General features: G+C 48.1%; 55 protein-coding genes, 1 pseudogene and 1 other annotated feature (1 of these 57 running past the window's edge). Of the genes and pseudogenes, 51 read left to right on the top strand and 5 right to left on the bottom strand.

The window, feature by feature from the left end; translation table 11 throughout:
• The 5 genes from yabA to HP401_RS15885 all read left to right on the top strand — a co-directional run.
• A protein-coding gene (yabA, locus tag HP401_RS15905) for a DNA replication initiation control protein YabA (protein WP_173605680.1) crosses the window boundary here: on the top strand, window positions 1-66 show its final stretch. Its footprint begins 306 nt before the window's first position; only the last 66 of its 372 coding nucleotides appear in the window; its start codon lies off the left edge, out of view; it ends in the stop codon at window positions 64-66.
• A gap of 108 nt (window positions 67-174) precedes the next feature.
• Window positions 175-942, top strand: coding sequence for a tRNA1(Val) (adenine(37)-N6)-methyltransferase (locus tag HP401_RS15900; RefSeq protein ID WP_007719904.1), 768 nt, complete (start codon window positions 175-177; stop codon window positions 940-942).
• A complete protein-coding gene (locus tag HP401_RS15895; RefSeq protein WP_007719905.1) occupies window positions 917-1192 on the top strand; it encodes a GIY-YIG nuclease family protein in 276 nt (91 codons plus the stop codon). Before HP401_RS15900 ends, HP401_RS15895 begins: the two co-directional genes overlap by 26 nt.
• Entirely contained in the window at window positions 1189-2061 is an 873-nt protein-coding gene (rsmI, locus tag HP401_RS15890; protein ID WP_173605679.1) for a 16S rRNA (cytidine(1402)-2'-O)-methyltransferase, read from the top strand. Before HP401_RS15895 ends, rsmI begins: the two co-directional genes overlap by 4 nt.
• Before the next feature lie 130 nt (window positions 2062-2191).
• A complete protein-coding gene (locus HP401_RS15885; protein ID WP_173605678.1) occupies window positions 2192-2842 on the top strand; it encodes a class I SAM-dependent methyltransferase in 651 nt (216 codons plus the stop codon).
• A gap of 59 nt (window positions 2843-2901) precedes the next feature.
• Here HP401_RS15885 and HP401_RS15880 read toward each other — a convergent pair whose 3' ends face one another.
• Window positions 2902-3150, bottom strand: coding sequence for an AbrB/MazE/SpoVT family DNA-binding domain-containing protein (locus HP401_RS15880; RefSeq protein ID WP_007719913.1), 249 nt, complete (start codon window positions 3148-3150; stop codon window positions 2902-2904).
• Window positions 3151-3594: 444 nt separating this feature from the next.
• Window positions 3595-3848 (top strand) — a binding site (T-box leader).
• Between the two features lie 57 nt (window positions 3849-3905).
• On the opposite strand from HP401_RS15880, the gene metG reads away from it, so the two are divergent.
• The 11 genes from metG to spoVG all read left to right on the top strand — a co-directional run bounded on the left by metG (window position 3906) and on the right by spoVG (window position 13436).
• Window positions 3906-5933: a methionine--tRNA ligase gene (gene metG, locus HP401_RS15875; protein ID WP_173605677.1), complete on the top strand. Its 2028-nt coding sequence runs from the start codon at window positions 3906-3908 to the stop codon at window positions 5931-5933.
• Between the two features lie 27 nt (window positions 5934-5960).
• Complete coding sequence (locus tag HP401_RS15870) at window positions 5961-6731, top strand: TatD family hydrolase (protein ID WP_012683862.1); 771 nt, start codon at window positions 5961-5963, stop codon at window positions 6729-6731.
• Between the two features lie 358 nt (window positions 6732-7089).
• Window positions 7090-8187: a resuscitation-promoting factor gene (locus tag HP401_RS15865; RefSeq protein WP_173605676.1), complete on the top strand. Its 1098-nt coding sequence runs from the start codon at window positions 7090-7092 to the stop codon at window positions 8185-8187.
• A gap of 169 nt (window positions 8188-8356) precedes the next feature.
• Window positions 8357-8905 carry a ribonuclease M5 gene (rnmV, locus tag HP401_RS15860; protein WP_173605722.1) on the top strand — a complete coding sequence of 183 codons (549 nt, stop codon included), beginning with the start codon at window positions 8357-8359 and terminating at the stop codon, window positions 8903-8905.
• A gap of 3 nt (window positions 8906-8908) precedes the next feature.
• Window positions 8909-9802, top strand: coding sequence for a 16S rRNA (adenine(1518)-N(6)/adenine(1519)-N(6))-dimethyltransferase RsmA (gene rsmA / locus HP401_RS15855; RefSeq protein WP_016740913.1), 894 nt, complete (start codon window positions 8909-8911; stop codon window positions 9800-9802).
• A gap of 215 nt (window positions 9803-10017) precedes the next feature.
• Window positions 10018-10290, top strand: a complete 273-nt coding sequence (veg, locus tag HP401_RS15850) for a biofilm formation stimulator Veg (RefSeq protein ID WP_005830485.1) — start codon at window positions 10018-10020, stop codon at window positions 10288-10290.
• Window positions 10291-10407: 117 nt separating this feature from the next.
• On the top strand, window positions 10408-10587 hold the full coding sequence (locus HP401_RS15845) for a small, acid-soluble spore protein, alpha/beta type (RefSeq protein ID WP_012683866.1): 180 nt from the start codon (window positions 10408-10410) through the stop codon (window positions 10585-10587).
• Window positions 10588-10802: 215 nt separating this feature from the next.
• Window positions 10803-11681 carry a 4-(cytidine 5'-diphospho)-2-C-methyl-D-erythritol kinase gene (ispE, locus tag HP401_RS15840; RefSeq protein ID WP_012683867.1) on the top strand — a complete coding sequence of 293 codons (879 nt, stop codon included), beginning with the start codon at window positions 10803-10805 and terminating at the stop codon, window positions 11679-11681.
• A gap of 55 nt (window positions 11682-11736) precedes the next feature.
• On the top strand, window positions 11737-12570 hold the full coding sequence (gene purR, locus HP401_RS15835; protein WP_173605675.1) for a pur operon repressor: 834 nt from the start codon (window positions 11737-11739) through the stop codon (window positions 12568-12570).
• A gap of 6 nt (window positions 12571-12576) precedes the next feature.
• On the top strand, window positions 12577-12957 hold the full coding sequence (locus HP401_RS15830; RefSeq protein WP_173605674.1) for a RidA family protein: 381 nt from the start codon (window positions 12577-12579) through the stop codon (window positions 12955-12957).
• A 191-nt stretch (window positions 12958-13148) separates the two neighbouring features.
• On the top strand, window positions 13149-13436 hold the full coding sequence (gene spoVG, locus HP401_RS15825) for a septation regulator SpoVG (RefSeq protein ID WP_007719936.1): 288 nt from the start codon (window positions 13149-13151) through the stop codon (window positions 13434-13436).
• A gap of 54 nt (window positions 13437-13490) precedes the next feature.
• Here spoVG and HP401_RS15820 read toward each other — a convergent pair whose 3' ends face one another.
• Window positions 13491-14507 (bottom strand): CobW family GTP-binding protein, encoded by a 1017-nt coding sequence (locus HP401_RS15820; RefSeq protein ID WP_173605673.1) that lies wholly within the window; start codon window positions 14505-14507, stop codon window positions 13491-13493.
• Between the two features lie 195 nt (window positions 14508-14702).
• Between HP401_RS15820 and glmU the strand changes: the two genes are divergently transcribed.
• From glmU to HP401_RS15760, 12 genes are all read left to right on the top strand, one after another.
• Window positions 14703-16088, top strand: a complete 1386-nt coding sequence (gene glmU, locus HP401_RS15815; protein WP_087350655.1) for a bifunctional UDP-N-acetylglucosamine diphosphorylase/glucosamine-1-phosphate N-acetyltransferase GlmU — start codon at window positions 14703-14705, stop codon at window positions 16086-16088.
• Between the two features lie 22 nt (window positions 16089-16110).
• Entirely contained in the window at window positions 16111-17061 is a 951-nt protein-coding gene (locus tag HP401_RS15810) for a ribose-phosphate diphosphokinase (RefSeq protein WP_007726399.1), read from the top strand.
• Window positions 17062-17151: 90 nt separating this feature from the next.
• Complete coding sequence (locus HP401_RS15805) at window positions 17152-17760, top strand: 50S ribosomal protein L25 (RefSeq protein ID WP_064202231.1); 609 nt, start codon at window positions 17152-17154, stop codon at window positions 17758-17760.
• A 104-nt stretch (window positions 17761-17864) separates the two neighbouring features.
• Entirely contained in the window at window positions 17865-18434 is a 570-nt protein-coding gene (pth, locus tag HP401_RS15800; protein ID WP_064202230.1) for an aminoacyl-tRNA hydrolase, read from the top strand.
• 61 nt (window positions 18435-18495) lie between these two features.
• Window positions 18496-18726, top strand: coding sequence for an anti-sigma-F factor Fin (locus HP401_RS15795; protein ID WP_007726431.1), 231 nt, complete (start codon window positions 18496-18498; stop codon window positions 18724-18726).
• 146 nt (window positions 18727-18872) lie between these two features.
• Window positions 18873-22421, top strand: coding sequence for a transcription-repair coupling factor (gene mfd / locus HP401_RS15790; protein ID WP_064202229.1), 3549 nt, complete (start codon window positions 18873-18875; stop codon window positions 22419-22421).
• A 40-nt stretch (window positions 22422-22461) separates the two neighbouring features.
• Window positions 22462-23529 carry a peptidylprolyl isomerase gene (locus tag HP401_RS15785; protein WP_173605672.1) on the top strand — a complete coding sequence of 356 codons (1068 nt, stop codon included), beginning with the start codon at window positions 22462-22464 and terminating at the stop codon, window positions 23527-23529.
• Window positions 23530-23761: 232 nt separating this feature from the next.
• Entirely contained in the window at window positions 23762-24304 is a 543-nt protein-coding gene (gene spoVT, locus HP401_RS15780) for a stage V sporulation protein T (RefSeq protein WP_012683876.1), read from the top strand.
• A 108-nt stretch (window positions 24305-24412) separates the two neighbouring features.
• Entirely contained in the window at window positions 24413-26077 is a 1665-nt protein-coding gene (locus HP401_RS15775) for a putative polysaccharide biosynthesis protein (protein ID WP_173605671.1), read from the top strand.
• Window positions 26078-26086: 9 nt separating this feature from the next.
• On the top strand, window positions 26087-27556 hold the full coding sequence (yabN, locus tag HP401_RS15770; RefSeq protein WP_173605721.1) for a bifunctional methyltransferase/pyrophosphohydrolase YabN: 1470 nt from the start codon (window positions 26087-26089) through the stop codon (window positions 27554-27556).
• The gene (locus tag HP401_RS15765) at window positions 27546-27839 is read left to right on the top strand and encodes an RNA-binding S4 domain-containing protein (RefSeq protein WP_012683879.1); all 294 of its coding nucleotides are present in this window, start codon (window positions 27546-27548) and stop codon (window positions 27837-27839) included. The genes yabN and HP401_RS15765 overlap by 11 nt, the downstream gene beginning before the upstream one ends.
• A 109-nt stretch (window positions 27840-27948) precedes the next feature.
• Window positions 27949-30084, top strand: coding sequence for a GDYXXLXY domain-containing protein (locus HP401_RS15760; protein ID WP_173605670.1), 2136 nt, complete (start codon window positions 27949-27951; stop codon window positions 30082-30084).
• A 26-nt stretch (window positions 30085-30110) separates the two neighbouring features.
• On the opposite strand, the gene HP401_RS15755 is transcribed toward HP401_RS15760, so the two are convergent.
• Window positions 30111-31391: an MDR family MFS transporter gene (locus HP401_RS15755; protein WP_173605669.1), complete on the bottom strand. Its 1281-nt coding sequence runs from the start codon at window positions 31389-31391 to the stop codon at window positions 30111-30113.
• 98 nt (window positions 31392-31489) lie between these two features.
• Between HP401_RS15755 and HP401_RS15750 the strand changes: the two genes are divergently transcribed.
• The 16 genes and pseudogenes from HP401_RS15750 to nadA all read left to right on the top strand — a co-directional run bounded on the left by HP401_RS15750 (window position 31490) and on the right by nadA (window position 48962).
• Entirely contained in the window at window positions 31490-33268 is a 1779-nt protein-coding gene (locus HP401_RS15750) for an SgrR family transcriptional regulator (RefSeq protein WP_173605668.1), read from the top strand.
• A 60-nt stretch (window positions 33269-33328) separates the two neighbouring features.
• The gene (locus tag HP401_RS15745; RefSeq protein ID WP_173605667.1) at window positions 33329-35365 is read left to right on the top strand and encodes a copper amine oxidase N-terminal domain-containing protein; all 2037 of its coding nucleotides are present in this window, start codon (window positions 33329-33331) and stop codon (window positions 35363-35365) included.
• A gap of 123 nt (window positions 35366-35488) precedes the next feature.
• Complete coding sequence (yabP, locus tag HP401_RS15740; RefSeq protein ID WP_007726414.1) at window positions 35489-35773, top strand: sporulation protein YabP; 285 nt, start codon at window positions 35489-35491, stop codon at window positions 35771-35773.
• Window positions 35770-36342: a spore cortex biosynthesis protein YabQ gene (gene yabQ, locus HP401_RS15735; protein ID WP_173605666.1), complete on the top strand. Its 573-nt coding sequence runs from the start codon at window positions 35770-35772 to the stop codon at window positions 36340-36342. The genes yabP and yabQ overlap by 4 nt, the downstream gene beginning before the upstream one ends.
• 18 nt (window positions 36343-36360) lie before the next feature.
• Complete coding sequence (locus HP401_RS15730; RefSeq protein ID WP_064202221.1) at window positions 36361-36669, top strand: FtsB family cell division protein; 309 nt, start codon at window positions 36361-36363, stop codon at window positions 36667-36669.
• Window positions 36666-36807 (top strand): annotated as a pseudogene (locus HP401_RS29910) (S1 RNA-binding domain-containing protein); the annotation flags it as partial. The gene HP401_RS15730 and the pseudogene HP401_RS29910, both read left to right, overlap by 4 nt.
• Window positions 36808-37192: 385 nt before the next feature.
• Complete coding sequence (spoIIE, locus tag HP401_RS15720; RefSeq protein WP_173605664.1) at window positions 37193-39667, top strand: stage II sporulation protein E; 2475 nt, start codon at window positions 37193-37195, stop codon at window positions 39665-39667.
• Between the two features lie 120 nt (window positions 39668-39787).
• Complete coding sequence (locus HP401_RS15715) at window positions 39788-40549, top strand: vWA domain-containing protein (protein WP_012683887.1); 762 nt, start codon at window positions 39788-39790, stop codon at window positions 40547-40549.
• Window positions 40506-41474, top strand: a complete 969-nt coding sequence (locus HP401_RS15710; RefSeq protein WP_173605720.1) for a serine/threonine protein kinase — start codon at window positions 40506-40508, stop codon at window positions 41472-41474. Before HP401_RS15715 ends, HP401_RS15710 begins: the two co-directional genes overlap by 44 nt.
• Window positions 41475-41489: 15 nt before the next feature.
• Window positions 41490-42239 carry a threonine/serine exporter family protein gene (locus HP401_RS15705; protein ID WP_012683889.1) on the top strand — a complete coding sequence of 250 codons (750 nt, stop codon included), beginning with the start codon at window positions 41490-41492 and terminating at the stop codon, window positions 42237-42239.
• 5 nt (window positions 42240-42244) lie between these two features.
• Window positions 42245-42697, top strand: coding sequence for a threonine/serine exporter family protein (locus HP401_RS15700; RefSeq protein WP_012683890.1), 453 nt, complete (start codon window positions 42245-42247; stop codon window positions 42695-42697).
• Window positions 42669-44096: a tRNA lysidine(34) synthetase TilS gene (gene tilS, locus HP401_RS15695; RefSeq protein ID WP_173605663.1), complete on the top strand. Its 1428-nt coding sequence runs from the start codon at window positions 42669-42671 to the stop codon at window positions 44094-44096. The genes HP401_RS15700 and tilS overlap by 29 nt, the downstream gene beginning before the upstream one ends.
• A complete protein-coding gene (hpt, locus tag HP401_RS15690) occupies window positions 44093-44632 on the top strand; it encodes a hypoxanthine phosphoribosyltransferase (protein WP_106785225.1) in 540 nt (179 codons plus the stop codon). The genes tilS and hpt overlap by 4 nt, the downstream gene beginning before the upstream one ends.
• 69 nt (window positions 44633-44701) lie before the next feature.
• Window positions 44702-46660 (top strand): ATP-dependent zinc metalloprotease FtsH, encoded by a 1959-nt coding sequence (ftsH, locus tag HP401_RS15685; protein ID WP_173605662.1) that lies wholly within the window; start codon window positions 44702-44704, stop codon window positions 46658-46660.
• 351 nt (window positions 46661-47011) lie between these two features.
• On the top strand, window positions 47012-47881 hold the full coding sequence (locus HP401_RS15680) for an HAD family hydrolase (protein ID WP_173605661.1): 870 nt from the start codon (window positions 47012-47014) through the stop codon (window positions 47879-47881).
• A 136-nt stretch (window positions 47882-48017) separates the two neighbouring features.
• Window positions 48018-48962: a quinolinate synthase NadA gene (gene nadA / locus HP401_RS15675; RefSeq protein WP_017246967.1), complete on the top strand. Its 945-nt coding sequence runs from the start codon at window positions 48018-48020 to the stop codon at window positions 48960-48962.
• 277 nt (window positions 48963-49239) lie between these two features.
• Here the strand turns inward: nadA and HP401_RS15670 are convergent, their stop codons facing one another.
• Entirely contained in the window at window positions 49240-49731 is a 492-nt protein-coding gene (locus HP401_RS15670) for a PCYCGC domain-containing protein (RefSeq protein WP_173605660.1), read from the bottom strand.
• A 192-nt stretch (window positions 49732-49923) separates the two neighbouring features.
• Here HP401_RS15670 and HP401_RS15665 point away from each other — a divergent pair, with 192 nt between their 5' ends.
• The 7 genes from HP401_RS15665 (at window position 49924) to HP401_RS15635 (ending at window position 56489) form a co-directional block, all read left to right on the top strand.
• Complete coding sequence (locus tag HP401_RS15665) at window positions 49924-50889, top strand: metal ABC transporter substrate-binding protein (protein WP_173605659.1); 966 nt, start codon at window positions 49924-49926, stop codon at window positions 50887-50889.
• Window positions 50890-51025: 136 nt separating this feature from the next.
• Window positions 51026-51796 carry a metal ABC transporter ATP-binding protein gene (locus HP401_RS15660; protein ID WP_012683899.1) on the top strand — a complete coding sequence of 257 codons (771 nt, stop codon included), beginning with the start codon at window positions 51026-51028 and terminating at the stop codon, window positions 51794-51796.
• Window positions 51797-51831: 35 nt separating this feature from the next.
• Window positions 51832-52671, top strand: coding sequence for a metal ABC transporter permease (locus tag HP401_RS15655; RefSeq protein ID WP_016740937.1), 840 nt, complete (start codon window positions 51832-51834; stop codon window positions 52669-52671).
• 39 nt (window positions 52672-52710) lie between these two features.
• Window positions 52711-53136 carry a Fur family transcriptional regulator gene (locus HP401_RS15650; protein ID WP_012683901.1) on the top strand — a complete coding sequence of 142 codons (426 nt, stop codon included), beginning with the start codon at window positions 52711-52713 and terminating at the stop codon, window positions 53134-53136.
• 115 nt (window positions 53137-53251) lie between these two features.
• Window positions 53252-54874, top strand: a complete 1623-nt coding sequence (nadB, locus tag HP401_RS15645) for an L-aspartate oxidase (RefSeq protein ID WP_173605658.1) — start codon at window positions 53252-53254, stop codon at window positions 54872-54874.
• Window positions 54861-55709: a carboxylating nicotinate-nucleotide diphosphorylase gene (gene nadC, locus HP401_RS15640; RefSeq protein ID WP_173605657.1), complete on the top strand. Its 849-nt coding sequence runs from the start codon at window positions 54861-54863 to the stop codon at window positions 55707-55709. Before nadB ends, nadC begins: the two co-directional genes overlap by 14 nt.
• A gap of 12 nt (window positions 55710-55721) precedes the next feature.
• Complete coding sequence (locus tag HP401_RS15635) at window positions 55722-56489, top strand: type III pantothenate kinase (RefSeq protein ID WP_012683904.1); 768 nt, start codon at window positions 55722-55724, stop codon at window positions 56487-56489.
• On the opposite strand, the gene HP401_RS15630 is transcribed toward HP401_RS15635, so the two are convergent.
• The gene (locus HP401_RS15630) at window positions 56484-56915 is read right to left on the bottom strand and encodes a GNAT family N-acetyltransferase (RefSeq protein ID WP_173605656.1); all 432 of its coding nucleotides are present in this window, start codon (window positions 56913-56915) and stop codon (window positions 56484-56486) included. The genes HP401_RS15635 and HP401_RS15630 overlap by 6 nt on opposite strands.
• Window positions 56916-57671: the final 756 nt, after the last annotated feature.

Genomic DNA, 57671 nt, shown 5'->3' with positions numbered 1-57671 from the left:
AGCCTGCGAAAAGAAGGGGATTGCCTGTTCTGTCTCTCATTCCTGAGCGGCGGCCCTCAAAAATAAGCGGTGAGTAACCAGCACCACATGAAAAAGCGACCTGGGCCACGTGTCAGGTCGCTTTTTTCCGGATAAGAATAATAAGACAAGAACAAAAGGGAGTACGAGTCGCAGATGGAACCTGTCACCAACGTGCCGCTTTACGAAACAGAGCGCATCGATGATTTATTGACACATGAAATGAAAATAATCCAGAGTCACGAGGTGTTTTGCTTCTCGATGGACGCGGTTCTTTTGGCGCGATTTGCATCGGTGCCGAAACGCGGAAAAGTATTGGATATGTGCACGGGCAATGGTGCTATACCGCTCATTATGACGACGCGTACGCCAGAAGCCAGTTTTGATGGAATCGAAATTCAAGAGCGTTTGTTCAGCATGGCGAGCCGCAATGTGACATTGAATGGTTTGAACGAGCGAATTACGATGCATCATGGCGATGTGAAGGATGCGGTGTCGCTGTTTGGGCACGGGAATTTCGATTTGATCACCTGCAATCCCCCATATATGCCTGCGACCAGTGGGGAGAAAAACATCAGCGAGCACTTTGCGATCGCTCGTCATGAGATTATGCTGTCCTTGGAGGATGTCATTCGCGTGGGGAGTCAGTTGCTAAAAAATGGCGGGAAGCTGGCGCTCGTGCATCGATCCACACGTTTAATCGACATCGTTTCGCTTATGCGCCAATACGGCATTGAGCCGAAACGAATGCGTCTGGTTTATCCGCGTAGGGAAGCTGAGCCGAATATGGTTCTGATCGAGGGAATAAGGGGTGGAAAGCCGGAGCTGAGAATTCAGCCGCCGCTGATTGTGTATGAAAATGGAGAGCAATACTGTGAAGAACTACAGGAAATTTATTATGGCAGACGAGATTCCCTCGAGTAAGAGTCACTATGTCTACATCCTCTCTTGTGCGGATGGGACACTCTACACCGGATATACAACAGAGCTGATCCGTCGCTTGGCTGCTCATAATGAAGGAAAGGGTGCCAAGTATACGAGAGGCCGCGGGCCAGTGGAGCTGCTCTATTGGGAAGAAGGAGCAGACCGTTCCTGGGGTCTCAAGCGTGAAGAGAGCATCAAACGATTAACGCGCAAGAAAAAAGAAGAATTGATTGGAGGGGCCTCCGAATGAATGTGCAACGCAGTTTTGCGTCAGAAGAAGCAGGAGTCCTTTATTTGGTGGCTACACCCATCGGTAATCTCGATGATATCACGGTGCGGTGTCTAAATACGTTGCGTGAAGTCGATGTCATCGCGTGTGAAGATACGCGCCAGACGAGAAAGCTGCTGAATCATTTTCAAATCGAAAAACGTACGGTCAGCTATCACGAGCATAATAAGGAAGCAAGTGGAAATGGGTTGTTACAGTGGCTCGCCGAGGGCAAAAAGATTGCCTTGGTAAGCGACGCTGGCTTGCCGGCTATTTCCGACCCGGGCGCGGAGCTCGTACGAGATGCGACCACAGCCGGATTTTCTGTTATCCCCGTTCCAGGTGCCAATGCGGCGTTGACAGCTTTGATCGCTTCCGGTCTTCCTACTGATCGCTTTGTATTTTGCGGATTTATGGGACGCGAAAACAAAGAAAGACGCGAAGAGCTGGAACGACTGAAGCGATATTCAGAAACGCTGATTTTTTATGAAGCTCCTCATCGGGTGGAAAAGACGCTTGCGGCCATGCGGGAAGCGTGGGGGAATCGGCGAGCTGTCCTGGCAAGAGAACTGACAAAGCGCTACGAGGAATTTGCGCGCGGGACGTTGGACGAGCTGTTGGAATGGCTCAGAAGCGGCGAGGTGCGCGGTGAGTTTTGTGTCATTGTCGAAGGCAACACCGGTCCGCTGGAAGCGGAAGTCGATGATGCATGGTGGCAGTCACTGAGTATCGTGGAGCACGTGGATCATTACTGCGCACAAGGCATGGGAAAAAAGGAAGCCATCAAGCAAGCAGCTGATGATCGAAACGTATCCAAACGAGATGTTTACAACGAGTATCATCGTGAATAAAAGGGAATGAGTGAGCAAAGCTGGCCGATGCGGTCGGCTTTTTTCTTTTCGTCATCTCGACGGGTTACGTTTAATACGATGGTAAGGGGTACCGCGGTGTTTTCGGAAGGAATGGAAGGGGGAATCAACAGTGAGTATACGTGATTCTCGTTTTATTGTGAATACAGATGAAAAAGACGATCACTTCATATTTACCCTGCCCGTTACATGGAACAGTAGACCGTACGAATATGCTTGGGCCAAACAGTTTGCCAATCCGAATGACGTTGTGCTTGATTCAGCTTGTGGGATCTGTTACCCATTCAAATTTTATTTGGCCGATCATTGCAGGGAAGTACACGCTTGTGATCTCGATAATCGGATACTATCTAAGGAAGCGATCTATCAAGATATTGTGGACGTATTTGGGAAAAGGGTAGCAGACAGCCTGCCTGTGCACTATTTAGATGGTATTCATTATTGTCGAGCCAATTTAACCTACTTGCCGTACTCAAATCAAAAGTTTGATACTGTATTTTGCATCTCTGTTCTCGAGCATCTCGAAGACCCGGTTATGGTGCAAGCATTCAGTGAATTTCACAGGGTGTTAAAAGACGATGGGCAGCTCGTGCTCACTTTTGATTACCCGCTAATCAATTTAGCTCGACTACAGCAAGTTTTGGCGGAGGTTGGATTACAGTTTTCTGGCGATGTATCGTTTGAAATGCCGACAGATGTGGTCTATTCTGATTTGTATGCGCCCAGGCTGTTCTTCTTCCGAGCGCTTTTGAAGAAAAAATAGCAAAAAAAAGCCTTTGTGGGGCTCGTCCCACAAAGGCATGTTTATGTAATCAAATGATATTAGCGTTTAACAGGCATTTCTGTCAGGCAATCTTGGCACACAATTTTACCTTTAAAGTGAGATACTTTGTCAGCGTTTCCACAGAAGATACATGCAGGCTCATACTTTTTCAGGATGATGCGCTCTCCGTCAACGTAGATTTCCAAAGCATCTTTCTCAGCGATACCCAGAGTGCGGCGCAATTCGATTGGAATAACAACACGACCCAATTCATCTACTTTACGAACGATACCGGTTGATTTCATCATAGTTAAAATCTCCTCCCAAAATACTGTATATGTCGATGCTATTGTTATACACTCATCATTTATCGTCAATATTCGACATTTTCTGTTGGGATAATCATACCAGCCATTCCCAAAGGTGTCAACATGATTTTGACAATTCCTTGAAAAGCAAAATGTTTTTTCAAAACCGAAATGCTGTTAAATAGGTGTTTCTCAAAGTGTTGGAAGGGATATGGAAATTTTTATGGATAAAATTTACTGGGATTATTGGGTGTCGAATGAGTCGACGAATGTCGAAACCGAACAGATGATTCGACAAAAACCCCAAGTTTTCCCCTCTCTGCTTGTAATTTGTAAAGTTGGCATGAAGCGAGCGATAAAATCGCTTAGGAAGATGGGGGTGTCGAGGATGTTTACAAAACAGGTTGGTCGTGTACAATAGAGGATAAATACAGCAAATGATACCAAACGACCATGATGGGAAGAGTAAGCCGATCTCCTTATTTCAGAGAGCCGGGGTAGCTGAAAACCGGTATAAGCGAGCAAGCTGAACATGGACCCTGAGTCTTGCAAATGAACAGTGACGGCATTGACCGTACCAAGTAGTTTGTGACGTATGCCCACGTTACGGGTAGAGTCATGTTTTGACTCACCAAGTCCGTTTTCCGTGAGGGGACGGAGTATTTGGGTGGTACCGCGAGATAGAGCTCGCCCCAATTTTTTGGGGTGGGCTTTTCCTTATTTTCATTAACGTAAACAGGAGGGGAATAGTTGCAATGAAACCTACTTATTACATTACAACACCGATCTACTATCCAAGTAACAAGCTCCACATCGGTAACGCCTACACCACAATCGCGTGTGATGCTATGGCACGTTATAAGCGTTTGCGCGGCTATGATGTGTATTACCTGACAGGGACAGATGAGCATGGTCAAAAGCTCCAAGAGCGTGCAGCCGAAGAGGGCAAACAACCGCTCGAATTCATCGACCCGATTGTCGATTGGGTAAAGGACCTGTGGGAAAAGCTGGACATCTCTTATGACGATTTCATCCGTACCACAGAGCCTCGTCATAAAGAAGTCGTACAAAAAGTGTTCCAGCGTCTGCTCGATCAAGGTGATATTTACTTGGGGGAGTACGAGGGCTTCTACTGTGTACCTGACGAGGCATTTTGGACAGAGACTCAATGTAAAACCGATAATGGATATATTTGCCCAGACTGTGGACGCGAAGTGAAAAAAGTGAAGGAGAAAAACTACTTCTTCCGCATGTCCAAGTATCAGGACAGACTGCTTGCACACATTGAAGCAAACCCTGAATTTATTCAACCGGAGAGCCGCCGCAACGAAATGATCAATAACTTCCTGAAACCAGGCCTCCAGGATTTGTCCGTATCCCGCAGTACATTTGACTGGGGAATCAAGGTGCCAACCGATCCAGAGCATGTTATTTACGTATGGATTGATGCATTGACGAACTATATTTCTGCTCTCGGGTATTTGTCCGAAGACGACAGCAAATATCGTAACTTCTGGCCAGCCAATGTTCACATGGTTGGAAAAGACATTTTGCGCTTCCATACGATCTACTGGCCAATCCTGTTGATGGCACTGGACATCCCGTTGCCAAAACAAATTTTTGGTCATGGCTGGCTTCTGATGCCGGATGGAAAAATGTCAAAATCCAAGGGCAATGTCATTGACCCGAAGGTTTTGATTGACCGTTACGGTTCTGACGGCGTTCGCTACTTCCTGCTTCGTGAAATCAACTTCGGTCAGGATGGCATCTTCACGCCAGAATCGTTCGTACAGCGCCTGAACTACGACTTGGCTAATGACATCGGAAATCTGCTCAGCCGTACCGCTACGATGATTGAGAAATATTTTGATGGTATTGTTCCAGCTCCACAGGATGCAGGAGAGCCGGATGACAGCTTGATCGGCCTTGCGATGAAAACGAAGGCGCTGGTGGAAGAGCACATAGAAGAAATGCGCTTCTCCAATGCACTGGCTCACATTTGGGAGCTGGTGGGACGTACAAACAAATACATCGACGAGACCATGCCTTGGAATTTGGCGAAATCCGAAGAAACCAAAGGTCGTCTGGCAACCGTTATGTACAATTTGGTGGAAAGCATCCGCATTAGCTCCGTGCTGATCCAACCGTTCATGACCAAAGCACCAGCGAAAATTTGGGATCAACTGGGTATTTTGGGCAATGAAGAAGCAACCAACTGGGAATCTGCAAGTGTATGGGGTGGATTGCCTGCTGGAAGCACCGTTAGCCGCAAGGAACTGCTCTTCCCTCGTCTGGATGTTCAAGCGGAACTCGCTTTCATTGACGACTCGACAGCAGAGGCACGCCGCCAAGCGGAGGAAAACAAGAAAAAGCAAGCAGCTTTGAAAGGGGAAGCACCTGTGAGCGAAACAAACACCAACCAAACAGAAGCAACAACTGACAAGCCAGCTGATGCAAAAGAAGAAATCAGCATCGACGATTTTGGAAAAGTAGAGCTGCGCGTCGCACAGGTAGTGGAATGTGCCAAGCATCCAAATGCAGACAAATTGTTGGTTCTGCAATTGGATCTCGGCTACGAGAAGCGCCAAGTAGTTTCTGGTATCGCGAAATACTACTCCCCAGAAGATATGGTCGGCAAAAAAGTGATCCTCGTAGCTAACCTGAAGCCAGTGAAGCTTCGTGGTGAGCTGTCCCAAGGAATGATCTTGGCAGCATCGGCAGGAGATCAGTTGACACTTGCGACTGTTGACCCAAGTATGCCAAACGGAGCAATCGTGAAGTAACGAGGGCAAGGAAAGGAAGGACCCATCTTGTTATTTGAAACCCATGCTCATCTAAATGCGAATGAATTCGATGAAGATCGTGCAGAAGTCATTGCTCGTGCGCAAGAAAATGGCGTTAGTACGATTGTAAACATCGGATTCAACGCTGAAACAATTCCAAGCTGCATGGATTTGGCTCATGCGTATGACTTTATTTACGCCGTCATCGGTTGGCATCCACAGGACGCCAAGGATATGACGGACGAACACCTGGAATGGATCGAGGAACTCAGTCGTGATCCGAAAGTAGTAGGATTGGGTGAAATGGGCTTGGACTACTACTGGGATACGTCGCCACGTGATGTGCAGGCAGAGGTATTCCGCAAGCAGATTCGTCTGGCTCGCAAGCTCGACATGCCGATCATCATCCACAATCGCGATGCACACCAAGACGTTTTGACGATCCTAAAGGAAGAGAAGGCAGCAGATGTTGGCGGCATCATGCACTGCTTCTCTGGCAGCTGGGAAACAGCGAAGCAGGCACTCGATATGAATTTTTATATTTCGTTCGGTGGTCCGCTTACGTTCAAAAATGCCAAGCAGCCAAAAGAAGTAGCAGCGAAGGTACCGCTAGACAAGCTGTTGATAGAGACAGATTGCCCATATCTCACTCCGCATCCTTTCCGCGGAAAGCGAAATGAGAGTGGATATGTGCGTTACGTCTGTGAGGAAATGGCGAACATTCATGGATTGTCTTACGAGGAAATGGCGCAAATTACCGCAGACAACGCCAGACGTCTTTTTCGCATGAACGGTTAATAAAAACGGGAAATCACGATTGATCACGTGATTTCCCGTTTTTTTGTGTGAAGTAACCAGGTTCTACTCGATTTTGTCGACGCATACGATGAACAATGTGTCGAACGATTATTGTCCATCCGACATGGCTTCTCGACAGGTTTCTGCTACCATTCGCCAAGCCTATTTTGCTAGTCTGATACCATTATCGTTTCAGCCAAAAGGGAGGGTAAATTTGACAAAGGAGAGAAAGTGAAATACAATCAAAGCCGACCTTGTGAAGTACCGGCCACTTCCAGAATATTAGTGCAATTACATCGACCCTTACCTGGCTAGACAAGAAGAGCTTTGTGCTTTTCTAGGAAAAGGAGTGTGGGAAATGGAGTTACGCGCGATATGGGAAAGGTATAAGAATCGTGGGCTCGTCATGTTTGGCTGCCTTGCTCTTGTGCTCGTTCCCATGATTGGCTATTTCTCTGCCCAGGCTACTCAGCCAAAACAGGTCACTTTTTCGTTGGACGGAGAAAGCAAGACGGTCGCTACAAAAGCCACGACTGTTGAGCAGTTCTTAACCGAGCGAAACATTACGGTAACGGAAAAGGATTCCCTTCAACCGACACCAGAGACGAAGCTAAAAGACGGAGCACTCATTACTTTATATACGACCTGGTCCATACCAATCCAGGTTGACGGGCAGAAAAAAACGATAGAGACACTTAGTCGTGATGTTGCTGGTGCGTTGAAGGACGGCGGCATCGTGCTAGGTGAGAAGGACCGGGTAGAACCGGCATTGACCGCTACACTTACCAAGGACTCCTCGATCAGCGTAAAGCGAATTGTTGAGAAAATGGTAAAAGTCGATGAGCGAGTCACCTTTCAAGAAATACGCAAAAATGATCCAGCGCTGGAAAAAGGTAAGAGCCGCGTATTACAGAGCGGGCAAGAAGGTAAGGCAATTGCACACTACAAGCTAATCATGGAAGATGGGAAAGAAGTCTCCCGTGATCTGGTCAAAAGAGATGTACTTGTACCGAAGAAAGATAATGTTGTAGCCGTGGGTACCGCAATCCCAATGTTGCAGAAAAAGGGTCAACCAGATCGGGTCCTGGTTGCTTCTGCGGCGGGTCCGGTCTCGCGTGGTGGAAAAGTATTTAGGCCGAAAAAAGTACTGAACGGGGTTACCCTGACCGCTTATACTCCTTCGGGAGGTGGCAAACACCCAAGCTCTCCGGGATATGGACGCACATCAACAGGGGCAAAAGCCAAGGTAGGTCACACAATCGCTGTAGATCCTAACGTCATTCCGTATGGATGGTGGGTGTACATTGAAGGTGTTGGGTATCGTCGAGCTGAAGATACGGGTGGTGCCATGAAAGGTGGCAAAATCGACGTATTCGTAGGCACGGAGTCCGAGGCGAGGAATTTCGGTCGCAAGCGCAACAAAACTGTATATATCATTGGACCACAGAAGCCTTAGGACAGGAGCGATTGCTCCTGTTCTTCTGTTTCCTAGATGGTTATTGTGATAAGCTGTTTGTTAGTTAGACGATCCTGTTTACCAAATGTTTCATGTATTTTTTGCTTGAGGTACGGTTTTTTTGGAACAATAGTATCGTACCGATTTTGTACGAAAGTGGGAGCACATGATGAAGATCAAGGAAGTCATCGTGGTCGAAGGACGAGACGATACCGCAACGATCAAGCGCGCGGTTAATGCCGATACGATTGAAACTGGCGGTTCTGCCATTCATAAAAGAACGATTGAAAAAATCAGGCTGGCGCAACAAAGGCGCGGTGTTATTATTTTCACAGACCCTGATTATCAAGGGGAGCGCATCCGAAAAATTATTAGCAAGTCAGTTCCAGGCTGTAAGCACGCATTTATTACCCAGGAGGATGGAACCAAAAAGGGCGACATCGGTGTCGAAAACGCGACACCTGACGTGATTATTCGTGCGCTCTCAGAAGTGCGTACCGAAATGGTGGAAACCGCTGGGGAGATTACCTCTGACGACTTGTTGGCAAATGGCCTGACGTCCGGTGTAGATGCCAAAGAACGCAGAATCAAGCTGGGAGAAGCATTGGGGATCGGATATGCCAACGCCAAGCAAATGCTGCAGCGGCTCAATGCCTTCCAAATCAGTCGAGCAGAATTCGAAGCGGCTATTGCAGCCATCAACAAAGAGAGGGAGTAAGCCATGACCCAAATAGCGGGCAAGGATATTGCCACACCGACGCGTACAAAAGAGATATTGGAGAAGTACGGCTTTGCTTTTAAGAAGAGTCTGGGCCAGAACTTCCTGATAGACACCAACATTTTACACAACATTGTTTCAGAGGCAGACCTCACCAAGGAAAAGGGAGCGATTGAGATTGGGCCCGGTATCGGTGCGCTAACGGAGCAATTGGGACGAGCAGCCAAAAAAGTGATGGCGATCGAAATCGACCAGCGTCTTTTGCCTATTTTGCAGGACACGCTGTCACCCTATGAAAATATTGAAGTCGTTCATGGGGACGTACTGGGGCTGGATCTGAAGAAGTTAATAGAAGAAAAGATGACAGGAGTGGAAAAGCTGAGCGTAGTGGCGAATTTGCCTTACTATGTGACGACACCGATCCTGATGAAGCTACTGGAAGAGAGATTGCCCCTCGAGAACATCGTAGTTATGATTCAAAAGGAAGTGGCAGAGAGAATTGCAGCCAAACCAGGAACGAAAGACTATGGCTCTCTGTCAGTCGCAGCTCAATTCTATGCAGATACAGAAGTAGCGATGATTGTGCCTGCAAGTGTTTTTATCCCGCGTCCGAATGTCGACTCGGCAGTGATTCGTTTAAAGGTAAGAGATCGTCCGCCAGTGGAGGTAGATGATCAGGACGTGTTTTTCCGGGTGGTACGCAGCTCGTTTGCACAGCGCCGCAAGACATTGTTGAACAACCTAATGAATGGACTGTTTCCTAAAACCCAAAAGGATGAAGTAATACAGATGCTCACTGACATCGGGATCGATCCGACCCGACGTGGTGAAACACTCAGTTTGGACGAATTTGCCCGCCTAGCGAACGAAGGTATGCGCCGCGGACTGATTACGTAAATCGTGTAGACAACCCCCTTATTTTTGGGCGCGATCCCCCAGAAAGGGGGTTTTTGCGTATTTATGCCCTTTATGCATATCTTTTGACAAATATCTACGTTTTTTATGAAAAAAACCCCGTTGACAAAATATCTGCAGGGTTGCTATAATTTTTTATTTCTTTGACAAAATATAAGTGAGCTGTTATAATAGATGTAAGCGAGGTGGATGGAACAATGGCAAGAAACGCGTTACTTGACATTAAACGTAGTTTGGACGGACACATTGGTGAGCGCATCCTGCTGAAGGCTAATGGCGGTCGCCGCAAAACCGTTGAACGTAGTGGCATCCTCGAAGAAACTTACCCATCTGTGTTTGTGGTAAAGCTGGATGACGACCAACTCTTTGAGCGGGTATCTTACAGCTATGCTGACATCTTGACGGAAACAGTAGAATTGACGGTGTGCCGCGAAAACGAGCACATCCGCATCACATTTGTACAACAGTAGAGCCCTTTTGGGTTCTACTGTTTTGTTTTTTATATCGAAAAGCTCTGAACATTTGGTTCAGGCAATAAAAATAGCGGTATGGAGCACACTAAGCCTGTCAACGAGAAGGAGGGTGCTATGGGTCGCAGACGAGGACTGATGTCAGAGCAGTTTAAGATGGAACTGGCCAAAGAGCTTGGGTTTTACGATACGGTAAAATCCGAGGGTTGGGGAGGCATCACGACACGGGACGCGGGTAACATGGTCAAGCGCGCTGTTCAGCTTGCTGAGGAAGCATTAGCCGCTAAGCGATTGTAACGTTTGGGTTTTGAACGTACGGACGTTTCTCACCATAAAAACTCGTTGACAAGGCCGGGGCATCCCGGCTTTTTTTCTGGAAAGAGGGCTGAATTTTCAAAATCCCCATAATGCTCTCGATCCTATTCTTTTTAATTGATCAAGTGGCATGGGAGAGTTTGCCTATGCTACAATAAGAAACTAGGAAATTTAGAAAGTAGGCAGAGGTGAATTACGTGCGTATCTCGGTCAAAGCTCCGGCCAAAATTAATTTGACTCTCGATGTGCTTGCCAAACGGCCGGACGGTTATCACGAAGTAGAAATGGTGATGACAACCGTAGACTTGGCAGATCGTGTGGACATGACTCTACGCGAAGATGGTGAGATTACGCTGGACTGTTCTGCCAGCTTCGTACCAGATGATATCCGTAACCATGCATATAAAGCGGCAACGCTCATGAAAGCAAAATTTCAAGTACGCCAGGGCGTACACTTGTATATCGACAAGCAAATACCTGTTGCAGCTGGACTGGCAGGTGGCAGCAGTGATGCAGCGGCAACACTACGCGGCTTGAACCAATTATGGAATCTCGGGTTGACCAGAGATGAGCTGGCTAAAATCGGAGCGGAGATTGGCTCTGATGTGCCATTTTGCGTTTATGGTGGAACAGCGCTGGCGACGGGGCGTGGCGAACAGATTGCGCATCTGGGAGCTCCTGCACCGTGCTGGGTCATTCTAGCCAAGCCGCCTATCGGAGTATCTACCCCAGATGTATACGGCAACCTGCGGGTGGCCCAGATCGACAATCATCCTGATACCAAACAGATGCTGCAAGCCATCGCGACGCAAGACTTTTCACTCATGTGCCAATCTCTTGGGAATGTGCTGGAGAACGTTACACTCTCGCTCCATCCACAAGTAAGACAGATCAAGGATCTCATGATCGCGTCAGGAGCAGATGGTGTCCTGATGTCTGGCAGCGGCCCTACTGTGTTTGCTCTTGTGCAAAAGGAAGCGAAAGTACATAGGATCTACAATGCGTTGCGAGGTTTTGTCAAAGATGTGTTTGTTGTCCGAATGTTAGGCGCTCAAGAAGGGGAAATACTTGCATAAACCCGTATGGAAATGATACATTATCAGCATAATATTCGGTTTTGGAGGAAGAGCCATGAAGAAATTGCGCAGAAGTGCACGTCTGGTTGACATGACGCAGCACTTGCTCGCCCATCCCCATACGCTGACTCCTCTCACTCTGTTCGCGGAACAATACGGCGCAGCGAAATCATCCATCAGTGAAGACTTGTCTATCATCAAAGAGGCTTTTGAAGTCCAAGGGGTAGGCTTGTTGAAAACGGTGGCGGGAGCGGCAGGCGGAGTGAAGTATATTCCACAGGTCAAAACGGAAGAGGCCCTTCACTTCATGCGCGAACTGATTGGTCAACTCGCTAATCCAGAGAGACTTTTGCCAGGTGGATACTTGTACATGTCAGACATTCTTGGAAATCCACAAACGATGGCGAAGATCGGAAAGCTCTTTGCAACGGCTTATGCGGATAAAAATGTGGATGTCGTCATGACGGTGGAAACAAAGGGGATTCCACTTGCGTATGCGACGGCTATGTTCTTGAATGTACCTGTTGTGATTGTGCGCCGTGACAACAAGGTGACGGAAGGTTCAGTAGTGAGCATTAACTATGTATCAGGTTCCAGTAAACGAATCCAAACCATGTCACTCGCTCGCCGCGGTTTGGCTGAGCAGTCCCGTGTCCTCATTGTGGACGACTTTATGAAGGCTGGCGGGACGTTGCGAGGCATGATTGATTTGTTGCAGGAATTCCGAGCAACCGTTGTGGGATGCGGCGTACTGGTAGAAACGACAGCGGATGTTTCTGAGCGGTTGGTAGATGAATACGTATCGCTTGCAAAACTGCAGGATGTAGACTTCAAGGGCAAGCAAATTGTAATAGAGCTAGGCAGTTTTTTTGAAAAAAGAGGGGAGTAGATAGGTATGGCAATCTCTTTTGTTTCAACTGACAAGGCTCCTGCCGCTATTGGTCCTTACAGCCAAGCTGCAAAGGTAGGTCCATTTCTTTTTGCATCAGGTCAAATTCCGCTGCGTGCAGACGGCACGTTGGTAGAGGGTGACGTCGTGGAGCAAACCCATCAGGTTTTTTCCAACATTCAAGCGGTACTGGCAGAGGCTGGTGGCAGCCTGACGAATGTAGTGAAGGTGACTGTATTCATCAAGGACATGAATGATTTTGGTCAACTGAACGAAGTGTACGGTCAATATTTCGGTGATCACAAGCCAGCTCGCTCTACTGTGGAAGTGGCACGACTGCCGCGTGACGTAAAAGTTGAAATCGAAATTGTAGCTTATATCGAATAGAAAATAATGGAAAAACGGCCCGATGCCACGCGCATTGGGCTTTTTTTGTACTTGCAGAAAATGTTTCCAAAAAATGACATATAAACATATTTATATATTTTTTCAAATATTGCATAATGGTAAGCAGGAATATTTACCCAGCGGGTGGAAATAATCCTAAACGCGTTACATAGATAAAGGGAGTGAACTAGATGGAAGTAACAGACGTAAGACTTCGCCGAGTGAATACGGATGGTAGGATGAAAGCGATTGCATCCATTACAATTGACCATGAGTTTGTGGTTCATGATATCCGTGTCATTGACGGAAACAATGGTATGTTTGTAGCTATGCCGAGCAAGCGTACACCAGATGGAGAATTCCGTGATATTGCACATCCGATTTCTTCGACTACCCGTGAAAAAATCCAGGCAGCAGTACTAACAGAATACGACCGCGTAGGTCAAGAGGAAGAGAGCACTATCGAAGCTGGTGCTTAAAAAGTCCTGAACACAAAGCACCCTGTCACTTGCGGCAGGGTGCTTCGGCGTCCGTTAACCATAACATTTGATTAGATCGTTCAAAATAATTTCTCGGTCCATTCCTTCCCCGATGAAGACAGCTACCATTTTCGGTCCGAAATTTTCAAAAGGGAACAGGAGCACCTGATTATCGGTATGTTGAAACGAGATCAGCTCGGGCTTTCCGTGGAACTGAACGTAGCCTTTTGCCCGATAGACGTTTTTGGGAAGATCGTACAGAAAGTCCTCGAATTTTTTCGCGTCTACGGGCCCGGTGAATACATAGGAAAACGTTTCGATACTATTGTAGAGAGAGGGTTGGCTTGTTTTTAGGCCAAGGGATTGCTTGAGCCTGTCCATCGTTGACATTCGGCCGATGCTTTTCTGTACAGCAATGGGGCGGCTTGTCTCGTTGCCTGGCGATCGCTCATGAACGGTGCGTTTGACTGACAAAAGCCGGGAGACTTCTATTTCTGCCTGAACAGTAGCGTGTATGGGGGCAGTCGGATTGATCTCACTGAGCTTTTGACGGACTCGCTCTATGACATCAGGACTAGTCAAATCGGTTTTGTTCAAAAGAAGCAGGTCTGCGTAACGCACTTGATTTCGAATCGTTTTGACCAGAGTGGTAGTCGAGGAGAATCGTGAGTTGAGGTCGAGAAAACGAGAGGCGTCGACAACACTAATGGTCCCTTTTAACTCCAGTCGATCGTACAGCTCTGGATGGGTAATCGTATCGATGACATCGAGTGGATCGGCTACGCCAGTAGTCTCGATGAGGATTCGGTCTGGCGCAATGGTGTTCATAATATCTTTTAAGCCTTCCGTTAGCTCGCCTTTGATCGAGCAGCATATGCAGCCATCGAGCATTTTTTTGACAGGAAAGCCGAAGCCTTGCAATTGTTCCCCGTCAATATCTTCCTCCCCCATTTCATTCATGAAGACGACTACTTTCTGGTCTGTGATGCGCAAATGAGTCAGCCATTTTTGCAAAAGGGTGGTTTTTCCGCTTCCTAAGTACCCAGTCAGCAAGTATACCTCTGCGCTCATCTCATCCTACCTCCTTCAAATAACCCCTTTCGCCCAACAATATATCACATTTCTGTCAGAAAATTAAATGTTGTCTGGCTTGTGTCTAACTACTGGCAATGCAAGGAATCAGGGAGAATCCTGTATCGATTGTCTTGAAATTCACATATGAATTAGGATATAGTCATTGTGGAACTTCTACGATGGAGGGTTGACATGTCTAAGATCCATGCCGTGGTTCTGGCTGCTGGTCAGGGTACACGGATGAAATCGAAGCTGTACAAAGTCCTGCACCCTGTGTGCGGAAAGCCAATGGTTCAGCATGTAGTCGATACGATGGCGTCCATGCAGGTTCAGGATATCGTTGTCGTCGTAGGTCATGGTGCTGACGCTGTCCGTGCCAAGCTAGGCGAGGACGTCACTTATGCACTGCAAGAAGAACAGTTGGGAACGGCCCATGCCGTTTCGCAGGCAGCGCCGTTTTTACAAGATAAAGAAGGCACTACGTTTCTTTTATATGGAGACGTTCCCCTCTTGTCAGCGACTACGTTGTCGGCCTTGCTGACCTATCACGAGGAGCAGCAAGCGGCTGCAACTGTATTAACCGCCGTGTTACCTGACGCAACAGGTTATGGGCGTATCGTGCGCAATGAGGCGGGCGAAGTATTGCGAATCGTGGAACATAAAGACGCTTCGGAAGCGGAACGGGCGATCAGAGAAATTAATACGGGCATATACTGCTATGACAACCGAAAATTGTGGAAAGCCTTGGCGGAAGTGAAAAATGACAACGCACAAGGCGAATACTATGTAACAGACGTTGTCGGTATTTTGCGTGATGCAGGTGAAAAGGTAGTGGGGTACGAAGCGATTGACCCAGAGGAAACAATGGGTGTGAACGATCGTGTGCAGCTATCGGAAGCAGAAGCCTACATGAAAAAACGTATTATGACTGGTCACATGCGTAATGGTGTGACAATCATCGACCCAACTTCTACGTACATCGAAACTGATGTGAAGATTGAGGCAGATACCGTGATCCACCCAGGTTCTTTCCTGCGTGGACAAACAACCGTTGGAGCTGATTGTGTAATCGGACCCCAAGCGGATCTAACGAATGTGGAAGTAGCGAGTGGCGTGACTATTTCTTACTCGGTGATGGTTGATTCGCGTGTAGAAAGCGATTCTTCTGTCGGGCCATTTGCTTATGTTCGACCAGGATCACAGATTGGAAGCAACGCCAAAATCGGTGATTTCGTGGAATTGAAAAATGCGAAAATTGGTGACGGTACGAAGGTTCCACATCTCAGCTATGTAGGAGATGCGGAAATCGGAGACGGAGTCAATATTGGTTGTGGAACGATTACCGTCAACTACGATGGAGCAGTGAAGCATAAAACAACAGTAAAAGATGGCGCATTCATCGGATGCAACAGCAATCTGGTTGCACCAGTTACAGTTGGACAAAATGCTTATGTAGCTGCAGGTTCGACCATTAATCAAGATGTGCCAGATAATGCGCTTGCGATCGCACGTGAGCGTCAAGTAAATAAAATCGATTACGCGAACAAAATGCCTCGCAAGGGCAAAAAGCAATCATAAACGGGAGGTTCTTGAGAAGATCATGGCTAACTACCGCGACCCAAAACTGAAGGTATTTACGTGCAACGCAAACCCGGAACTGGCAAAAGAAATCGCCGAACACATCGGCGTACCACTCGGAAACGCACAAGTAGTGCGCTTTAGTGATGGCGAATGCCAACTCAAACTCAATGAAAGCGTTCGCGGTTGTGACGTATTTGTCATTCAGCCAACATCTGCTCCCGTTAATGAGCATCTGATGGAGCTTTTGGTGATGGTCGATGCATTGAAGCGCGCTTCGGCTAAGAGTATCAACGTGGTCATTCCTTACTACGGTTATGCTCGTCAAGATCGTAAAGCACGTGCACGCGATCCAATCACAGCGAAGCTGGTTGCTAACCTGATCGAGACTGCAGGTGCACAACGTGTGATTACGATGGATCTGCACGCAACACAAATCCAAGGCTTCTTCGATATTCCAGTAGATCATCTGCTGGGTGTGCCTATCCTAGGTAAACACTTCTCTGAAAAAGGTCTGAAAGATATCGTTGTTGTATCTCCAGATCACGGTGGAGTGACCCGTGCTCGTAAATTGGCAGAACGTCTGGAAGCGCCTATTGCCATTATTGACAAACGTCGCCCAGAACCAAACGTAGCCGAAGTAATGAACATCGTGGGTAACATCGAAGGCAAAACAGCGATCATCATCGACGATATTATCGATACCGCTGGAACGATCACACTGGCTGCTAGTGCACTTGTAGAAGCAGGCGCACGTGAAGTATATGCATGCTGCACGCACCCAGTTCTGTCTGGTCCTGCTATTGAGCGTATTGCTAACTCGAAGATCAAGGAACTGATTGTGACCAACTCGATTCCGCTGACAGAAGAACAAATTATCGATAAGATTACCGTTCTTTCCGTAGCGCCAATCATTGGTGAAGCAATCATTCGTGTTCACGAAGAGCTTTCCGTAAGCAAGTTGTTCGATTAATATACAATCCCCTCTTTGGGGGTTGAACTAAACCTCCGATGGACAAGCTAGTGAGGAAACTTTTACTAGCGGTCCGAAGGAGGTTTTTTTGTGGAACAATTACAGGCACAGTCTCGCGAAAAAAAGACAGGCAATGCTGTAAAGGTGCTGCGTAACGAAGGTTGGGTTCCCGGTATTATCTACGGCAGCGAAGTGGGCAATAAGCCGATTCAGGTCAAAGGAAGAGAGCTGGATGCGGCCCTGCGTCAGCAGTCGACGAACAAGCCATTCCGGTTAAGTGTAGACGGGAACACGCATGATGTCATGGTTTATGAGCTGCAACGGCATCCTTTGCAGGGGAACATTTTGCATGCAGATTTTAAGAAGATCAATATGAATGAAAAAATACACACGTCTGTCCCTGTCCTCATGACAGGAGATCCGGAATTGGGTGTAGCTACCCTTGTCCGCCACAGTGTGGAAGTGACTTGCTTGCCAGGTAATATACCAGAATCGTTCCTAGTCGATGTCGACGGGTTCAACATCGGGGATGTCGTGTTGGTAGGGGATTTGACAGTCCCGCCAGGTGTGGAGCTGGGGCTTGATTCCACGGAAGTGTTGATCAGTGTCCTGCCAGTTAAGGCCAAGTCGGAAGAATCGATTGATGCGGAGCAAGAAGCAGAAGCAGTGGCTGAAAAAGCAGGAACCGCGAACGAATAAAATAGAGCATGAAAAAGCAGGGCGAGGTGATTTCATCTCTGCCCTTTTCCTTTTGTTCACGTGACCATTGGAGTACAATGGGAAGAGAGTAGGAGGGAATAAGCGTGAAAGTCATAATTGGATTGGGTAATCCCGGCAAAAAATATGAAGACACCAGACATAATGCTGGCTTTATGGCCATAGATAAGATTAGCGACAAATGGGGAATTCCTGTTACACAAAACAAGTTTCGCGCACTCGTGGGCGAAGGCCGAATCGAGGGCGAGAAGGTGCTGCTGGTGAAGCCACAGACGTACATGAATCTCTCCGGTGAATCGGTTGCGGAAGTCCTGAAGTTTTACAAGCTCATTCCGGACGATCTCGTCGTCATCTACGACGATCTTGATTTGCCGACGGGCCATCTACGTCTGCGAGAAAAAGGCAGCGCTGGTGGGCACAACGGCATCAAGTCGATGATTCAGCATTTGGGCACACAGGAGTTTAAACGAATCAAGGTCGGAATCAGTCGTCCTGAACCAGGGCGGAGCGTCAGCGACTATGTTTTGAATACGTTTCCAGTGGCGGAAAGAGCCGACATTCAAGAAGCGGTGAGCTTGGCTGCTGATGCATGCGCCATGTGGACAAGAGAGTCGTTTTTAAAGGTCATGAACCATTACAACAGCTTGAAGAAGTAGTATGATTTCCCACCCATTCGTCCATACTAACCGATAGGAACAGTATGGGGGTGGTATGTGCATGAGCATACGCTATACATGTCGTTGCTGCGGCATGAAGATTGCAGAATTTGACGAATCGCAAGTAACAGAAGCGCAACTCGGGTTTGATTCCTTGACCCCGGAGGAACGTGCTCTTATAATATCGAGAGAACAAAGTGGAGATACGGTCGTCAGCATCACGTGCGACTATTGCCGTGAAGCGCTGATTCAGCATCCAGAGCTTTCGCTAGTCGGAAACCCACTTCAATAAGTGGATACGCATTAGGGAGGCTTGCACTGACAAGGCCTTAGCTTGGGGAGCTAAGGCTTCTTTTCGCATGGCTGACCTGCGGTTGTTGTGAGCGTAAGCGAAGCTCTGATTTTAGTTGACAGAAGAATTAGAGAGGGGATTAGTGAATGCAAGTCATCATTAACCCGATGAAACAGGACACGAACGTCGGGACAATCGTGGCTGGTTTGGAGAAGGGGCTACATGAGCAGCTTGTCTCTGGCTTAGCTGGTTCCGCCCGGCAAGTATTGATGGCGTCATTGCAACAAATGGCAGATCGTCCGGTCTGTGTAGTGACGCATAACATGTACCAAGCACAAAAAGTATACGAAGATTTGATCGAGTTGGTTCCCTCTGATCAGGTGTTGCTGTATCCCGGTAATGAGCTGATTGGCTCTGAGCTTGCTATTGCCAGCCCTGAAATGCTGGCGCAGCGAATTCATGTATTCAACCGTCTGGCCCAAGGCTTTACGGGTTTTTTGGTTGCCCCTTTTGCTGGCTTGCGTCGCTTGGTCGTTCCCCCGCAAGTATGGAAGGAAGCGCAGATTCAGTTATCCGTCGGTAATGAGCTCGATATCGAGTCCTTTTTGCTCCGATGTATTGAGCTTGGCTATGAGCGAGTGGACATGGTTGAGCGCAAGGGAGAAATGAGTATTCGCGGTGGAATTATCGATTTGTATCCGATCGATTCGGAGTGGCCAGTGCGGATCGAGCTTTTTGATGTAGAGATCGACTCGATCCGTACGTTTGACATGCTCTCCCAGCGGTCATTGGAATCGGTCCAGACATATATTCTTGGTCCAGCAAAAGAAATGATTGCTTCGACTCCGTTATTGCAGGAATCGGCAGTTCGCTTAGAACAAAAGCTGGGAGAAACCCTCGCCAATTTGAAGGATGGGGCTGCCAAGGAAAAAGTCATGGAGCGAATCGGCTCTGATGCAGAGAGAATGAAGCAGGGACAGCGTTTTGCACAGCTGTATTCGTACATCTCTGTCATTTACCCGACGGGTGATACATTGTTGTCCTATATGCCTTCCGATACCTTGCTGCTCGTTGATGAGCCTTCCCGTGTGTTGGATACGGCAGCGCAACTGCAAAAAGAAGAAGGGGAATGGCTGACTGGACGCATCATCCAGGGCGAATATATGTCCAATCTCAGCCTGTCGCGCACGTACGACGAGATCGTGTCGACGAAAAAGCGCCAGATCGTTTACCTCTCCCTATTTTTGAGACAATCACCGAAGACCCAGCCGCAAAACATCGTAAATCTGACTTGTCGTACCATGCAAAACTTCCATGGACAGATGAACGTACTGAAAACAGAGCTGGCCCGTTGGAAGAAGTCCCAGGATCAGATCGTCTTTGTCGCAGCTGATTTGGAGCGTGCGAAGCGACTGGAGCGTGTCCTGCATGACTACGAAATGGAAGCGGATGTTTTAACAGAAGCAGTCGAGACAGTACCTCCGGGGCGTCCTACGATCATTTTAGGAAACCTCCAGACAGGCTTTGAGCTTCCCCTAAACAAGTTGGTTGTTATTACGGAAGGTGAAGTGTTTACCGCGAAACAGCGCAAGGCGCGCAAAGTTCAGCAGACGATGAACAACGCGGAGCGTATCAAAAACTATCTCGAGCTCAAGCCCGGTGATTTCGTCGTGCACGTGAATCACGGGATTGGAAAATACCTTGGAATTGAAACCAAGGAAATTCTCGGAATTCATAAAGATTACCTTCATATTCAATACGCAGCAGGAGACAGTCTGTTTGTTCCGATTGATCAAATCGACCATGTGCAGAAGTACGTGGCGAGTGAAGAGGCACAGCCGAAGATTTACAGCTTGGGCGGCAGCGAGTGGAAACGTGTCAAAAACAAAGTCCAGTCGTCTGTAAAGGATATCGCCGAAGATTTGATCAAGCTGTACGCAGCCCGCGAATCTGCTGTCGGTCATACATTCTCTCCCGACACGACAGAGCAACGTGAATTTGAGGCGATGTTCCCGTATCAGGAAACACAAGACCAGCTCCGCGCGATTTCGGAAGTGAAAGCGGACATGGAGCGCAAACGTCCGATGGATCGCCTCGTTTGTGGGGACGTAGGTTACGGGAAGACTGAGGTTGCGATTCGTGCTGCCTTCAAGGCTGTCATGGACGGAAAACAGGTAGCCGTTTTGGTTCCAACTACGATTCTGGCGCAGCAGCATTACGAGACGTTCCGTGAACGTTTTGCGGAATATCCGATCCGTGTGGAGGTATTGAGTCGATTCCGTTCGCGCAAGGAGCAGAATGCCACACTAAAAGGCCTGAAGGAAGGCACAGTCGATGTCGTCATCGGTACGCACCGTCTACTTTCCAAAGACCTGACATTCCGCGAGCTCGGTCTGTTAATCGTAGACGAGGAGCAGCGCTTTGGTGTGAGCCACAAGGAAAAGCTGAAGCAGATCAAAACGAATGTGGATGTTATGACTCTGACCGCTACGCCGATTCCACGTACCTTGCACATGTCGATGCTCGGTGTGCGTGATTTGTCTGTCATCGAGACGCCGCCAGAAAATCGTTTTCCGGTGCAGACGTATGTGATGGATTACAGCCCTGCTCTCGTTCGCGAAGCGATTGAGCGTGAGATGGCTCGTGATGGGCAAGTGTTCTTCCTCTACAACCAAGTACAGGGAATCGAACAGATGGCGGAGCAGATTTCGATGCTCGTTCCTGACGCACGCATCGCTGTAGCGCATGGACAGATGAACGAAAGCGAGCTGGAAGGCGTCATTCTCGACTTTTTGGAAGGGAATTTTGACGTATTGGTCAGCACGACGATCATTGAGACTGGGGTGGACATCCCGAACGTCAATACGCTGATTATTTACAATGCAGATAAAATGGGCTTGTCTCAGCTGTATCAGCTGCGTGGACGTGTAGGTCGTTCCAATCGAATTGCGTACGCATACTTTACGTATCAACGGGACAAGGTGCTGACAGAGGTAGCGGAAAAACGTCTGCAAGCCATCAAGGAATTTACTGAGCTTGGCTCTGGTTTCAAGATCGCGATGAGAGACTTGTCCATTCGTGGAGCGGGTAATTTGCTGGGCGCGGAGCAGCATGGTTTTATTAATACGGTTGGTTTCGACTTGTATAGCCAGATGCTGAAAGAAGCCATTGATGAGCTGAAGGGCGAAGTCAAACAAGAAATTGTCACACCTGTGGAGATCAACCTGCAACTGGATGCCTATATTCCGTCGATGTACATTACGGACAGCCGACAAAAAATCGAGATGTACAAAAAGTTTGTCGCGGTGTCTACCTTGGAAGACGTCGACGATTTGGCAGAGGAGCTGCTAGACCGTTTTGGACCAGTTCCGAAGCCGGTTGATAATCTGTTGACTATTTCCCGTTTGCGGGTGTATGCCTTGAAGCACCACATCACCGAAATTAGCCAGAAGAATCCAGACGAGATTAAATTGTTACTGCACCCTAGTCAGAACAACAATATCGATGGTGGAGCGCTGTTTGCGCTTACCAGTAACTGGAGCAAGAGGGTTGGGCTGTCGGGTGGACAACAGATCACGATTGCTGTTAAAGTAAAGGGGTTAAAAGAAGATGAGGGCGTGCAGTTGGTTGAAAAGCTGCTGCGTCAATTTCACCAGGTGCGAAGAGACACCGGTACGGAGAGCCCTGTGTCTTAACTGACAAAATGGGCTTGCCTGAGAAGGGAGAACCTTATTTATGAAACGTTCTGTAGCGATTCTATCTTCGGCTGTTCTGGTCGTGGCACTCATGACTGGTTGCGGTGGAAAAGCAGAAGAAGCGAAGCAAGACTCAAAAACTCCAGCGAATCAGACAGATGGCAGCAATCAAGCTGCTAATGATCCTTTGGTACAATTCCCTAAACTCACTCTGCCTTACGCAGCAGACCAGAAAGCGGTCATTGTGGAGTATCAAGGAGGAACTGTAACAGGAAAAGAGTTCGAAGAGTTCCTGCGTGTCATTAACTTCATGAACCCACAACAAGGTACCATGATTGAAATGGCTGATAGCAAATCACTGAAGGCTTTTGCCCGTGAGTTCACAGCTACCAAGGTTTTGGCTAGCCGTTCCGACGACGCTATGAAAAAAGAGTCTAAAGAACTCGCTGAGAAAACTTTCGAGAAAATCAAAACACAGTACATGAGCTTTTTGGGCAAGGATGAAGCTCAGTTCAACAAGCTCATGGATGGCCAAGGCGTAACGAAGGACATGATCATCAATCAGATGGACTTGATCAACCAGTCCATCAATGTGATGAAAAAGAATATCGACGATGCTACGCTGAAGCAAACCTATGATCAAATGGACAAAGCTTCTCGTACCGTTGCTTCTGTTCGCCACATCCTGATCTCTACCGAAAAGCGCACACCAGAAGAGGCGTTGAAAATCTCCAACGACTTGGAAGCGCGCCTGAAAAAGGGTGAAGACTTCGCGAAGCTGGCAACAGAGTTCACAGATGACCCAGGCAGCAAGCAGTCTGGGGGCTTGTACGAAAATGCGGATGTAACGCAATGGGTACCAGAATTTAAAGAAGCATCCCTGACACAAAAAGTTGGTGAAGTTGGACCGCCAGTAAAAACTAATTTTGGTTACCATATTATTAAGGTCGAGAATCGCAAAGAAAAGACCTTTGATGAGATGAAAGAACAGCTCCGCGCGAGTTCTTTGGAGAAAGCGTACGATACTTTCGCCAAGACCGAGCTGGACAAGCTCATTACGAAATTCAACATCCCGCAGTCCAAAAATGATGCTCCAGCAAAAAAATAAGAAGTCCGAAGAAAAACAGGGAATTCGTTTCCCTGTTTTTTCGTTTTCTCGCATATTCTTCAAACGTGGGCAAATACTATTATCACTCGCTACCACCCGGGGGAGAGTAATTGAAGTAACTGGCAAAAATTGATACCATCACCCATAGTTAAAATTAGAATTTGAGGAAAAAATACAACCAACCACCATCTATTCACTACCCACTTCTTACGGGAAAGCGAGGCAACAAGACATGAAAGCAACTGGTATCGTTCGTCGAATTGACGACCTCGGTCGGGTCGTGATTCCTAAGGAGATTCGTCGTACACTGCGCATTCGTGAGGGCGACCCGCTTGAGATTTTTGTGGATCGTGACGGAGAAGTCATTCTCAAAAAGTATTCACCGATTGGAGAATTGGGTGATTTTGCAAAAGAGTACGCCGACTCTTTGTATGAAAGCATGAATCATACCGTACTGATTTCAGACAGGGATACTGTCATTGCTGTGGCAGGGGCCTCCAAAAAGGAATACTTGGAGAAACCAATTGGTAGCATTGTTGAGAAATGCTTGGAGGAAAGAAAGACCAGACTGGAGAAAAACGCAGGCTCTTATGAAATTTGTCGTGATTTGAACGAGACGATGGGCTCGTTCGTCATCGCACCGATTGTTGCAGGAGGCGATCCAATCGGGTCCGTGATCCTCCTCAACAAAAACGAGTCAACGAAGATGAGTGATTTGGAGATCAAAATGTCGGAAACAGCGGCCGGTTTCCTGGCAAAGCAGATGGAGCAGTAAGATCGCTCAGCAAAAACAGCCTCGTACCCCGGGGCTGTTTTTCTTGTGCCCATGGCCTTGTGGTATAATGAACGAAGTTTTAGGTTGGAGAGGAGAAATTTCACTCACATGGGTCAAGAAAAAGCTTCCGTTCAATTTGTGAAAGGCGCGGCGATACTTGGAATTGCCGGTCTTGTCTCCAAGCTTTTAGGCGCTGTATACCGCATCCCATACCAAAACATTGCCGGAGATATCGGCTTGTACGTATATATGCAAGTATACCCGCTGTATACCGCTTTGTTGATTCTAGCGACGGCGGGTTTCCCCATTGCCATTTCCAAGATCGTCTCCGAGCGCGTCGCTGTCGGGGATGCGATCGGGGCACGCAGGGCGTTTCGAGTAGCCAGTATATCGCTGGTCGTTCTCGGGATCTTTTTCTTCTTACTGTTATATGGAGGGGCACCTATTATTGCCAGTATGATGGGTGATGAGCATTTGATTACCCCGCTCCGAGCGGTAGCTTGGTCACTGCCATTGGTACCGATGGCTGCGATCCTGCGCGGCTATTTTCAGGGGCATCAAAACATGATGCCGACTGGCGTCTCTCAGGTTGCTGAGCAGTTCATTCGCGTGATTTTCATTCTGGTTGCTGCATTCTGGGCGATGAACGTGTATCAGGATCCTTACCTGGCTGGTACAGGTGCCGTTTTTGCTGCTTTTCCAGGTGCCATTGCAGCAATTCTCGTCTTGCTTTGGTATTGGAGAGCGGACAAGAAGATGGGGCAGCTGTCCATGGGTCAGGTTCAGCAATCATCCGTGCAACCGTGGACCAATCGTCAAATACTTCGTCATCTCTTGACCTATGCCGTTCCGATTTGTATGGGCGCTCTGGTTCTGCCGCTTGTTCCGCTTGTAGACTCGATGACCGTCGTCAATATGCTGCAATGGAGCGGGACCCCAGAGGACTTGGCCAAGCTTTTGAAGGGTGCATTTGACCGTGGTCAACCACTCATTCAGTTTGGTACGTTTTTTGCCACGTCCTTGTCGCTGGCGTTAGTGCCTGCGATCAGTGAAGCTGTTGCCCAGCGCCAGCATAAATTGATCTCTCATCGTGCCGAAGTGGCGATTCGACTGACCTTCCTGTTGGGATTGCCTGCTTCCTTTGGACTTGCTCTGTTGGCGGAGCCGATTAACGTCATGCTCTACGGAGATAGCAACGGTACCGAGGCCCTCGCTGTACAGTCCTTCACGATTATTTTCGCCACGGTGAGCATTGCTAGCGCGGGAATTTTGCAAGGCTTGGGGCGTGTAATGCGACCTGCCCGCAACCTGTTTATTGGTGTATTGGTGAAGCTCATCCTCAATCTGGCACTCGTCCCGTTCTGGGGTATCTCTGGTGCAGCAGTGTCCACCGTTTTAGCTTATTTGGTTGCCATGGGACTAAACGTTTTAGCGGTAATTAAATACACAGGAGCAAACATTGGATTCCGTCAAACGGTGAAAAAGCCATTTGTGTCTGTCGTGGTGATGTCGATTGTCGTGCTGATTGTGGAGTGGCTCGCTAATACAGTGCTGGCCAGTGCCGGACTTTCCAATCGCTTGTTCTATACGCTGGTAGGCTTGATTGCTGTCGCTTTAGGAGCATTGTTCTATTTGCTGGCGCTTTTGAAAACGGGTGGACTCACGAGAAGTGATATTCAATTTTTGCCAAAAGGAAAGCGAATTGCTTCGCTGTTAACGAAATACAAGCTCCTCCCAGCGGAGAAGGCGAGAATGAACGAAAAGGAGGCGTGACAAGTGGAAATGAAGAATAAGACCATTACTGTAGTCGGTCTTGGTGCCGGAGATTTGGACCAGCTTCCTTATGGCATCTATCGTACGCTCAAAGCTGCCAAACAGCTGTATTTGCGCACGAAAGAGCATCCGGTCGTAGCCGAGTTGATCGCAGAAGGCATCACGATTGAATCCTTTGACGATGTATATGAGCAGCACGATACGTTTTCTGATGTGTACACCGATATTGTGGAGCTGCTTTTTTCACGGGTAAACGAAGCGGGTAGCCTTGTCTATGCCGTACCAGGTCATCCTTTGGTGGCGGAACGTACCGTGCAGTTGTTGTTAGCAGAGGGACCAAACCGTGGCGTAGAAATCGAAATTGGCGGTGGACAGAGCTTTATCGATCCGTTGTTTGCCCGCCTACATATCGATCCGATTGAGGGATTCTCTCTGTTGGATGGGACGGCGCTCGCTGCTCATCAAGTATCACCGGGTCTGCACACGATTATCGCGCAAGTGTACGATGCGTTTGTGGCCTCTGATGTGAAGCTGACCTTGATGGAAGTGCTGCCAGATGATTACGAGGTGACGGTAGCGACAGCCGTAGGGGTAGCGGGACAAGAAATCATTGAGACAGTCCCGTTGTATGAACTGGACAGACTCGATCATTTCGGGAATTTGTCCCTGGTGTATGTACCGCCGACGAAGGACGAGAAGGTGTCGTACCGCCAATTCTCCTACTTGAAGGAGATCGTTGCGATCCTGCGCAGTCCGGATGGATGCCCGTGGGATCGCGAGCAAACACATCAAAGCATCCGCAAAAACTTGATTGAAGAGACGTACGAGGTTTTGGAGACGATTGACGACGATGATCCAGATGCGATGTGTGAGGAGCTGGGGGATTTGTTGATGCAAATCATGCTCCATTCGCAGATGGCAGCCGAAGACGGATATTTTTCGGTAGATGATGTTGTCGCGACGTTGAATGAAAAGCTAGTTCGCCGCCACCCGCACGTATTCGGAGAAAAGAGCGCGAATGATTCCGAGGAAGCGCTGGCGAATTGGCAGGAGATCAAAGCACAGGAAAAAGCAGCAAAAGGCATCGATGTAACGGCTCAATCACAGTTGGCGGGAATACCGCGCGACTTGCCAGCACTGATGTATGCGTACAAGCTGCAAAAGAAAGCAGCCCAAGTCGGCTTTGACTGGGACGATATTGCAGACGTGTTCAAAAAGGTAGAAGAGGAATACCACGAACTACAAGAAGCATCAGAGGAAGAACGAGCTGGCGAGTTGGGTGATTTACTATTTGCGGTAGTCAATCTGGCGCGTTTCCTCGGGCTCGATCCGGAGGAAGCCCTCGCATTGACCAACAACAAGTTCAAGAAGCGCTTTTCCTATATTGAAGGCAAGCTGCAAGAAGCGGGCCGTACCTTTGAGCAGACGGACCTGCAAGAAATGGACAAATGGTGGGAGGAAGCCAAACATGAGACTTGATAAATACTTGAAAGTGTCTCGACTGATCAAGCGACGCACGCTCGCAAAAGAAGTGTGCGACAAACAGCGTGTGGAAATCAACGATCGCCCAGCAAAGGCATCCAGTAATGTGAAAATCGGCGACAAGCTGGCGATCCGTTTCGGACAGAAAATCGTTTCGGTAAAAGTAGAGGATATCAAAGAAAACCCACGCAAAGAAGAAGCGGCTTCGCTGTATACCGTCATCGGCGAAGTTCCCGTTCCGCGTGATGAAAAAGAAGAAGATGCTTACCTCAAAGGGTAATGTGCATACGAACAGAGACTGCCGGGATGGCAGTCTTTTTTTAGGCTTTTTTTAAACGAAGGGATATAATGGGAGTACTTGAGGGTATTTCCGAAGGGATGTGTGCTGTATGCAACAAAACGGGGTTCGAACAGGTTACTTTTTGTCCATTTCGCTTCTGTTATCATCTATCCTATACTTTTTTGCTTCGAACTGGCCGCTTATGGTCAGGGAACAAAAGATCGGCGTCAGTGTGGCAATCCTCGTTCTTTTTTATTTATTATCCTATGGACTGCGTTTTATCAAACGACATTCGTTTTTGAGCAATTGGCTTCTGGTAGCTGGAGGCTTGGCTTTTGGCACCAGTGTGGCATTGTTGGGGCAAATATACAATTCACATGCCGACAGCTATATGCTGTTCGTCGTATGGCTCATACCGAATTTGCTGTTCGCGATTTTCACGCGCTATCAGCCATTCTATGTCATCAGCTATGTCCTCGCTCATTTAGCGATTTATTTCTTTCTCCATCCATCCGTCATTCGTGTAGCGCGTGAAGACGAGTGGTGGTTCATGATTTTTTGGTTGATTGCGTTGGGGAATATGGTCCTGTTCTGGTTAACCTCTACGGGGAAATGGCATTCCAAGCCGATTTACTACCTATCGTTTCTGACGTTTTCCCTCAGTCTTTTCGGTTCATCCTTCACCGAAGTGTATGGTCCGCTCCCTGAGCTTTTATATGTCCTGACGGGCGGGCTTCTGTTTGTCACGTTTTTAAAATGGGTGCCGAGTCGCGGGCTTCTGATTGTGACCGCATCGCTGCTCGCGCTGTTTGTGCTCGCTAATTTCATATCCTATATGGTGCAATATTTCTCAGAAAGCTTCTTTGTTTTCATGCTGCTGCTGACTGTACTCATTGTTTGGGGAGCAGTTGCAGGGATTAATTGGCTGCGCAGGGAATCAGCGCATCAAAAAAGCAAATGGGTTGTGTTTTTTCAAGAGGCATTTACGGTTCTCATCACAACCATTGCCGCATCCATTGGAGCCACTTCGACAGCAGGTCTGCTTTTTCTGATCATTCAAGACGAAGTGGTTATTGATTTACTGTTTTTCCTTTCATTAATTGGCTTTATTGGCCCTGTGGTGTTTATGAGCAGGATGAATACAACGGTACGATATACGCTGCTCACAATGGGGTATCTATTGGGTGTCGGTTCTATTCTCTTTTTAGAAGGAGCTTATTGGATCATTTTCCTGTTGGTACTGTTATACGTGTGGAAAGCTGTCTCAGCCATTCCGGCGCGGCTTTTGACACAGTTGACCTTTTTAGTCGTCCTCGCTACGAAGCTGGATGAGTACCTGCCTTCCTTTGAATATGTGCTCGTAATCATCTTTGCTATGCAGATGGCGATGCATTACGTAAAGCAATTGCCAGTCGTTTTGCAAAACAGCTCGTTGGTGTATGCCTTACTCTCGCTTTTGATCCTGACGGAGAAAAGCTTTCAATCAGGCTCCATGGATGTGGTCGTGAATCTGGCTTTTTTCGCAGTCAGCACGTATTTGTTGTACCGGACATTGCATCAACAAAATAGGGTGAGATTCGGAATCGTACTCGGTTTCTGGTTTGCGTTTCTCCTCATGAAGTACTACGACATGCTATGGAGCTTGCTGCACAAGTCACTGAGCCTGCTTTTGCTCAGCCTGGTGTTTTTCGTCGCTACCTTGTGGTGGGATCGAAGGGCGAAAATCGAGTGGCCAAAAAGCGAACCGTCCCTTTTTGTGAGAAAAGCGCTCGTGTTGCTTCCTGTTATTTTGCTGCAATTTGCTTTGATGGGCTATCAAGTATGGAGCAGTGAGACGATCCTGGCCAATGGAAAAACGGTGAAGCTGGAGCTGGTCCCAATCGATCCGCGTTCGTTGCTGCAAGGAGATTATGTCAGACTTGGCTACACCATATCTGCATTGGACCAGGAACAGGTTGACTCAGGGGATAAGATTCGTGTCGTACTCCGTCAACAAGCAAATGGGCTGCATAGCTACAGTGGCTATTATGAGCTCAATGGTCAATGGAATCGGGCCTATGAGCCTCAGCCATCGGATGTGATTATTAATGGAAGCACAATCGGTGGCAATCGAGTGGAATACGGCATAGAAAGCTATTTTGTCCCAGAAGGAACCGGACTTGAAGTGGAGCGGAATGCCAAATACGCTATTGTGAAAATTGGCGAGAGAGGCGATGCCATTTTGGAGAGCCTGACGAACCAGTAACATTTCAAAAAAAGAAGCTGCCTGTGTCATCGGGCAGCTTCTTTTGTGTGAGGAAGTAAACGTTCTTTGGAATCCATTTGCAACACGATCGAGCGGGTGAGGATGACACCTGCGACCCCCAGCGAAAAGATGAGGAGTGCCATTAGATAGGACGGGAGGACAGCTCCCAAAGTGATTCCGACTGCCCCCATGATCCGCGCTCCGGGCACAACAAGTCCGTTCACAGCCATGTAGGAGCTACGTAAATCATCATTTACAATTTGCGCCAGATAGGTTTGGCGAATGGGAGCGTGAATCAGCTCGCCTATTGTGCTTATAAGCACCGCAGCCAGGATAACGATAAGGGAGTTGCTGTACATAATCAGTGAGTACCCGGCAATATACATCAGTCCACTTATATATAAGGCAGGTGCTTCTTTCAAGCGCTCGATGAGCTTGGTGACGGCAAGAGAGAATAGTACCACGAGCAGCGTATTTTCGAGCTGGATCAGGCTGAATATTTTGATGCCAGTCAGTTCAACAGTAAACCAGTCAAATAAACCAATGCTCCGCGGGGCAAACTCCTGAGCAAGTCTGACAGCGATGTAGTTAGGTGTTTGGAATTCCGGTGCAAAAATGAGCATGCCGCTTAGTGAAAAGAGGATGAAACGACGGTCAGTCATTACCAGCTTGTAGCTTGCAACCATATCTCGTAAGATACCTGTCCTCGATCCGACAGGGGGCATTGGCTTTGGCTGGTACGATTCCTTGATGGAAAAGGCGATGATCACCAGCGTGAGAAAGCTGACAACTGTTAGCACGAGAAGCAGTTCAAAGCGATGGGTAGCAAACAAGAGTCCTCCCACCACAGAACCTAGCGCAATCGATAAGTTGTTGGACCAGTAGTTGATGCCGTACATATACGTCCGGTTTTCTTTCGTACTGACATCGATGAGCATCGCATCTGCGGCAGGGTTAATCATTCCGTTACTCGCATTCTGAACGAGCATCATGGCAAACGTGAGCCAAGCCGAGTCGAGCCACGGGGAGTTCGCTGCCATCATGATGAAGAGAGCGCAGCACTGAATCCATTGTCCGTAGACCATCACTTTTTTTCTGCCCCACCGATCAGCCAGGTAGCCTCCGTAGAAGCCCATCAAGATTTGCGCACATACGGTCAGGACTAACAGGAGCCCCGTTATAGCAGGACCGAGCTTGGCAGAAAAGTAGATGGCCATAAAAGGGAAGATCATATTTCCTACCAGACGTGTCAGAAAGGAAGTCACGATTCGTATGCGAATGTTGGGATGGAGTTGCGAAAAGCTCATGGGGACGACCTCCTTTTTTCCAATTGTAGCTATGAAAAGGAGAAGAAAAAGGGTAAGATTCCTCTATAAATTTCACCTTTTAAGGAATGGGATGCCTTATGAAAAGCAATGAGCACTTTATGCAGATGCTACTCGGGCTATCCGAATGGGAGACGGGGCGCGAACAAAAGATCGGTATACAAGAGTTGTCCCATCTTCTATGCTGTACGCCCCGCAATGTGAAACTGATTTTGCGCAAATGGGAGAGTGAGGGGCTTCTTTTATGGAAGGCAGGGGTAGGTCGGGGCAATCATTCGAGGCTCACGATTCTCTGCGATATCACTGAATTTTTGGCTAGTTACTTTCAGAAGCGACTGATGGACGGAAAAGTTGGGGAAGCAGTGGAGCTTTTGCATCATAAAAATTTGCCTGCGGGTGCGAAGCGGCTTTTGCAGGAAACGTGGGACAGTCAATTCGGATTTGTTGCAATAGAGAACGATAAGAGGAGTCAGGAGATTTTACGTATTCCGCGTGAACGAGCTTTTTCCACCATCGACCCTGCATTCGTAGCAGTAGCGGCGGAGAGTCATTTTATCCAGCAAATCTGCCACACGCTTGTCATTTTCGATTTGGAAACACAAGATTTTAAGCCCCAGCTAGCCTATGCTTGGGAAAGAAATCTGGATATGACTGCTTGGACCTTCTATTTACGAAAAGGAGTCCGATTCCACCATGGTCGTGTACTGACAGGAGAAGATGTAACCTATACCGTTCAGCGACTGATTCAGCTGGATTCGCCGTATCGTTGGCAAGTGGACGATATCGATTGGATCGAACAGCGAAATGACGGAGCTATTACTTTTCATTTGCGGAAGCCAAACGGTTTTTTCTTGCATTTAGTATCCTGCATCGGAATGTCGATCTTGCCGCATGATGTGCTGTTTTCGGAGTCTGCGATTGTGGGGACAGGTCCGTTTCGGATGGTCGAATTTACAGACGATCGGTTGGTATTGGCAGCGTTCGACGACTATTATCGGGAGCGGGCGATTCTGGATCGGGTAGAAATCTGGCGAGTACCGGGATCATGTTCTTCGAAGCAACGGTATCAGCTCTCGCTGGCTGAGGATGAAGCGACGGAAGATGATAGCAAATCTTTGGAGGTTCAAGAGGTAGGCTGTCACTATCTGAACTTCAACTTTCGAAAGCCAGGTATTCAGCACGACTTCGCTTTTCGCCAGGCAATCAAACTACTGATTGACCCCGTACAAATGATTCGAGACCTGAAAAAAGAGACGTTTACGCCTGCCGGAAGCTTTTTGCCGGAAAGAAGCCAACGCATGCACTTTTCCTCCCATACCATAGAGGAGGCGGCTCATTGGCTACAAAAAAGCGCGTATCAGGGCGAGGCTGTCTTGTTGAGTTTTAACGACGCGAAAAAAGTGAGAGAAGAAGCAGAGTGGCTTCAGGAGAGGTGTCAGCGGGTTGGCATTCGACTTGAATTGCAGGGCATTACGAAAGGCCAGTTCTTGTCGTACGATATAGCTCAACATGCCGATATGGCTATGATGGGGGAAGTCCTGCAACGTGATATCGAGCTGGGGCTGATGGAGATATACAAAAACAAATGCTCCTTGGTACATCGTTTTTTAGATGATGACAGGCTGGCGATTGTTGAGGAGCGGATGTCAAAAATTCTTCAGCTACAGGACAGCAAAGAACGTATGCGGGCGTTGGAAAAGATGGAGGACATACTTAGGGATGAGGCGTGGCTGCTTTTCCTGTACCATACGAAGCGATTCGATCACTACCATCCCGCCTTGCAAGGAATTGCGGTCGATTCGTTTGGATGGATCGACTTTTCCAAGCTGTGGGTAAAATCATTCGTTACCAGTCTGTAACCCTTTCCTGCCGAACATTTCCTATCATAGTAGGGAACTTTAGATAAGGAGGCGTTACCGTTGAACAAAAGCGTAAACAAAGGGATCTCAGTGCTGCTAGCCACTGCGGTACTGGCAAGTCCAGTGATGCTCGAGCCAAAAGCGGCTTATGCTCTCTCTATCGAGGATGTTTCTGCAGACAGTACACGTGTGGACGAGGAAACAGAATATACGATTGAGTTTGAAATCAATAAGGACCTATCATCAGGCGACAGTATTTTCGTTAGGTTCCCATCTGACTATTCGGTAGATAAAAAATTGAAAAAATCGGACGTCACGCTAAAAGATGACGATAATGACAAGATTTCGATCGACAGCGTATCCGTAAGCAAAAATGTGGTTGAGGTCGAAGTCGATGAGAAGATCAGAAAAGGCACTGTGCTTACACTAACCATTGATAATATCACCAACCCGGAAGACAAGGGCAGCTACGAGATCGAAGTGAAAACAAGTGCGGAGACCAGCTACAAGGGCGACAAGATTACGATCAGCAAATCTTCGTCTAGCAGCAGTAGCAGTAGTAGCAAGGGTGACTTCGAGGCTTCCCCTAGCAGTAAAAATGCCGAGGACTCCATCTCCTTAACGCTCGGAAAATTTAATCTCAGCTCAAAAAGCAGGCTGAAAGAGGGCAAATACATTTATGTCAATTTCCCCTCCAAGGACATGCTGCCAAAGAGCATCAGCAAATCTGATGTGAAGGTAAACGGGTACAAACCGGATTACGTTTCGATTCTCGACAGCGACTCGATTCGGATTGAGATCCCGAGCGGTGCAGACGGAGATAGCTACATAAAGCTGGAGTTTACCTCTTCCGCGGGAATTGTAAACCCATCGAAACCAGACAAGTACTATTCGTATGAAATCGAATATGACAGCAAAGAATACAAGTCAAAAGATGTAGAGATTACAAACACAAGCAATACGCCATTCACCGTTTCTTTGTCGGATAGTGCAGCGGGAGCGCGTACGAGCTATACATTTGACGTGGATCTTTCCAACAAGCTGGGGTCGAACGCAGAAATCGAGGTCGAATTCCCAAATGGAGTAACCGTTCCACCGGTTCTTACCAGTAACAGCGTCACCGTCAATGGCGCACAAGTGACGAATGTAAGCGTGTTGGGGAATAAGGTTTATTTCCGCACACCCTACGGATTCACTAGTACGAATCGCGCGAGCATCAAGTTTGCATTCGAAGGCTACTTGACCACTCCGAGAACAGCGGGAACCTATACCGTGACGGCCAAGATCGACAACAAGACCTATAAGTCGAAGGAATTTCAAGTTTCCGGAGTGACTCCACCAGTCGCGGTGGATAATACATTGGCAACGGTTGGGCTGACGAGAGCGACTGCCTCTACTCCTGCTGGTATTTCAATCGGCATCAAAGCTATGGGTGCTCCGATTGTTCGTAATCAGGGCTTCATTGAAGTCGTACTCCCAGTTGGCTTCCGTGTTCCAGCTTACTTGCCAGCGAACACAGTAACGGTGAACGGTGTGGCCGCTAGCTTTGTTGGTGTACGCGGACAAAATCTGATTATTATTCCTGCCCAGGATATTCCGGCAAAAACAGTAGCTCAGGTCAATATCGCTGAGACAGCTGGCATTGTGAATCCGGCTACTCCAGGTGTGTACAGCATTGGCGTCTACAACTCCGAGGAGAGAGGTCTGCTCTTCTCCCGTCCGGCGACCATCGTGGCTCTGAATGGTGTGAGCTTTAAGCAGAGCGTCGCTTCCTTTACGAAGGCTGGTAAAACAACCGGACTCGCAGTGGCACCGTATACCGTAAATGGCAACACGCTAATGCCAACTACGTTTTTCCGAGATGCCCTTGGGTTTTCGATCAGCTACACCAAAACAACGGCAAAAGTCGTGAGCGGCAATACGGTCATGCAATTCAAGGTCGGTTCAAACGTAGCGACCATTAATGGCAAGAATGTAACGCTGCCTGCAGCGGTTCAGTTGAAAAACAACGTTCCTACCCTGCCTCTGAAAACTATCACGGAGCGTACCGGTTACAAAATCATCTACGTGAACGGGAACTACACCGTTTACAAGTAAGGATAGTGAGACGAAACCCCGTATTTATACGGGGTTTTCTTTTGTGTATGGACCGTTTTTGTTCTAACAGGACATCCCTCCCCATACGATAGTACAAGAAGGGTACGCGAGGAGGGAGTAATCATGAACGATCACACGAGACGGCCACGTCATGAAGTCGTGATGATTAATCGTCGCAGCTTAGCGATTTCGGGAGTAAAAAACGTCGAAAGCTTTGACAGCGAAGAATTCCTCTTGGAGACGGACGGCGGCTTTTTAACCATACGAGGCCAAAACCTGCATATGAAAAATCTGAGTCTGGAAACCGGAGAAGTAGCGATCGAGGGGCTCGTTCACGAGATGGCCTATTTGGAGCAAGGGCAGGCCGGCGATCGGTCGAGAGGATTCTTCGGCAAGTTATTCAAGTGAACATCGTCATCCAGTTGCAGACGGTATTGGCCATGTCGACGTGTGGTGCACTGATGGGTATGGGATTTGATACGTACTATGTATTTAAGGGCAAGGCCAGACTGCCACTCTGGTTGGTCTTTTTCTTTGACATCCTTTTTTGGGTGGGCAGTATGGGCGTTGTCTTCATAGTTTTGGTGAAAGTGAACGACGGGATCATTCGGTTTCCGATATTTTTTGGAATGATATTTGGCGCGTGGCTATATTTCTTATTAGGTAGTAAGAAGTATATCCTTTTCTTGCACCGCGTGATAAAATTCTGTCAGTGGTTTTACCGTACGGTCGTAAAAATTATAGACATCCTGCTAGTACGTCCTGTCCTCTTTCTTTTCCGCGTGATCATCATGGTGCTGACATTTTTGTATTCCGTGTTGCTCGCGATCCTCGGCTTTTTGTGGAAAGTGACGCGTTTTGTCACCTCTCCTTTTGCCAGATGGGGTCAACATTTGGGGAAAAAAATGTACGGAAAAACAACAGGATTTTGGACCAATTGGAAGAATTGGTTTCACTCAAAGAGAAAGCGGGAGTAGATTCGAGGTGGCGTACTGATGAAGGAATCAAGAACCTCTTCCATTAACCGAAAAGGGCAAAGAAGGAGAATGCGTCTCTTTTTCTTTGTGATCCTGTGCTTTTTCGTCTGGACTAGCTATACCTTGTTTTTGCAGAGTGGCGAGTTGTCCAAGAAGGAGACAGAGCTGGAAGTCTTGAAGCAAGAATCAGCGGTCTTACAGCAAAAGCAAGACGATCTGACCTATGAAGCAAGTCGGTTAAACGATCAGGAGTACTTGGCAGAGCTGGTACGTAAGCGAATTTTGTTTACCAAGCAAGGCGAAAGCATCTATATGATTCCGGATTGAGTATACAGCTGATCTTCAACGAGAGGGAGACATTCCGCGTCGGAGCGTTTGTTCATCTGCCAGGCGATGTGACCGGACTGGTGCATATTAGTGAAATTGCTGACGTCTACGTCCGGGACATCCATCCATTTTTAAAAATAAGTCTTCGTAAGGCAAGCTCAGCCACCCCGCTATCAGCGGGAACAGTCCCTCTTGAAGAAAAGCGTAGAGAAAAAGGGCCGCAGTCGGCCTTTTTTAATTCGGAAAATTATGATTTTTCTTTCTTTGTGGAAAGTGTATTTTGAAAGTAAAAATAGGAAGGTCATTTCAAAGTCTTGACGAATACAGTATCCTAAGCCCGTTTCGCAAAGCGCGAATCACCTGTCAGCCGACGTTATCCGCCATAACGTCGGTTTTTTTTGTCCATTTGCGTTACTGAATTTGTCGCACGATTCCGTGAATATTCATTGGATTTTTGACAAATTTTACAATGCCCCCTCCGTATAATGGAGAAACACATTGACCAAGAACGGGGTGGAGCGAAATGATTGCGAACAAAAACGTAACACAAGCCGGACATGCTTGGACGCGGCAAGTGTCCGATCGAATGGGTACCACTGCCCAGACGTGGGGAGAAAAAGTAGCAGATATCATAGAGAAGTGGAATGTTCTCCCCATCCTTATGGGCTTCTTATTAGGACGAGCTCTGATCGTGGAGGAGCTAACTCCCTTTGCTATACCGTATTTCATTGTCATGTTTTATATTCGTCGAGATTGTTTGCTTGTCACGGGGATGGCTCTTATTATCGGTGCTTTTACCCAGTCAGTGCCAGTTGGACTGGAAACCTCCTTGAGCGTGATACTTGCTTTCTTTGCCTGCAAACTGATGAATAAAATGCGTAAGAAAGATTTTTCACGGACGCCTTTGCTGGTTGTTGGGACGATTTTCATCAGCCGTCTGTTGTATGCGGTGCTGACCAATCAAGTAACGACTTACGAGCTCGTGATGGTAGCAGTAGAAGCGATCCTTGGTTTTGTGCTGACGCTCATATTCATTCAGTCCTTATCGATCATTCATTTAGCGAAGCCTTATGAGCCTCTCAAAAATGAAGAGATCGTTTCGTTAGTCATTTTACTGGCTTCCCTGATGACGGGTACTGTGGATTGGATGGTCGAAGGCATTTCGATGGAGCATGTACTTTCACGCTATTTGCTGCTCGTGTTTGCTTTTGTCGGTGGTGGCACGATCGGTGCGGCTGTTGGCGTGGTCACAGGTCTCATCCTCAGTCTGGCTAATGTGAGTGCTCTTTTACAAATCAATCTGCTTGCTTTTTCCGGTCTTTTGGCAGGCTTGCTGAAGGAAGGCGGCAAAGTGGGCGTATCTGCAGGCTTATTAATCGGTACGGCTATTCTCGCGATTTACGGTGGAGCAGAAGAGACACTCTACTTCTCCTTGATCGAAACCTCCTTGGCCATTGTGCTCTTCGTTCTAACCCCTGCTGCTATTTGGAAAAAAGTAGCCAGATTTATACCCGGGACCCCTGAGAATCTACAATCCCATCAAGAATACATGCGCCGAGTCCGCGATGTGACGGCGGGCAAAATCCAGCAATTCTCCGACTTGTTTACGCAACTTTCCCATAGCTTTGCCCAGACAGCCGATCCTGAAGAAATAGAAGAACAGGCTGATGCCTTTCTCAGCCGTGTATCTGAATTCACCTGCCAAAAATGCTGGAAAAAAGAACAATGCTGGGAAAAAGATACACAATCGACCTATGAGGGCATGCGATTTTTAAGGGAAAAAGTGTACGAGCACGGTACATTGGCTGGGGTTACTCCGCCCCGTGATTGGGAGCGTAAGTGTGTAAAAACAGAGAAGGTCATGACTGTAATGGAGCAGGAATACGATCGCCAGCAATCGTTTGACCAACTGAAAAAACAGATAAAGGAAAGCCGAATGCTCGTAGCTGACCAGCTATCTGGAGTCTCTCGGGTCATGAGTGATTTTGCCCGGGAAATACAGCGAGAGGGAATGGAGCTGAGCTTTCAGGAAAAGCAGGTCTCACAAGCATTGGAGGGCTTGGGTCTGTCGGTACGCCGCGTAGAAATACACAGCTTGGAAGAAGGGAAGGTCGATATCGAAATCAGTCAGCCGACTTGCTATGGCCGCGATGAATGCGCGAAGATCGTGGCCCCCATGCTCACGGAGATACTGGGAGAAAACATTGTGGTTCGCGAGCGGCATTGTGAAGCACAAAAAGACGGTTCATGCACGATGTGCCTTGCTTCCGCCAAAACATATGAGATCGATATCGGGATTGCGGGTGCAGCCAAAGACGGCAAGCTACTATCTGGTGACAGCTTCCGCACGATGGATTTGGGGAATGGAAAAATGGCACTGGCGATCAGCGATGGAATGGGAAATGGCGAGCGGGCATCCATAGAGAGTCAATCCGCCCTTGATATGCTCCAGCAGCTTCTTCGTTCTGGCATGGACGAAAAAATTTCGATCAAAACCGTTAATTCCGTGCTCGCCCTGCGCTCCAAGGAGGAAATGTTCGCGACGGTGGACTTGGCTCTGATCGATTTGCAAACCGCTCATACCCGTTTTGTAAAAATCGGCTCCACCCCGAGCTTTGTCAAAAGAAATAAAGATGTTATCACGATTACCGCCAACAACCTGCCAGTTGGGATTTTGGAAGAAATCGAGGTGGATGTCGTATCTCGTATGCTCAAGCCAGGTGATTTGCTCGTCATGATGTCCGACGGTATCTATGAAGCGCCGCGCCATATTGAAAACAGGCAAGCGTGGATGAAGCGAATCATTAGCGAACTGGAGACGAATGATCCACAGGAGGTCGCTGATTTACTATTGGAAAAAGTCATTCGCCAGCATTCCGGACAAATTGTTGATGATATGACCGTGTTGGTGGCGCGAATTGACCGCTTTGTACCACAGTGGGCTGCCATCGCTGTACATGGCATGGAGAAGCTAGAGCGTCCTCGGATTGTGAGTTAGGAGTATGTTTTCTCTATTACCCGTCGATACTGTTGCTAAAAATATCCTGCGAAGTGAAGTGGATGAACGTTCGCTACACGGAGCTGGGAGTGACAAAACAGATCGAATGGGGAGATTATTGTGAAAGAAGCGACACTTCGTCAAATACTGGTAGTGACAGACGGTTGCTCCAACTCGGGTATGAGTCCCGTTGCTGCGGCGGCATTGGCAAGGGAGCAAGGAATTACGGTGAATGTGATTGGCGTAATCGACAAGAGTGAGCTGGGTGAGAAAGGGGAGAAGGAAATCAGGGATATTGCGGAAGCAGGAGGTGGACTCTGCGACATCGTGTACCCCCAACAGCTTGCGCAAACGGTACAAATGCTGACGCGAAAAGCAATGACGCGCACCATTCATCAAGTGGTCAATAAAGAATTAAAAGAGATTTTGGGCGATTCCGGAATAGAGGAGCTGGCACCCGATAAAAGAGTGCAGGTTGCCGGAATGGTTGACGAGTTGGGTGAAAAAAGCAGCTTGAACGTCGTGATGCTGGTCGATACTTCAGGAAGTATGAAGCCAAAGCTGTCGGCTGTTCAGCAAGCGATTCACGATTTCAGTATCAGTCTGCATTCACGGAGTGGCCATAGCAGAATGGCGGTCGGTTCATTTCCGGGGAAACAAAAGCATCTCGATATCCGCATTCCGTGGACAGAAAAGGTCGAGCAGGCCCATCAAATTACGAGTGATTTGGCGATGAGCGGAATTACTCCTACAGGCCCCGCCATCGTAGAGGCAATTGCCCTGTTTGAGCAGGACAAGCTCCCACGCTCGCTGCAAGATCGTTACATCGATCAAGACGATGAGGACGACTCGAACGGAATGCTGCGTGACCATGTCTTTTAAGGCAGCCACCCCCGACCTGCCCAAACACTTTACGGGCAAATGGAACAAAAAATCGTACCACGTCCTACGGGAGTTGGGGCGTGGTGCAAACGGGACCGTGTACTTGGTATCCCAAGGTGGCGTACAGCGCGCGGTTAAGGTTGGTGTGGAAGGCATAGATATTTTAATGGAAGTGAATGTGTTGAAAAGCACACAGCAGGGGCGGGATTCCAGAGTGGGACCGCTCCTGTGCGACGTGGATGATCTCGTTGTAAACGGGAAGGCCTGTACGTTTTATGCGATGGAGTATCTTCAAGGCTTGCAACTGGATGAATATATCAAGCAAGAGGGTACGGACTGGGTGGCCGTGATGATGGTTCAATTGCTGGCGCGGCTGGATGTTTTGCATCAGCATGGCTATATTTTTGGCGATTTGAAACCGCAAAATGTGATGGTTACCCAGTCGGACAAGCAGGTACGCTTGATTGATTTCGGTGGAGTGACCAAGCTAGGCAATGCGGTTCGGCAGTTTACAGAAGAGTATGATCGAGCTTTTTGGCACGCAGGTGATAGACGGGCTGAAGTAAGTTATGACCTGTTCTCGACAGCCGTGATGATGGTACGTCTGACGGTTGGACCGGAAACGTGGAAAAACAGCCATGGTGACCCACGTCACACGATATTACTCTGTGATATAATACGAAAAAGTGACAGCCTGTACCCTTACCGGGAGCCTCTATTGAAGGCTTTTCACGGTAAGTTTGCGACCGCGAAAGAAATGCGAGCGGAGCTGTTGGCAGTCTTGCGAGATAGCATGGCCGCCAAACCGCAAAAGTCGCAAAAGAAAGCGCGGGCGAAAGGGAATGTAGGCGCGGGCATTAGCGGTCTTTTTGTCGCCTCGTTACTCCTATTGGCTGGTACTTTGTATTACGCATGGTTTATGTGAAGGATGTGACGGTTCGTGTCCTCAGATTTGGTGATGGATACTTGCTTGTTGGCAGGCTCGATTATTTTGAAAAACGGTGGAGAGACTTACCGGACGGAAGAGACAATGGCATTGATTGCAAAGGCTGCGGGGATGGATGATGTAAACAGCTCGGCAACGCCCACTAGTATCATCCTGTCCTTTCGTTGCAGTGGATTCGATCATACAAGAATGGTTCGTACCCCCAAACGTACGACCAACCTCAATAAAATAACGCTCGTAAATGATGTTTCCCGACAGTTTGTCGGTGGGAAAATTAATTTGGAGCAAGCCTATCGGACGCTGCGTGAGATCGATCAGAAAAAGCAGATCTATCCGAAATGGTTGCAGCATCTAGCAGCCGCTACGGCCAGCGGCTCCTTTGCTATGCTTGCAGGGGGAGATTGGGGCAGTCTGGTTCCCTCTGCGATAGCCGGGTTGATTGTGAACCTGAGCCAGGAATATTTAGAACAGTTTGTCCGGATGAAGTTTTTTACGGAGTTCTCTGCCGCTTTACTAGGAGGACTTTTCGCGTTGTTGACCGTGACGGTCTTTCCGCAGTTGCATTTAAGCATCATTATTATTGGTGCGATGCTTCCGTTGTTTCCGGGGATCGCCATCACTAACTCACTTCGAGATTTGATGGCTGGTGATTTGGTTGCAGGTGTTTCACGCGGGGTAGAAGCGATGCTGACAGCTGTCTCCGTAGCGGTAGCCACAGCCATTATTCTTTCGTTTACGAGGTGAGTACGATGTTGTTAAAAGGATTGGCGCTTAGCTTCGCCTCCTCAGTAGCGTGGTGTGTGCTATTCAATGTGCCGGTTCGAACAATCGTAGCGGCTGGTTTAGCCGGAGTGGTCGGGTTTCTCGTCTACTCCATTCTTCCGATCTACGGTGCAGAGGTCTTGCTGTCGACGTTTGTTTCAGCTGCTGTTGTCTCTTTGCTCAGCCAGCTCTTATCTATTATACTGCGAGTTCCTTCTACGAATTTTAGCGTTGCAGGCATTATTCCACTGGTGCCGGGATCGTTGGCTTACAAAGCCATGCTTGCTTTTGTGAACAACGATTATGTCGGAGGGATTACTCAGGCGACCAAGACATTGATGGTGGCCGGCGCGATTGCTTCTGGACTTATATTTGGAATTTCGGTTCTGACGATCTGGAAAGGAGCCCGCTATGCTGGCAAGCGTGCGCAACGAGATTGAGTCCGAGGGGCTTTTGCTTCCAGGTGAGAGCGTTGTTGTCGGAATATCCGGTGGCAACGATTCTACCGCACTGTTGCATATATTGGCTTCTCTCAATAAACAATACCAGTATCATTGGAAGCTACATGCTGTCCATCTGAATCACGGCTTTCGTGGGGAAGAGGCAAGGCAAGATGCACTCTATGCAGAAGAGCTGTGTCGTGAACTCGGCGTGGTTTTCCACCTATTTGAGTATGACGTCCCCGCTTATATGGAAAAGACGGGATTGGGCGGGCAAGAAGCGAGTCGCGACATTCGCTATCGGCTGTATCGAGAGGTAGGTCTGGCGCAAGGAGCGACCAAGCTGGCATTGGCCCACCATGCTGACGATCAGGTGGAAACGATTCTCTTTCGTTTTGTGCGAGGCAGCAGGTTGCATGGACTGACAGGGATGCCGAAGCGAAGAATGCTTGCGGATTGCCCGATTGAGCTCGTGCGTCCGCTCTTGCATAAAACGCGTCAAGAACTGGAAGGCTACTGTCGGGAACATCAACTCGTCCCTCGTGAGGATAGTAGCAACCAATCGCGCAAGTATACGCGCAATCTGCTACGTCTGGATGTCATGCCTTTATTAGAAAAAGTGAATGACAAGTATCGAGAGCATATCTTGGCAACTGCAGAGGCAATTCGGCAGGACGAAGCGCTTTTAATGCGGCTGGCGAATGAGCAGTTGGAAAAGGTAATGATTGAGAAAAAACCTGAAGCATTTTTGATGGACAATGACAAGTTTCAAACTTGTGACGTTGCTTTACAAAGGAGAATGATTACTCTAATATTAAGTTATCTCTCAAAACATACCGAATGGTCTTCGCAACATGTGGAGACCGTTTTGCACATGCTAGGGGGAAGTCGCCCTTCTGCGGAATTGCATTTGCCCAATGACCTGGTAGTCGACCGGGTGTACGAGCGAATCACTTTTCGTCGTAGAAAGCGACAGGATCGCATACATACGTATAGTTACGAACTCGCCGTTCCCGGTGTAACCTGGATCGACGAGAGCAAGGCCACGGTACATATTACTTACCTGGAAGGTCCCATGGATTGGGAGCGACTCTCGGCGAATGAAGCGGTCTTTGATGCCGATCAGTTGCCAGGATCGCTGTATTTGCGTAACCGAAAACCTGGAGACCGCATCACCCTGTTTGGCTCAGCAAATGGAAAAAAGCTAAAGGATTTATTGATTGATGCCAAATTTCCACGAGCATGGCGTGACAAGCTTCCGCTTTTGACAGCGGGGGATGAGGTGATTTTGGTACCAGGTGTGCGCCGTTCCGCCGTAGCGCCTATCAATGGACAGACCAGGCGTTTTCTACACGTGCGGGTAGAGTTTGGAGAAGATTGGCGGGAGGTTTTTTCATGAATCAAGACATCGAGAAGATTTTGCTATCAGAAGAGGATATTGCGGGTAAAGTTCGAGAATTGGGTGAGACACTGGCTGCAGAATACAAGGATAAAAATCCATTGGTCATCTGCGTGCTGAAAGGCGCAGTCATTTTTATGGCTGATCTGATCCGTCACATGAACATTCCCTGCGAAATGGACTTTATGGCAGTTTCCAGCTACGGAAGTGGAACAGAGTCCTCTGGCATGGTGAAAATCTTGAAGGATCTCGATACATCTGTGGAAAACAGACACGTACTGGTTGTAGAAGACATCATGGACAGTGGACTGACACTGAGTCGCTTGGTAGAGCTGTTGCGCCATCGGGAAGCTGCTTCTGTAAAAGTGGTGACTCTCCTGAACAAACCAGAGCGACGCAAGGTGGATATTTCACCGGATTACAAGGGTTACGATGTTCCAGACGAATTCGTTGTGGGATATGGCTTGGACTATGCCGAGCACTACCGTAATCTGCCTTATATCGGTGTATTGAAGCCTGAGGTCTACACGAAGTAGGTTTGTTGTGGAGACCGTACTTTCTATGATAAAATGTGAAAAGTGTCTGTTCGTGAGAGGAGGTAAGGAATGAATCGCTTTTTTCGTAATACCGGGTTCTACCTACTGATTTTTCTTGTCACGGTCGGGATCGTGAATTTCATCCTCTCCGGTACTGATAAGGTTGGGAAACTTACATATCAGGAATTCCGGGTACAGCTAAAAGCTGACAACGTCACCGATTTGTCTATTCGACCTGAAAATGGTACTTACAGAGTAGAGGGTACGTTGGCTAAAGCTATTCCGGGACAGGAAAGCAACAAATTCTTCACCAATGTTTTTTTGTATGACTCAGATATTATTAAGCTAGTCGAAGAGAAAATTGATGCACAAAAGATGAAGAATGTAGTTGTTAATCCTGCCGAGGGTAACAGCATTTGGCTCACGTTCTTGACCTCTATCATTCCTTTTGTCATCATCTTCATCCTGTTTTTCTTTCTTCTGAATAATGCCCAAGGTGGCGGAAGCCGAGTAATGAACTTCGGTAAAAGCCGCGCGAAGCTTTACAACGAAGAAAAGAAACGCGTTACTTTTGACGACGTAGCAGGAGCGGACGAAGAAAAGGCTGAGCTGGAGGAAGTCGTTGATTTCCTGAAAGACAACCGCAAGTTCAATGCAGTTGGTGCTCGTATTCCAAAAGGGGTACTGCTCGTAGGTCCTCCGGGTACAGGTAAAACCTTGCTCGCGCGTGCTGTTGCAGGCGAAGCTGGTGTGCCATTCTTCAGCATCTCCGGCTCTGACTTCGTGGAAATGTTCGTTGGGGTAGGTGCATCCCGCGTACGTGACCTGTTTGAAAATGCTAAGAAAAATGCTCCTTGCATTATCTTTATTGACGAGATTGACGCCGTGGGTCGTCAGCGCGGAGCTGGACTCGGCGGCGGCCACGACGAACGCGAGCAAACTCTCAACCAGTTGCTCGTAGAGATGGACGGTTTTGGTGGAAACGAAGGGATTATCATGATCGCTGCGACCAACCGACCTGACATTCTCGACCCAGCTCTCTTGCGTCCGGGACGTTTTGACCGTCAAATTACAGTTGATCGTCCTGATATCAAAGGCCGTGAAGCGGTACTGAAGGTTCATGCCCGCAACAAGCCGATTGGCGAAGACGTGAAGCTGGAAGTGATTGCTCGTGGTACATCGGGCTTCACAGGTGCAGATTTGGAGAACTTGCTGAATGAAGCGGCTCTCTTGACTGCCCGCAGAAACAAAAAGCAAATCACGATGACGGAAGTAGACGAAGCGATTGACCGCGTGATTGCAGGTCCAGCGAAGAAGTCTCGCGTAGTGAGCGAAGACGAGCGCCGTCTGGTTGCCTTCCACGAAGCTGGTCATACGATCATCGGCTACCACTTGAGAAATGCAGAAATGGTACATAAGGTAACAATCATTCCGCGCGGCCAAGCTGGCGGATACACCGTGATGCTGCCGAAGGAAGACCGTTTCTTTGCTACCAAAACAGACCTGCTCGACAAAATCGTCGGCCTGTTGGGTGGACGTGTTGCGGAAGAATTGGTGCTCGGGGATATTAGTACCGGGGCGCATAATGACTTCCAACGCGCGACTGCTATCGCTCGCAGCATGATTACCGAATACGGAATGAGCAAGCTCGGACCGATGCAATTCGGTAAGAGTCAAGGTCAGGTATTCCTGGGCCGTGACTATGGCAATGAGCGTAACTACTCCGATAAGATTGCGTACGAGATCGATCAAGAAATGCAAAGCATTATCAACGAGTGCTACGCAAAGTGTACAGAATTGCTGACGAAGCACCGTGATCAGCTCGATCTGATTGCGAACACGCTGCTCCGTGTTGAGACTCTCGATGCTGAACAGATCAAGCAATTGATCGAAACAGGTAAAATGGATAACGATCCAGATGCAAATAAAGATGTGGTCGTGAACATTCAACCGAAGCTGGAAGAAGTAAAAGAAGAAGTAAAAGAAGAACCAAAGCAAGAAGATACAAACGAAGAACCGAAACAATAAGGGGCGCCTCAGGTGCCCTTTTTTGCTATAAATACTATGGGTGTTTAGCTCCTAAGTTTTAAAGGTTTCGATGAACCAATAAAGCTAGTGAGAAGAAAAAGCACAGGGCTCGTAGACCTTGACAGGCCACCCCAGTCGGAACTTAAAAAAGGGGACCACGCTTGTCGAACACTTCTTCCTTGAGAAACATCCGCCCGTAGGGTGGCTTTGGCTCGACGGTCCCCTTTTTTAAGTGGAGACGCCCAGTGAATCCCCCAGTTGGCGTGTCAGAGTCGAAGAGAACTGTGCTTTTTCTTCTCCTCCACTATGTTGACTAAAAGGCAAACCCAAAACGAATGAGAGGGATTGGATATGTTGCTTACACCAGGCATGGCTGCATTTGACATGGATGGAACCTTACTGACTCACGATTCAAAGCTGACAGAAGGAACGAAAGAAGCACTTCGCCAATTACAACAGCAAGGCTGCAAACTCGTTTTGTCTACGGGCAGGATGTATGGCTCCGCTCAAATTCCGATCGATTCCTTTCCTTTTGACGGCTATGTCTGTAGCAATGGCGGCACTGTTTTCGAGGGGGATGGCACGCTGGTCCGTCAATGGCTCCTTCCCACTGAGATGGTAATCGGTGCGATCCATGCACTGAGGCAAGAAACGATTTATTATGAGCTTCATGATACGAATAGCAATCGCTGGATGATCAAAGAAGACCGTGAACGTTTGGAAGCGACCATGAGTGAGGACGCATCTGTAGAAGGATTCTCGATTTTGAGTTTTCCTTATTACAGACTCGCACGCGTAGAGCCTTTGGCAGAAGTACTGGAAAAAGTAGAGTCCGGGGAAGTAGAAATCGTCAAATTCTTCGTCTGGCATCAAGACCCGGATCGTCTGGAGTGGGTGAAAGAGCAGCTAAAGCCTTGGAGCGAGCAAGTGACTATCACTTCATCCGGCAAGCAGAATGTCGAAGTAATTCCTCAAGGGGTTTCCAAATGGGAAGGGCTTCAATACTTTTGTGAGAAATGGGGAATCTCCCCTGAGAAAGTGATGGCATTTGGCGATGCCGAAAACGATCGTGAGGCGTTAACAGGCGCAGGATATTCCGTCGCAATGGAAAACGCTTCTGACGAGATCAAGCAGGTAGCCAAATATATCGCCCCACACCATAATGAGGAAGGCGTAGCCCGCTTTATTCGGGAGCGCGTCCTCGGAGAAAAAGGAGAGTAAGAGAATGAAAAAGCAGAAGCTGCGTCTGTACAGGCCGGTTTCTGCTTTTTTGTGCAAAATGTACCACGTTGACAAGGGGAGGTTATACGCTTACAATGACCGTAAATTATGACACCACCGTAGGGGGATTTTTTCCATGGACGCTTTAGCGTTAGAAAAAAAAGCCCAGCGCAACGCTGAGTTACGTGAACGACTGCTACAGCTGAAGAAAGAGCGTAATGCCATCATTCTTGCTCACTTTTACCAACGTCCCGAGATTCAGGAGGTCGCTGACTTCATTGGCGATTCCTTTGGATTGGCGCAGAAAGCGAAAGAAACGGATGCCGATGTGATTTTGTTCTGTGGGGTTCATTTTATGGGAGAAAGTGCAAAAATTCTCAATCCCCAGAAGACCGTTATTATCCCTGATGAACGGGCTGGCTGTCCGATGGCGGACATGGTGAACGTAGACGGACTGCGCAAGCTCAAAGCACAGCATCCAAATGCAAAAGTAGTGGCTTACATCAATACTTCTGCGGATGTTAAAGCAGAAACCTACATCTGCTGTACGTCGTCCAACGCGAAGCGCGTGATCGAGTCGATCGACAGCGATGAGATCATTTGGGTGCCGGACAAAAACCTCGGCCACTATGTATCCCAATTCACGGACAAGAAAATGATTATTTGGGAAGGGTACTGCAATACGCATGACCAACTGTCTGTAGAAGACATCATGACGTTGAAGCAGCAGCACCCAGAGGCTGTGGTTGTCGTTCATCCGGAGTGCCGCCCAGAAGTGGTATCCCTGGCTGACTACGTTGGTTCCACGACCGGAATTTTGAAATACTGCCGTGAGTCTTCGCACAAGGAGTTTATCATTGGAACGGAAGACGGCACACGCTACATGCTGGAAAAGGACAGCCCGGACAAAACGTTCATTTTCGCTTCCAAGTACCTCGTTTGCCCGAATATGAAGGTGAACAACCTGAAGAAGTGCGTCGAGGCGCTGGAGAATATGAAGCCGGAGATTTTTGTGCCAAAAGATGTTGCTGATGCGGCACGTGCTTCCTTGGAGCGTATGCTTGCGGTAGCGCCTGCTTAAAAGGAAGTCTGATCAAATGCAAAAAGGGAGTAGAGCGCAGGGGCTTTACTCCCTTTTTCTATTAGGAGGAGGCTTTGGTTAAGGGCTGGATAACAGCAAGGATCCGTATACATCTTTTACTCGTCTGATGGCATGGAGCAAACAAGGTTTAGCGAACAGGTAAACCATCCCATAGACACACGTGAAAACCATAGCGAGGTAGCTCAGGTATAACAAGCTTTTCTATAAAAACGGAAAAAAGAAAGACCTCCTCGCCGGGAAGTCTTGTTATCTGTGTTTAGGAAGGCATCGGGGTAGGAGTTGGTTTTCCGTAGCCTTGCCCGTAGGTTTGGTCTATGTAGGTACGAATTTCTTTTGTAGATTTGCCTTCTGCTTTCATCTTGCCGGAAATAACGGCGATTTCCATGCATACGCCGCAGCGAGTGCCGTGGTCATCCCAGACAATGGAGCCATCAGACTTTTCTTCTTTGATGAAGCAGTTGCCATTATGCCCGTGTCCAGCACTTTCACCACAACCACAATAGCATGGAATGGATTTGAGCAGCTCACGATTTGCGGCAGCAACTTTGTAGGAATCAATAATGACAGGGTCTTGGTTGTCTAAAAATTTTGGTAGCTGATCAGCGGAAGCAGTCAATTCCTGCAAATCTCCATTGGGGGCGTGCTGCGTGTGATCGCTATGATTCTGTTCAGCTTGATCAGTAGAGCCACAGCCAGTAAGCAGGGCTGCGGTGATAAAAGTAATGGCTAACCATGATTTACGTTTCATCTTGGACATACCTCCTGCCAGTTATTTTATCATAATGAGATGAAGAAATTGTGAAGCTGGGAGAGAAGATGTGTACGTATGATGTTTAAATCGTAATAAATCCTATTTACTTTTTGGGCTCCTCTCCGTATAATGAAAAACGATAAGAACGTAAATCGGAATCATTTTGAATTGGAGCAGGAGGAAATATAGATGAAAAGAGCGATGTTAGCAGCCCTCAGTTTCATTACGGCAGTGGGGTTGGTTGGTTGTGGAGCAGCAAACGAAACGGCTGGGACTCCGCAAGCTGGCAATGAAGCGTCAGGGAAGCCAAAAGTATACACGACGATTTATCCATTGGAATATGTAGCGAAGCGAATCGGTGGTGAACACGTGGAGGTAACGAATCTGGTTCCCGCTGGCGTAGAGCCTCACGACTACGAACCAACCGCAAAAGACATAGTCGCTCTTTCCGGAGCAGATATCTTCGCTTATAACGGCAGTGGTTTGGAGCTGTGGGTAGAGAAGGCTGTAACTAACCTCGACAAAAACAAGACAACAATCGTAAATGCGACGGAAGGTCTCGAGATGATTCGTGCAGCTGAGCATGAGCATGAAGGAGAAGGCCACACAGAAGAAGCGGGTCATGACCACGGGGATCTGGACCCTCATGTCTGGCTCGATCCGATGCAACTGAAGGCACAGGCGGAGAAGGTCAAAAATACACTCGTGCAAAAGGATCAGGCGCACGCTGCTGATTACGAAAAGAACTACACACAATTAGCAACAGACCTGGAACAGCTGGATAAAGATTTTAAAGATATGGTTACGCAAGCGCCGAAGAAAGAATTCATGGTTTCTCATAGCGCATTCAGCTATCTGGCAAAACGATACGGGCTGGAGCAAGTAGCGATCTCTGGGGTCAATCCTTCTGATGAGCCATCCACAACAGAGTTGAAGAGCTTGGTGGAGCATGTAAAGGAACACAACATTTCTTATGTGCTGTTCGAAACATTGGTTTCTCCGAAGGTAGCGGAAGTGATTGCGAAGGAAGCTGGCGTGAAGACGGCTACGCTTAATCCGTTGGAAGGTTTGACGGAAGACGATGTAAAGGCGGGGCGTGATTACTTGTCTATCATGCGCGACAATATGAATACATTAAAGACTGCACTCCAATAAGCTTTCCCTCGAAAAGATGTCGCTGGCCAGGCGGCATTTTTTCATTCATTAGTAGGATGCTTGTGGTTCGAGCAAAATCGTAGTACGATGAAGGGGAACAAATAAGAACAAATCCGATTTAAGGGATGGATATTTCATGGAACCACATAAACAAGAGGTGCCAGTTATTAAGCTCACAGGCGTCTCCTTTCAATATGAAGACAAACAGGTTCTCGATGAGGTTGAATTCACACTGGAACGCGGAGACTTTGTGGGCATCGTCGGGCCGAACGGATCAGGGAAATCTACGCTGATGAAGCTAATTTTGGGTCTGTTGACGCCAAACAAAGGGACAGTCGAGCTGTTCGGGCAACCGCTATCCAAGTTTCGTGAATGGAATCGCATTGGATACGTCGCTCAACAGGTCGCGCATGGAGCTGGTGGGTTTCCGGCGACAGTCCGAGAAGTCGTTTCTTCTGGATTGGTCGGCAAAGTGGGCCTTTTTCGCAGACTGACGAAACAGCATCATGAGAATGTTCGGGCTGCGGTGGAGCGTGTCGGCTTGCTGGAAAAGCTGGATCAACGAATCGGCAACTTGTCCGGTGGGCAATTGCAGCGCGTATTCATAGCGCGAGCTCTCGTGGCTGAACCGGAGCTGTTGATCCTCGATGAACCAACAGTCGGGGTCGATCAGGAATCGATCGATCAATTTTACAGCTTGCTTCGTTCGCTGAAGGAAGAGAACGGATTGACGATGATGATCGTCAGCCACGATGTGGGAGTCATGTCTCAATGGGTGACCAAGGTGGCTTGTGTGCAGAAGAAAATTCACTTCCACGGAACAGCGCACGATTTTGAGCACAACCAAGACAAAATCTTGCAAAGTATGTACGGTGATTCGGTCAGACTGCTGTCTCATCATCATTAAGCTTTGTAAATAGGTAAGAAAGAAGGAATAAACACATGCTTGCTGATTGGTGGCAGTATGACTTTTTGCGGTATACCCTGTTTTCAGGGATTTTAATTGGTCTGATTTGCCCTATTTTGGGCACGTTTCTCATTGTTCGTCGCTTGTCGATGATGGCAGATGGCTTGTCACACGTCACACTGTCTGGTGTAGCTGCCGGGATGCTCATTTCCAAAAAGGTCGCCTTTTTCTCCCTCGTCAATCCGCTGTTTTTCGGGATGTTGTTTGCGGTGATCGGTTCGTTATTCATTGAGCGGTTGCGTAAGGTGTACAAAGCGTATCAGGATTTGGCGATTCCGATTATTTTATCTGCGGGGCTTGGGCTGTTTACGGTATTGATCAGTATCGCAGACGGTTTTAATGCAGATTTGTATTCGTACTTGTTCGGAAAAATCGTGACGGTGTCCATCGAAGACCTGTATGCGCTGATTGGTGTGGCAGTTGTCGTTTTAGGGACAGTCGTGTTGATTTATAAGGAGCTTTTCGCGGTTTCTTTTGACGAGGAATTCGCTCGCGTCTCCGGCGTGGCAAGGCGTTCGATCAACCTGTTGTTTATGGTGCTCGTCGCTCTGACGATTGCGGCTTCCATGCGGATTGTCGGTGTCCTGTTAATCTCGGCGCTGATTACGCTTCCGGTAGCGGCTAGTCTGCAAATCGCAAAAAGCTTTCGTCAAACGATTTTCTTGTCGATTTTGTTCGCGGAGTTTTCCGTGCTGAGCGGTTTGTATTTTGCCTATCTCCTTGATTGGGCATCTGGTGGTACAATTGTGCTGATGGCAGTACTGGTTATGCTGGTTGTATTGGGTGTAAAAAAGCTGCGGGTCGCTTTCCGATAAGAGTTTTCCAGTTATGACAAAAGGAAGGAGTGTTTGTCGATGAAAGTAGAAGAAGCGCTGCAAATATTGAAAGAACATGGTTTCAAGTATACCGGCAAGCGGGAGGAGATGATTCGAATCTGCGCAACCGAGAAGCGATACCTGTCTGCCAAGGATATTATGGAACGAATCAAGGAGCAGTATCCAACACTCAGCTTCGATACCGTCTATCGCAACATTTCCACTTTTGTTGAGCTGGGGATACTGGAGGAGACGGAGTTGGATGGGGAAGGCAGATTCCGTTTGGCCTGTTCAACAGATGGACACCATCATCACCATGTGATTTGTACGGAATGTGGAAAGACTTCTTCTTTGCCAGGATGTCCGATGAATATCATTTCCGCGGTACCGGAAGAGTTTCAGGTGACAGGGCACAAGTTCGAGGTATATGGCACGTGTAAAGAATGTGTAACGCATTCGAATTAATTGGATAGAGGGGAGTGCTCGCTTTTGCGGGTGCTCTTTTTTTGCATCTCCTTCAAAGCGTGTATTTGCTATAATGGGTGGAAAATCATCAGTTACAAGAGAGAAGGGACCAGTCATGATTCCCCGTTATATTGTGGACTTTGATTTGCACACCTTACCTCGGATGAGGGCAGATGTAGCTGTTATTGGCGCAGGGATTGCTGGGTTGTATACGGCGTTGCAAACGAGTGAGTATGCGGATGTGGTGTTGATCAGCAAGAAGGGACTCGATGATAGTAATACACGCTGGGCTCAGGGAGGAATCGCTGCTGTAACAGCCCAATCGGATTCTCCCGCCCTTCATCGACAGGATACGTTAATCGCTGGAGCAGGTCTTTGCTCGTATAACGCTGTGGAAGTACTGGTGCATGAGGGTCCTGATCGCTTGCATGAACTGATTGCATATGGAACGGAATTTGACCGCGATGAACAAGGGGAGTATGAGCTGACACAGGAAGGCGCGCATAGCAAACGACGAATTTTGCATGCGAACGGAGATGCCACTGGGGCAGAGATCGTCCGCGCTTTGTCCAAGCGTGTGATGGAGCAGCCAAACATTCAGGTTTTGGAATATCATTTTGCAGTGGATGTCATCACGCAGGGTGGCGAATGCGTGGGTGTCCTCGTGCGGAAGCCGGATGGCGAACTGTTTTTCCTGGAAGCAAAAGCAACGGTGCTGGCTACAGGGGGTGCTGGTCAGCTTTACCGTTACACAACGAATCCACAAATCGCTACCGCAGATGGGATCGGCATCGCGTATCGGGCGGGCGCTCGCATAAAAGATGTGGAATTTATCCAGTTTCATCCGACTGCGCTTTACTATCCGGGAGCCCCGCGCTTTTTGATTTCGGAAGCCGTTCGTGGGGAGGGTGCCATTTTGCGTAACAGCAATGGTGATCGCTTCATGGAAAAGTACCATCCGCAAAAAGAGCTGGCGCCGCGTGATATTGTCGCCAGGGCGATTGTCTCTGAGATGGAACAGACGAAGTCTACGTTCGTGTATCTCGACATTACCCACGAATCGGAGGAGCTTATTAAGCGGCGTTTTCCGACGATTTATAATTTTTGCTTACAATACGGGCTCAATATGGTGACAGATTGGATTCCAGTAGCTCCTGCCTGCCATTATATTATGGGTGGGGTCCAGACAGACTTGAACGGGGAGACATCGACGAGCCGGCTTTTTGCATGTGGGGAAGCTTCCTGCACAGGGGTACATGGAGCGAATCGACTGGCCAGCAACTCGTTATCGGAAGCCGTTGTATTCGGTCACCGGATCGCGGAGCGGATCAAGCAGATGGATGATTTGCCAAGCATTCATCCCTTCGAGGTTGTTTCCAAGCAAAAACTGCCCCAAACGTTCAATACACGTGAACAACGATTGAAAATGCAAAAGCTCATGCTGCGGCATGTTAGTGTGAAGCGTGACGATAAGGGATTAACGAAAGCACTAGCAGAGCTTGCGCGAATGGAGCAATACTATCAGTACGAGCCTGAGAGTCTGGAAACGTTTGAATTCTTCAATCTGTTGAATGCTGCCGTCCTGACAACGAGAGCGGCACTTTTGCGGGAAGAAAGCAGAGGTGGGCATTATCGTACTGATTTTCCGAATAAAGACGACTTGGTGTGGCGCAAGCATTTGATCCAGTCTGTAGAAGATGGTGTCCAAGAGGAGTGTGAGAAGCATGATGTGGAATAAACGGGAGCTTCAGCGAAAAATAGAGGAATGGCTACAGGAAGACGTGGGATTTGGTGATGTGACGACCATGAGCACGATTCCTGAATCGGAACAGGGTGTCGGCATTTTATATGCGAAGGAAGCGGGAATCGTGGCAGGCTTGCCGATTGCGGAGCAAGTATTTGCCACGGTTGATTCTACCCTCGTTTTTGAGGCAAAAGTAGATGAAGGAGCACGAGTGGAGGTTGGTCAGCAGATCGCCGAAGTCAGCGGCTCAGTTCGTTCGATTTTGAGCGGAGAACGACTTGCCCTTAATTTAATGCAACGTTTGTCTGGGATTGCCACGAAAACGAGTGAATACGCAACGGCCGTTGCAGGGACGAAGGCACGAGTTGTCGATACGAGAAAGACGACGCCAGGCCTTAGGGCTTTGGAAAAGTACGCAGTTCGAGTCGGGGGAGGCTACAATCACCGTTTTGCCTTGTATGATGCCGTGATGATCAAGGACAATCATATCAAAGGAGCGGGCGGTATCGCACAGGCTGTTGCAGCGGCACGCGCGGTTATTCCTCATACGATGACAGTAGAGGTAGAGGCCGAATCATTCGAACAGGTTCAGGAAGCATTGGCAGCAGGTGCCGATACGATCATGCTCGACAATATGTCCCTCGATCAAATGGTGGAAGCCGTGCAGTTTATCAATGGACGGGCCGTTGTCGAGGCATCTGGCGGTGTGAGTCTGGAGACGATTGGTGACATTGCAAAAACAGGCGTAGATATTATTTCGGTAGGGGCGCTGACTCATTCTGTCAGAGCGTTTGATATCAGCCTCGATCTGAATACGCGCAAGCGGTAAGGAGCGACCACGATGTTATTGGTGATCGATATAGGCAACTCCAATATTGTGTTGGGTTTGTATGAAGGCGACGAGCTCCAACACCATTGGAGAGTGTCCACGGATCGTAACAAAACGGAAGACGAGTACGGCATGCTCGTCAAAAGCTTGTTTGGTAGCGTGGGGCTTGGCTTTGAACAGGTGAGAGGCGTCATTATCTCGTCTGTCGTGCCACCTTTAAACCTCACGATTGAACGTATGTGCGGGAAGTACATGCAACAAAAAGCACTGATTATCGGACCGGGTATCAAGACGGGACTGAACATCAAGTATGAGTATCCGCGAGAGGTAGGTTCCGATCGAATCGTGAACGCAGTTGCTGCGATTCATCATTATGGCGCACCACTTATTGTTGTCGATTTCGGTACGGCGACGACCTTTTGCTATGTGGATGAGCGGGCGCAGTATTGGGGCGGGGCGATTGCTCCCGGTATTGGGATATCGACCGAGGCACTCTTTACCCGTGCTGCCAAGCTGCCGCGAATCGAAATCACCAAGCCTGCAAGTGTAGTCGGGCGCAATACGATAGCGGCGATGCAGGCCGGCATTTTCTATGGGTTCGTCGGACAGGTCGAAGGCATTGTACGCAGAATTATGGATGAATACGGTACGCAACCTACCGTAGTTGCTACGGGAGGGCTGGCCTCTCTTTTTGCGAATGAGACCTCTTGTATCCATGTCGTGGATCAGAATCTTACGCTAAAAGGACTACGTCTGATCTACGAGCGGAATCAATCATAGCGACTGGCGCACGTATTTGCAGAAAAACATCTCAGGATCATCTGGATCTAGGTGAGTCAGGGTTCCGCAATGAACGTATCCGAGCTTTAGACAGAGGCGCTGCATTCTTTCGTTGGAAAGGTTAGTAGAAGTGAACAATTTCTCCGTAGGGGAGATCGTTTCCAGATAGCGCAACATCTCCTCGCCAATGCCTCGGTTCTGATAGTGAGGGTGAACAATGAGTAGATGAATAAAGCTGTTCTTAAAAAACGTTTGATTGATGATGGCGAAACCGACGATATTCATGTCGATTAACGCCAAGTAGCAATGCCCTTCTTCAATCGCTTCTTGAAGTTCAGATGAACGACTGGTTGAACCGAGAACGATTGCATCAATCGTACAGACAGCAGGAATGTCTTGAGGAGTAGCTAGACGGATCGAGGTCATCCATTTCAAATCCTTTCTACTTGTAATTGTTGCCTGTGTTGTATGGAGTGATAAAAGGGTGTTAAACTACTGGTAGAGATATTGATGATCCGACATATAAATAAAGGAGCCAATACCGTTGCAGCGGCAAGGCTCCTGAGACAAGTAGCTGTGGCACACCCACGGCGCGCATGATTACAAAAACAGCGAACCCACCGTCAGGCGGTCAACCTTAGGCGGTGGGTTTTCGCTTGTTACGCCACTTTCTTATCCAGCGGTAGAGCTTCCTGCTGCTAAACCAGAGGCTTAGCAAGGTTGCCAGTACTTTTAGGAAAAGGTAAAGCGTGCCGAGCGAGACCATCAGCATCACCCCCTTTACAGGAAGCTGTGCCGTGGTCTTCCACCGCCAGTCTTGTCTCGAGTTAAATTATACCATCTCGGCTTTCTTTATGGTGAGTTCTGTTATTAGTGTAGATACGAGCCGACTCGACAAAAAGAGTGGTATTCGGCGAGTAACATCCCTACTGACAGGTAATGATATATACGTAATTCGCATCTGTGGGGGGAGACAGAGAAAAAAGTTGAGATTTTCATTACTTTTCGTTGACAGTACATCCTCCACGCGCTACAATGGCTATTGTGCCTAGCAGAAAAGTTATGCCACATTGAACTTTTTAAGTTTATTTAAAAAAGTTCTTGCGTTTCAGATGAAAGCATGCTAACATATGAATTCTGAAAGGCAAACAAGCGGATCACTTTGATCCACTTCAAATATAC

The organism is Brevibacillus sp. HB2.2, assembly GCF_013284275.1.
Lineage (GTDB): Bacteria > Bacillota > Bacilli > Brevibacillales > Brevibacillaceae > Brevibacillus > Brevibacillus brevis_D.
The sequence above is the reverse complement of the archived record's forward strand: the minus strand, read 5'-3'. Positions and strand labels throughout refer to the sequence as shown.

Coding starts and splice junctions, on each gene's coding strand:
- HP401_RS15680 (WP_173605661.1), top strand. CDS start 47,012: ATGTTGCTTACACCAGGCATGGCTGCATTTGACATGGATGGAACCTTA.
- metG (WP_173605677.1), top strand. CDS start 3,906: ATGAAACCTACTTATTACATTACAACACCGATCTACTATCCAAGTAAC.
- veg (WP_005830485.1), top strand. CDS start 10,018: ATGGCAAGAAACGCGTTACTTGACATTAAACGTAGTTTGGACGGACAC.
- HP401_RS15895 (WP_007719905.1), top strand. CDS start 917: ATGGCAGACGAGATTCCCTCGAGTAAGAGTCACTATGTCTACATCCTC.
- rsmI (WP_173605679.1), top strand. CDS start 1,189: ATGAATGTGCAACGCAGTTTTGCGTCAGAAGAAGCAGGAGTCCTTTAT.
- HP401_RS15660 (WP_012683899.1), top strand. CDS start 51,026: ATGGAACCACATAAACAAGAGGTGCCAGTTATTAAGCTCACAGGCGTC.
- HP401_RS15865 (WP_173605676.1), top strand. CDS start 7,090: ATGGAGTTACGCGCGATATGGGAAAGGTATAAGAATCGTGGGCTCGTC.
- purR (WP_173605675.1), top strand. CDS start 11,737: ATGAAGAAATTGCGCAGAAGTGCACGTCTGGTTGACATGACGCAGCAC.
- nadA (WP_017246967.1), top strand. CDS start 48,018: ATGGACGCTTTAGCGTTAGAAAAAAAAGCCCAGCGCAACGCTGAGTTA.
- HP401_RS15820 (WP_173605673.1), bottom strand. CDS start 14,507: ATGAGCGCAGAGGTATACTTGCTGACTGGGTACTTAGGAAGCGGAAAA.
- HP401_RS15750 (WP_173605668.1), top strand. CDS start 31,490: ATGAAAAGCAATGAGCACTTTATGCAGATGCTACTCGGGCTATCCGAA.
- HP401_RS15630 (WP_173605656.1), bottom strand. CDS start 56,915: ATGACCTCGATCCGTCTAGCTACTCCTCAAGACATTCCTGCTGTCTGT.
- HP401_RS15795 (WP_007726431.1), top strand. CDS start 18,496: ATGAGCATACGCTATACATGTCGTTGCTGCGGCATGAAGATTGCAGAA.
- HP401_RS15655 (WP_016740937.1), top strand. CDS start 51,832: ATGCTTGCTGATTGGTGGCAGTATGACTTTTTGCGGTATACCCTGTTT.
- HP401_RS15730 (WP_064202221.1), top strand. CDS start 36,361: ATGAAGGAATCAAGAACCTCTTCCATTAACCGAAAAGGGCAAAGAAGG.
- HP401_RS15785 (WP_173605672.1), top strand. CDS start 22,462: ATGAAACGTTCTGTAGCGATTCTATCTTCGGCTGTTCTGGTCGTGGCA.
- HP401_RS15710 (WP_173605720.1), top strand. CDS start 40,506: ATGAGGACGACTCGAACGGAATGCTGCGTGACCATGTCTTTTAAGGCA.
- HP401_RS15765 (WP_012683879.1), top strand. CDS start 27,546: ATGAGACTTGATAAATACTTGAAAGTGTCTCGACTGATCAAGCGACGC.
- spoVT (WP_012683876.1), top strand. CDS start 23,762: ATGAAAGCAACTGGTATCGTTCGTCGAATTGACGACCTCGGTCGGGTC.
- HP401_RS15700 (WP_012683890.1), top strand. CDS start 42,245: ATGTTGTTAAAAGGATTGGCGCTTAGCTTCGCCTCCTCAGTAGCGTGG.
- glmU (WP_087350655.1), top strand. CDS start 14,703: ATGTCTAAGATCCATGCCGTGGTTCTGGCTGCTGGTCAGGGTACACGG.
- HP401_RS15650 (WP_012683901.1), top strand. CDS start 52,711: ATGAAAGTAGAAGAAGCGCTGCAAATATTGAAAGAACATGGTTTCAAG.
- hpt (WP_106785225.1), top strand. CDS start 44,093: ATGAATCAAGACATCGAGAAGATTTTGCTATCAGAAGAGGATATTGCG.
- HP401_RS15755 (WP_173605669.1), bottom strand. CDS start 31,391: ATGAGCTTTTCGCAACTCCATCCCAACATTCGCATACGAATCGTGACT.
- rsmA (WP_016740913.1), top strand. CDS start 8,909: ATGACCCAAATAGCGGGCAAGGATATTGCCACACCGACGCGTACAAAA.
- HP401_RS15665 (WP_173605659.1), top strand. CDS start 49,924: ATGAAAAGAGCGATGTTAGCAGCCCTCAGTTTCATTACGGCAGTGGGG.
- spoVG (WP_007719936.1), top strand. CDS start 13,149: ATGGAAGTAACAGACGTAAGACTTCGCCGAGTGAATACGGATGGTAGG.
- HP401_RS15830 (WP_173605674.1), top strand. CDS start 12,577: ATGGCAATCTCTTTTGTTTCAACTGACAAGGCTCCTGCCGCTATTGGT.
- HP401_RS15900 (WP_007719904.1), top strand. CDS start 175: ATGGAACCTGTCACCAACGTGCCGCTTTACGAAACAGAGCGCATCGAT.
- HP401_RS15670 (WP_173605660.1), bottom strand. CDS start 49,731: ATGAAACGTAAATCATGGTTAGCCATTACTTTTATCACCGCAGCCCTG.
- HP401_RS15845 (WP_012683866.1), top strand. CDS start 10,408: ATGGGTCGCAGACGAGGACTGATGTCAGAGCAGTTTAAGATGGAACTG.
- nadB (WP_173605658.1), top strand. CDS start 53,252: ATGATTCCCCGTTATATTGTGGACTTTGATTTGCACACCTTACCTCGG.
- yabN (WP_173605721.1), top strand. CDS start 26,087: ATGAAGAATAAGACCATTACTGTAGTCGGTCTTGGTGCCGGAGATTTG.
- HP401_RS15880 (WP_007719913.1), bottom strand. CDS start 3,150: ATGATGAAATCAACCGGTATCGTTCGTAAAGTAGATGAATTGGGTCGT.
- HP401_RS15810 (WP_007726399.1), top strand. CDS start 16,111: ATGGCTAACTACCGCGACCCAAAACTGAAGGTATTTACGTGCAACGCA.
- ftsH (WP_173605662.1), top strand. CDS start 44,702: ATGAATCGCTTTTTTCGTAATACCGGGTTCTACCTACTGATTTTTCTT.
- HP401_RS15760 (WP_173605670.1), top strand. CDS start 27,949: ATGCAACAAAACGGGGTTCGAACAGGTTACTTTTTGTCCATTTCGCTT.
- HP401_RS15635 (WP_012683904.1), top strand. CDS start 55,722: ATGTTATTGGTGATCGATATAGGCAACTCCAATATTGTGTTGGGTTTG.
- rnmV (WP_173605722.1), top strand. CDS start 8,357: ATGAAGATCAAGGAAGTCATCGTGGTCGAAGGACGAGACGATACCGCA.
- yabP (WP_007726414.1), top strand. CDS start 35,489: ATGAACGATCACACGAGACGGCCACGTCATGAAGTCGTGATGATTAAT.
- tilS (WP_173605663.1), top strand. CDS start 42,669: ATGCTGGCAAGCGTGCGCAACGAGATTGAGTCCGAGGGGCTTTTGCTT.
- nadC (WP_173605657.1), top strand. CDS start 54,861: ATGATGTGGAATAAACGGGAGCTTCAGCGAAAAATAGAGGAATGGCTA.
- spoIIE (WP_173605664.1), top strand. CDS start 37,193: ATGATTGCGAACAAAAACGTAACACAAGCCGGACATGCTTGGACGCGG.
- mfd (WP_064202229.1), top strand. CDS start 18,873: ATGCAAGTCATCATTAACCCGATGAAACAGGACACGAACGTCGGGACA.
- HP401_RS15775 (WP_173605671.1), top strand. CDS start 24,413: ATGGGTCAAGAAAAAGCTTCCGTTCAATTTGTGAAAGGCGCGGCGATA.